Source organism: Enterobacter sp. JMULE2, from assembly GCF_013337145.1.
GTDB classification, from domain to species: domain Bacteria; phylum Pseudomonadota; class Gammaproteobacteria; order Enterobacterales; family Enterobacteriaceae; genus Enterobacter; species Enterobacter mori.
On record NZ_SGWD01000016.1, the window covers coordinates 112,775 to 170,445 of the forward strand.

41 protein-coding genes and 3 pseudogenes (2 of these 44 running past the window's edge) are annotated in these 57,671 nt (G+C 57.5%); 12 read left to right on the forward strand and 32 right to left on the reverse strand.

The annotated features are described in order from the left end of the window. The 4 genes from purM to ppx all read left to right on the forward strand — a co-directional run. Nucleotides 1–100: the final stretch of a phosphoribosylformylglycinamidine cyclo-ligase gene (purM, locus tag EXW94_RS20590; RefSeq protein ID WP_174340888.1), read on the forward strand. Its footprint begins 938 nt before the window's first position; only the last 100 of its 1,038 coding nucleotides appear in the window; the start codon falls outside the window, past its left edge; the stop codon is at nucleotides 98–100. Continuing rightward, nucleotides 97–738, forward strand: coding sequence for a phosphoribosylglycinamide formyltransferase (gene purN / locus EXW94_RS20595; RefSeq protein ID WP_120157733.1), 642 nt, complete (start codon nucleotides 97–99; stop codon nucleotides 736–738). The genes purM and purN overlap by 4 nt, the downstream gene beginning before the upstream one ends. A gap of 207 nt (nucleotides 739–945) precedes the next feature. Next, nucleotides 946–3,006, forward strand: coding sequence for a polyphosphate kinase 1 (gene ppk1, locus EXW94_RS20600; protein WP_010433862.1), 2,061 nt, complete (start codon nucleotides 946–948; stop codon nucleotides 3,004–3,006). A gap of 3 nt (nucleotides 3,007–3,009) precedes the next feature. After that, on the forward strand, nucleotides 3,010–4,548 hold the full coding sequence (ppx, locus tag EXW94_RS20605; protein WP_089597845.1) for an exopolyphosphatase: 1,539 nt from the start codon (nucleotides 3,010–3,012) through the stop codon (nucleotides 4,546–4,548). A gap of 4 nt (nucleotides 4,549–4,552) precedes the next feature. Here ppx and EXW94_RS20610 read toward each other — a convergent pair. After that, nucleotides 4,553–6,792: pseudogene (locus EXW94_RS20610) on the reverse strand (EAL domain-containing protein). A gap of 352 nt (nucleotides 6,793–7,144) precedes the next feature. On the opposite strand from EXW94_RS20610, the gene EXW94_RS20615 reads away from it, so the two are divergent. Further along, complete coding sequence (locus EXW94_RS20615; RefSeq protein ID WP_174340889.1) at nucleotides 7,145–7,333, forward strand: YfgG family protein; 189 nt, start codon at nucleotides 7,145–7,147, stop codon at nucleotides 7,331–7,333. On the opposite strand, the gene EXW94_RS20620 is transcribed toward EXW94_RS20615, so the two are convergent. Next, nucleotides 7,330–8,220 carry a LysR family transcriptional regulator gene (locus EXW94_RS20620; RefSeq protein WP_174340890.1) on the reverse strand — a complete coding sequence of 297 codons (891 nt, stop codon included), beginning with the start codon at nucleotides 8,218–8,220 and terminating at the stop codon, nucleotides 7,330–7,332. The two genes, EXW94_RS20615 and EXW94_RS20620, sit on opposite strands and share 4 nt — an antisense overlap. 97 nt (nucleotides 8,221–8,317) lie before the next feature. On the opposite strand from EXW94_RS20620, the gene EXW94_RS20625 reads away from it, so the two are divergent. Genes EXW94_RS20625 through EXW94_RS20635 form a run of 3 tightly spaced genes read left to right on the forward strand, consistent with a single transcriptional unit; the run spans nucleotide 8,318 to nucleotide 10,821 of the window. Beyond that, the gene (locus EXW94_RS20625) at nucleotides 8,318–9,547 is read left to right on the forward strand and encodes an MFS transporter (RefSeq protein WP_174340891.1); all 1,230 of its coding nucleotides are present in this window, start codon (nucleotides 8,318–8,320) and stop codon (nucleotides 9,545–9,547) included. A gap of 51 nt (nucleotides 9,548–9,598) precedes the next feature. Beyond that, nucleotides 9,599–10,066, forward strand: a complete 468-nt coding sequence (locus tag EXW94_RS20630) for a DUF6130 family protein (RefSeq protein ID WP_174340892.1) — start codon at nucleotides 9,599–9,601, stop codon at nucleotides 10,064–10,066. Between the two features lie 11 nt (nucleotides 10,067–10,077). Then, complete coding sequence (locus tag EXW94_RS20635) at nucleotides 10,078–10,821, forward strand: alpha/beta fold hydrolase (protein WP_174340893.1); 744 nt, start codon at nucleotides 10,078–10,080, stop codon at nucleotides 10,819–10,821. A gap of 89 nt (nucleotides 10,822–10,910) precedes the next feature. On the opposite strand, the gene iolB is transcribed toward EXW94_RS20635, so the two are convergent. The 10 genes from iolB to EXW94_RS20685 form a co-directional block, all read right to left on the reverse strand. Beyond that, a complete protein-coding gene (iolB, locus tag EXW94_RS20640; RefSeq protein WP_174340894.1) occupies nucleotides 10,911–11,735 on the reverse strand; it encodes a 5-deoxy-glucuronate isomerase in 825 nt (274 codons plus the stop codon). Between the two features lie 9 nt (nucleotides 11,736–11,744). Then, on the reverse strand, nucleotides 11,745–12,635 hold the full coding sequence (iolE, locus tag EXW94_RS20645) for a myo-inosose-2 dehydratase (RefSeq protein WP_174340895.1): 891 nt from the start codon (nucleotides 12,633–12,635) through the stop codon (nucleotides 11,745–11,747). 12 nt (nucleotides 12,636–12,647) lie between these two features. Continuing rightward, complete coding sequence (gene iolC, locus EXW94_RS20650; protein WP_174340896.1) at nucleotides 12,648–14,552, reverse strand: 5-dehydro-2-deoxygluconokinase; 1,905 nt, start codon at nucleotides 14,550–14,552, stop codon at nucleotides 12,648–12,650. A gap of 12 nt (nucleotides 14,553–14,564) precedes the next feature. Further along, on the reverse strand, nucleotides 14,565–15,698 hold the full coding sequence (locus EXW94_RS20655) for a Gfo/Idh/MocA family protein (RefSeq protein ID WP_174340897.1): 1,134 nt from the start codon (nucleotides 15,696–15,698) through the stop codon (nucleotides 14,565–14,567). Nucleotides 15,699–15,706: 8 nt separating this feature from the next. Beyond that, the gene (locus tag EXW94_RS20660) at nucleotides 15,707–16,735 is read right to left on the reverse strand and encodes an ABC transporter permease (protein WP_010433895.1); all 1,029 of its coding nucleotides are present in this window, start codon (nucleotides 16,733–16,735) and stop codon (nucleotides 15,707–15,709) included. Between the two features lie 11 nt (nucleotides 16,736–16,746). Further along, a complete protein-coding gene (locus EXW94_RS20665; protein WP_174340898.1) occupies nucleotides 16,747–18,294 on the reverse strand; it encodes a sugar ABC transporter ATP-binding protein in 1,548 nt (515 codons plus the stop codon). Between the two features lie 48 nt (nucleotides 18,295–18,342). Further along, a complete protein-coding gene (locus EXW94_RS20670) occupies nucleotides 18,343–19,272 on the reverse strand; it encodes a sugar ABC transporter substrate-binding protein (RefSeq protein ID WP_023333011.1) in 930 nt (309 codons plus the stop codon). Between the two features lie 31 nt (nucleotides 19,273–19,303). Continuing rightward, nucleotides 19,304–20,290: an inositol 2-dehydrogenase gene (iolG, locus tag EXW94_RS20675; RefSeq protein WP_042715811.1), complete on the reverse strand. Its 987-nt coding sequence runs from the start codon at nucleotides 20,288–20,290 to the stop codon at nucleotides 19,304–19,306. Nucleotides 20,291–20,590: 300 nt separating this feature from the next. Beyond that, nucleotides 20,591–22,516, reverse strand: a complete 1,926-nt coding sequence (iolD, locus tag EXW94_RS20680; RefSeq protein WP_174340899.1) for a 3D-(3,5/4)-trihydroxycyclohexane-1,2-dione acylhydrolase (decyclizing) — start codon at nucleotides 22,514–22,516, stop codon at nucleotides 20,591–20,593. 11 nt (nucleotides 22,517–22,527) lie between these two features. Next, complete coding sequence (locus EXW94_RS20685; RefSeq protein ID WP_174340900.1) at nucleotides 22,528–24,033, reverse strand: CoA-acylating methylmalonate-semialdehyde dehydrogenase; 1,506 nt, start codon at nucleotides 24,031–24,033, stop codon at nucleotides 22,528–22,530. A gap of 292 nt (nucleotides 24,034–24,325) precedes the next feature. On the opposite strand from EXW94_RS20685, the gene EXW94_RS20690 reads away from it, so the two are divergent. After that, nucleotides 24,326–25,156, forward strand: a complete 831-nt coding sequence (locus EXW94_RS20690) for a MurR/RpiR family transcriptional regulator (protein ID WP_045371069.1) — start codon at nucleotides 24,326–24,328, stop codon at nucleotides 25,154–25,156. Nucleotides 25,157–25,486: 330 nt separating this feature from the next. Here EXW94_RS20690 and EXW94_RS20695 read toward each other — a convergent pair whose 3' ends face one another. The 3 genes and pseudogenes from EXW94_RS20695 to guaB all read right to left on the reverse strand — a co-directional run bounded on the left by EXW94_RS20695 (nucleotide 25,487) and on the right by guaB (nucleotide 31,299). Continuing rightward, complete coding sequence (locus EXW94_RS20695; protein ID WP_174340901.1) at nucleotides 25,487–27,823, reverse strand: YecA family protein; 2,337 nt, start codon at nucleotides 27,821–27,823, stop codon at nucleotides 25,487–25,489. Between the two features lie 361 nt (nucleotides 27,824–28,184). Further along, nucleotides 28,185–29,763, reverse strand: a pseudogene (gene guaA, locus EXW94_RS20700) (glutamine-hydrolyzing GMP synthase). A gap of 69 nt (nucleotides 29,764–29,832) precedes the next feature. Further along, nucleotides 29,833–31,299 carry an IMP dehydrogenase gene (gene guaB / locus EXW94_RS20705; RefSeq protein WP_010433923.1) on the reverse strand — a complete coding sequence of 489 codons (1,467 nt, stop codon included), beginning with the start codon at nucleotides 31,297–31,299 and terminating at the stop codon, nucleotides 29,833–29,835. A gap of 159 nt (nucleotides 31,300–31,458) precedes the next feature. On the opposite strand from guaB, the gene xseA reads away from it, so the two are divergent. The 3 genes from xseA to EXW94_RS20720 are packed head-to-tail and all read left to right on the forward strand — an operon-like array spanning nucleotide 31,459 to nucleotide 34,261. Continuing rightward, on the forward strand, nucleotides 31,459–32,832 hold the full coding sequence (gene xseA / locus EXW94_RS20710) for an exodeoxyribonuclease VII large subunit (protein ID WP_174340902.1): 1,374 nt from the start codon (nucleotides 31,459–31,461) through the stop codon (nucleotides 32,830–32,832). Between the two features lie 58 nt (nucleotides 32,833–32,890). Further along, the gene (locus EXW94_RS20715; protein WP_174340903.1) at nucleotides 32,891–33,910 is read left to right on the forward strand and encodes a M4 family metallopeptidase; all 1,020 of its coding nucleotides are present in this window, start codon (nucleotides 32,891–32,893) and stop codon (nucleotides 33,908–33,910) included. Further along, nucleotides 33,911–34,261, forward strand: a complete 351-nt coding sequence (locus tag EXW94_RS20720; protein ID WP_174340904.1) for a protealysin inhibitor emfourin — start codon at nucleotides 33,911–33,913, stop codon at nucleotides 34,259–34,261. It abuts the gene before it with no gap. Here the strand turns inward: EXW94_RS20720 and EXW94_RS20725 are convergent. The 17 genes and pseudogenes from EXW94_RS20725 to EXW94_RS20805 form a co-directional block, all read right to left on the reverse strand. After that, complete coding sequence (locus EXW94_RS20725; RefSeq protein WP_174340905.1) at nucleotides 34,258–34,479, reverse strand: zinc ribbon domain-containing protein; 222 nt, start codon at nucleotides 34,477–34,479, stop codon at nucleotides 34,258–34,260. The two genes, EXW94_RS20720 and EXW94_RS20725, sit on opposite strands and share 4 nt — an antisense overlap. 50 nt (nucleotides 34,480–34,529) lie before the next feature. Then, the gene (locus EXW94_RS20730) at nucleotides 34,530–35,564 is read right to left on the reverse strand and encodes a Gfo/Idh/MocA family oxidoreductase (RefSeq protein WP_174340906.1); all 1,035 of its coding nucleotides are present in this window, start codon (nucleotides 35,562–35,564) and stop codon (nucleotides 34,530–34,532) included. Between the two features lie 58 nt (nucleotides 35,565–35,622). Further along, nucleotides 35,623–37,167: a peptide MFS transporter gene (locus tag EXW94_RS20735; RefSeq protein WP_100165750.1), complete on the reverse strand. Its 1,545-nt coding sequence runs from the start codon at nucleotides 37,165–37,167 to the stop codon at nucleotides 35,623–35,625. Between the two features lie 299 nt (nucleotides 37,168–37,466). Continuing rightward, a complete protein-coding gene (der, locus tag EXW94_RS20740) occupies nucleotides 37,467–38,939 on the reverse strand; it encodes a ribosome biogenesis GTPase Der (RefSeq protein WP_108416722.1) in 1,473 nt (490 codons plus the stop codon). 112 nt (nucleotides 38,940–39,051) lie between these two features. Then, nucleotides 39,052–40,230 (reverse strand): outer membrane protein assembly factor BamB, encoded by a 1,179-nt coding sequence (gene bamB / locus EXW94_RS20745; RefSeq protein WP_174340907.1) that lies wholly within the window; start codon nucleotides 40,228–40,230, stop codon nucleotides 39,052–39,054. A 10-nt stretch (nucleotides 40,231–40,240) separates the two neighbouring features. After that, nucleotides 40,241–40,861 (reverse strand): YfgM family protein, encoded by a 621-nt coding sequence (locus EXW94_RS20750; protein WP_042718337.1) that lies wholly within the window; start codon nucleotides 40,859–40,861, stop codon nucleotides 40,241–40,243. Between the two features lie 13 nt (nucleotides 40,862–40,874). Continuing rightward, nucleotides 40,875–42,149 (reverse strand): histidine--tRNA ligase, encoded by a 1,275-nt coding sequence (hisS, locus tag EXW94_RS20755; RefSeq protein WP_089597811.1) that lies wholly within the window; start codon nucleotides 42,147–42,149, stop codon nucleotides 40,875–40,877. A gap of 80 nt (nucleotides 42,150–42,229) precedes the next feature. Beyond that, nucleotides 42,230–43,348, reverse strand: coding sequence for a flavodoxin-dependent (E)-4-hydroxy-3-methylbut-2-enyl-diphosphate synthase (gene ispG, locus EXW94_RS20760; protein WP_008502138.1), 1,119 nt, complete (start codon nucleotides 43,346–43,348; stop codon nucleotides 42,230–42,232). A 26-nt stretch (nucleotides 43,349–43,374) separates the two neighbouring features. After that, the gene (gene rodZ, locus EXW94_RS20765) at nucleotides 43,375–44,364 is read right to left on the reverse strand and encodes a cytoskeleton protein RodZ (RefSeq protein WP_174340908.1); all 990 of its coding nucleotides are present in this window, start codon (nucleotides 44,362–44,364) and stop codon (nucleotides 43,375–43,377) included. Nucleotides 44,365–44,656: 292 nt separating this feature from the next. Then, entirely contained in the window at nucleotides 44,657–45,823 is a 1,167-nt protein-coding gene (locus EXW94_RS20770; RefSeq protein ID WP_089597809.1) for a bifunctional tRNA (adenosine(37)-C2)-methyltransferase TrmG/ribosomal RNA large subunit methyltransferase RlmN, read from the reverse strand. A 147-nt stretch (nucleotides 45,824–45,970) separates the two neighbouring features. Then, nucleotides 45,971–46,402 (reverse strand): nucleoside-diphosphate kinase, encoded by a 432-nt coding sequence (ndk, locus tag EXW94_RS20775; protein WP_010433958.1) that lies wholly within the window; start codon nucleotides 46,400–46,402, stop codon nucleotides 45,971–45,973. Nucleotides 46,403–46,523: 121 nt separating this feature from the next. Then, nucleotides 46,524–47,399: a 4Fe-4S binding protein gene (locus EXW94_RS20780; protein WP_174340909.1), complete on the reverse strand. Its 876-nt coding sequence runs from the start codon at nucleotides 47,397–47,399 to the stop codon at nucleotides 46,524–46,526. Beyond that, complete coding sequence (locus EXW94_RS20785) at nucleotides 47,399–48,178, reverse strand: DmsC/YnfH family molybdoenzyme membrane anchor subunit (RefSeq protein WP_108416725.1); 780 nt, start codon at nucleotides 48,176–48,178, stop codon at nucleotides 47,399–47,401. Before EXW94_RS20785 ends, EXW94_RS20780 begins: the two co-directional genes overlap by 1 nt. Further along, complete coding sequence (locus EXW94_RS20790) at nucleotides 48,171–48,800, reverse strand: DMSO/selenate family reductase complex B subunit (protein ID WP_174340910.1); 630 nt, start codon at nucleotides 48,798–48,800, stop codon at nucleotides 48,171–48,173. The genes EXW94_RS20785 and EXW94_RS20790 overlap by 8 nt, the downstream gene beginning before the upstream one ends. Then, nucleotides 48,797–51,151 (reverse strand): DMSO/selenate family reductase complex A subunit, encoded by a 2,355-nt coding sequence (locus EXW94_RS20795; protein WP_309232515.1) that lies wholly within the window; start codon nucleotides 51,149–51,151, stop codon nucleotides 48,797–48,799. Before EXW94_RS20795 ends, EXW94_RS20790 begins: the two co-directional genes overlap by 4 nt. A gap of 111 nt (nucleotides 51,152–51,262) precedes the next feature. Then, nucleotides 51,263–53,589: pseudogene (pbpC, locus tag EXW94_RS20800) on the reverse strand (peptidoglycan glycosyltransferase PbpC). A 1-nt stretch (nucleotide 53,590) separates the two neighbouring features. Beyond that, a protein-coding gene (locus EXW94_RS20805; protein ID WP_174340911.1) for an alpha-2-macroglobulin crosses the window boundary here: on the reverse strand, nucleotides 53,591–57,671 show its 3' portion. The gene runs 872 nt beyond the window's last position; the window shows 4,081 of its 4,953 coding nt (coding positions 873–4,953); its start codon lies beyond the right edge, outside the window; the stop codon is at nucleotides 53,591–53,593.

A 57,671-nucleotide genomic window follows, 5' to 3' on the forward strand; every position in this document is an offset into this window, starting at 1 on the left:
GGATAAAGCCGTTAAGCTGCTGACTGAAAAAGGTGAAAACGCGTGGAAAATCGGTACGATTAAAGCTTCCGATTCCGAACAGCGTGTGGTCATTGAATGAAAAACATCGTGGTGCTCATTTCCGGCAACGGAAGCAATTTGCAGGCAATCATAGACGCCTGCAAACAGAAGAAAATCAATGGCACCATTCGGGCAGTCTTCAGCAACAAGGCCGACGCGTTCGGCCTTGAGCGCGCGCGGGAAGCGAACATTCCTGCGCACGCGCTGGAAGCCAGCCAGTTCGCCGGGCGTGAAGCCTTTGACCGCGAGCTGGTGCAGGAGATCGATGCCTACGCGCCGGACGTGGTGGTGCTGGCGGGTTACATGCGTATCCTGAGCCCGGCATTTGTCGAACACTTCGCCGGACGTCTGCTGAATATTCACCCTTCTCTTCTGCCGAAATATCCCGGCCTGCACACCCATCGTCAGGTGCTGGAAAACGGTGACGAAGAGCACGGCACCTCTGTCCATTTCGTGACCGACGAACTGGACGGCGGCCCGGTGATCCTGCAGGCAAAAGTGCCGGTCTTTGACGGCGACAACGAAGACGACGTGACCGAACGCGTACAGACCCAGGAACACGCCATTTACCCGCTGGTGGTAAGCTGGTTTGTTGAGGGGCGTCTGGAGATGCGCAACGGCGCAGCCTGGCTGGACGGCGTGAAGTTACCCCCGCAGGGTTATGCGGCCGAAGAGTAGTTTGTTATGTCGGGTGGCGCTGCTACGCTTACCCGACCTGTACATTGCATTACCCGATATTCCCTTCTCCAACCCTCTAAATTCCCCAACAAAAAAAATAACTGTCATACTTTTCTGGCACTGTTGGACATATCGTGGAAATGCTCGCCATAATAAGGACGAGACGGATTTACCACGTCCTGTGATTGAACTGGAGTGTGAGCTGTAATGGGTCAGGAAAAGTTATATATCGAGAAAGAGCTAAGCTGGTTAGCATTCAACGAGCGTGTACTCCAGGAAGCGGCAGACAAAAGTAACCCGCTGATCGAGCGTATGCGTTTTTTGGGCATTTATTCCAACAACCTGGATGAGTTCTACAAGGTTCGCTTTGCCGAACTGAAGCGGCGGATCATCATCAGCGAAGAGCAGGGGCTAAATTCGCACTCGCGCCATCTGCTTGGAAAAATCCAGTCTCGCGTCATGAAAGCCGATCAGGAATTTGATGGCCTCTACAACGAGCTGCTGCTGGAAATGGCGCGCAACCAAATCTTTCTGATTAACGAACGCCAGCTCTCCGCCAACCAACAGACCTGGCTGCGCCACTACTTTAAACACTATCTGCGCCAGCACATCACCCCTATTCTGATTAACCGCGAAACCGATCTGGTCCAGTTCCTGAAGGACGATTATACCTATCTGGCGGTCGAAATTATTCGCGGTGAGAATATCAGCTACGCGCTGCTGGAGATCCCGTCCGATAAGGTCCCGCGCTTTGTGAACCTGCCGCCGGAAACCCCGCGCCGTCGCAAGCCGATGATCCTGCTGGATAACATCCTGCGCTACTGCCTGGACGATATCTTCAAAGGCTTCTTCGATTACGATGCGTTAAATGCCTATTCGATGAAGATGACCCGCGACGCCGAATATGACCTGGTGCACGAAATGGAAGCCAGCCTGATGGAGCTGATGTCCTCGAGCCTCAAGCAACGTCTGACGGCCGAGCCGGTCCGCTTCGTCTATCAGCGCGATATGCCGGACGCGATGGTCGAAATGCTGCGCGAGAAGCTGACCATCTCCCGCTACGACTCGATCATTCCCGGCGGGCGCTACCACAACTTTAAAGACTTTATTGGCTTCCCGAACGTCGGCAAAGCCAATCTGGTGAACAAACCACTGCCGCGCCTGCGCCACCTTTGGTTCGATAAATTCCGTAACGGATTCGACGCCATCCGCGAGCGCGATGTCCTGCTTTACTATCCGTACCACACCTTTGAACACGTGCTGGAACTGCTGCGTCAGGCGTCGTTCGACCCGAACGTGCTGGCGATCAAAATCAACATTTACCGCGTAGCAAAAGATTCCCGCATCATCGACGCGATGATCCACGCGGCGCACAACGGCAAGAAAGTGACGGTCGTGGTCGAGCTGCAGGCACGATTTGACGAAGAAGCGAACATCCACTGGGCGCGTCGTCTGACGGAAGCGGGCGTGCACGTTATCTTCTCCGCGCCGGGGCTGAAAATTCACGCCAAGCTGTTCCTGATCTCCCGTAAAGAAGGTGACGACGTGGTGCGTTACGCCCACATCGGTACCGGGAACTTTAACGAGAAAACCGCGCGTATTTACACCGACTACTCGCTCTTAACCGCCGACGCGCGCATCACCAACGAAGTGCGTCGGGTATTCAACTTTATCGAGAACCCGTACCGCCCGGTCAACTTCGACTATCTGCTGGTGTCACCGCAGAACTCGCGCCGCCTGCTGTACGATATGATCGACAAAGAGATCGCCAACGCGCAGAACGGCTTGTCGTCGGGCATCACGCTGAAGCTCAACAACCTCGTTGATAAAGGACTGGTGGACAGGCTGTATGCGGCATCCAGCTCCGGCGTTCCGGTTAATCTGTTGATTCGCGGTATGTGTTCGTTGATCCCGGAACTGGAAGGCATCAGCGACAATATTCGCGTGATCAGCATCGTTGACCGCTATCTGGAACATGACCGGATCTACATTTTCGATAATGCAGGCGACAAGCGGGTTTATCTTTCTTCTGCAGACTGGATGACGCGCAATATTGATTACAGAATTGAAGTCGCGGCTCCGCTGCTGGACCCGCGCCTGAAACAGCAGATCCTCGATATTATCGAGATTTTGTTTAGCGATACGGTGAAAGCACGTTATATCGACAAAGAACTCAGTAATCGCTACGTACCGCGCGGCAATCGCCGAAAAGTGCGGTCGCAGCTGGCGATTTACGATTACATCAAATCACTCGAGCAACCCGATTAACCTATGCCGATAAATGATAATACGCCACGACCGCAGGAGTTTGCCGCGGTCGATCTTGGTTCAAACAGTTTCCACATGGTCATCGCCCGTGAGGTAGATGGTGCGTTACAGATCATCGGTCGTCTGAAGCAGCGCGTGCATCTGGCCGATGGCCTGGACGCGCGCAGCATGCTCAGCGAAGAGGCGATGGAGCGCGGCTTAAACTGCCTGTCGCTGTTTGCGGAACGCCTGCAGGGTTTTTCACCCTCCAGCGTTTGCATCGTGGGAACGCATACGCTGCGTCAGGCGCTGAATGCGCCGGAGTTTCTCAAGCGCGCAGAGAAGGTTATCCCCTACCCGATTGAGATTATTTCCGGTAACGAAGAAGCGCGTCTGATTTTTATGGGCGTGGAGCATACGCAGCCGGAGAAAGGCCGCAAGCTGGTGATCGACATCGGCGGCGGCTCAACGGAGCTGGTGATTGGTGAAGACTTCGAGCCGCGTCTGGTGGAAAGCCGCCGCATGGGCTGCGTCAGCTTCGCGCAGATGTATTTCCCGGGCGGCACCATAACCCGCGAAAACTTCCAGCGCGCGCGCATGGCAGCCATCCAGAAGCTGGAAAACCTGGCGTGGCAGTATCGCATTCAGGGCTGGAACGTGGCGCTGGGTGCATCCGGCTCGATTAAAGCCGCCCATGAAGTGCTGCTGGCAATGGGTGAAAAAGACGGAATTATTACCCCTGAGCGTCTGGTTCTGCTCACCGAAGAAGTGCTGAAGCATAAAAGCTTCGATGCCCTGAGCCTGCCGGGCCTGTCCGATGAGCGGAAATCGGTCTTCGTACCGGGGCTGGCGATCCTGTGCGGCGTGTTTGATGCGCTGGCGATTAAGGAGCTGCGTCTTTCTGACGGCGCGCTGCGTGAAGGCGTGCTGTACGAGATGGAGGGCCGCTTCCGCCATCAGGACATTCGCAGCCGCACCGCGCAGAGCCTGGCGAACCAGTACAACATCGACCGCGAACAGGCGAAGCGCGTACTGGAAACCACGGAGCAGATTTACGATCAGTGGCAGGAGCAGAATCCGAAGCTGGCACATCCGCAGCTTGCCGCCCTGCTGAAATGGGCCGCGATGCTGCACGAAGTGGGGCTGAACATCAATCACAGCGGGATGCATCGCCATTCGGCCTATATTCTGCAAAACAGCGATCTGCCGGGTTTCAACCAGGAGCAGCAGACCATGATGGCCACCCTGGTGCGCTACCACCGTAAAGCCATCAAGCTCGACGATCTGCCACGCTTCACGCTGTTCAAGAAAAAGCAGTTCCTGCCGCTTATTCAGCTGCTGCGTCTGGGCGTGCTGCTCAATAACCAGCGTCAGGCGACGACGACGCCCCCAACGTTAAAACTGAAAACAGACGACCACCACTGGACGCTGAGCTTCCCGCACGACTGGTTTAGCCAGAACGCGCTGGTACTGCTGGATCTGGAAAAAGAGCAGCAATACTGGGAAGCGGTCACCGGCTGGCTGCTCAAAATTGAAGAAGAGAGCGCCGACGTCGCGGCGTAATGTCTCAGGCGTCTGCCTGAGACGCCTCTTCTTCAGGCAAGGATTCAAGTGCAACCGGCTTGCCGATCAGATAGCCCTGTACATAATCGATACCTAGCGCGTGCACCGCGCTACGTATCTCTTCAGTTTCCACATACTCCGCCACCACCAGCATGTTCTTCATTCGCGCCAGATGGCAAATCGACGCCACTATCTGATAATCCAGACTGTTGTTGACGATGTTGCGAATGAAGCTGCCGTCGATTTTGAGAATGTCGGCGTCCACGCTTTTCAGCCGCGCATAGCTCGCGTAGCCGGTTCCAAAATCATCAATTGCAATGCGCACCCCCATTTTTTGCAGCTGTCTGAGGGTCTGTTCCGCCTGCTGCGCGCTGCCGAAAGTGCTGCACTCTGTCACTTCAACGATCAGTTGCCACGCCTCCACGGCGTATTGTGTCAGCAGGCGGCTCACCTCGAGCGGAAACTGCGCCCTGCACACGGTTGGAGGGGCCAGATTAATGGCAAAGCGTTGACCGGGCAGCCTGTCACGATGCTCTGCCAGGAAGCGTAGCGTATGTTCCAGTACCCACAGGTCGACGCGTGATGACAGCCCAAACTCCTGCGCGACGGGCAGGAACCGATCGGGAGAAATTAATTCCCCGTTCTCGTCTGGCATCCTGAGCAGCACTTCATGATAGCAATCGCCGCGCAGGCCGCGAACGGGCTGAACCATCAGAGTGAACGCGTTTTTATCGAGCGCACTTTGCAGGCGGCTCATCATCGCGACTTTATCTTTCAGGCTGCGCTGTAAATGTACGGCACCACGCTGCTGGAGATTCTCAGGGTGGTTGGTCGAGAGCGACAGATCGGCAACAACGCCCAATTCCCCCAGAACCAGATAAAGATGGTTAACCGGAGAGCGGACATAGCAGTAGCTGACGCCCACCTGAGGCTGCAAGGGCATACCGTCCCAGAGAAAGCGGAACTGCTTGATATGTTCATCCAGAGTATCAATACGCTGCTGATGCGACTCGGCGTTGAGCCTCACCGCCAGGTCGCAACCGGTCAGATGATAGACCCGCTCATTGTGCTGAAGCGTGCCATTAATCCAGTGCGCCAGCTGCTGCTTGTACTGAATGCGCAGCAGCACACCGTAGTTGCGCCCCAGCACTTCCAGTTCCGGGATGCGCAGTAAGCACAGCGCCGACCAGGGGTTTTTAGCAAGCTCGCGCGACAACGCGCGCAGGTTGGGCATGTGCACCACCGGGTCGAGCAGCGCCAGCCTGCGGGATCGCGTATTCACGGCACGCTGGCGTGTCGCCAGCATCGACATATAAATCACCACAAACGAAAAGACCAGATAGCTGGATGAGGTGATGGCCAGCTGAATGTCATAGGCCTGGTGCAGCGGAATGTAGCGGTAGAAAAAGTGAATCGACACCAGCAGCACCGGCGTCCAGATTATCGACATCAGCTTATAGCCAAAGCGCATTGCTCCCCAGAGCATCACCGGCATCAGTAGCGATAAGGTGTAGTTGGTGCTGAAAATTGAGCTGTTTTCATTCATCGGCTGCAGCAGCAGCGAAAGCAGCCCAGCCAGTGCTATAGCCCAAATCACCAGCTCAACGGCCGTCACTTTTTTGTCTATCTGGGCGCGTATTTGGGACATAAGCCCGTGAATGTAGCGAGGATGGCGTATCAGGCGAATGAGCAGATAGCTCAGCGGAACGCCGGTCAGTCCGCTGACCAGCAGCGCCTGATAGTTAATGAGCGTTCGTATGTTAAGGGGGTTTAATCCCGCAAGACTCTGACGGCTCTCATAGATGCCAAGGTAAACCGCAAACTGAAACAGCAGCAAAAACAGTGTTGCCGGGCAGAAAGCCTGCCAGAAAATGCGCTGCGCCATCAGCCGTATATCCCCATAGGCCGTCATATTGCGTCGTGGGGCAAACACGCGGTAACCGCCCCAGCTGAGCACTAAAGGGATGATAAAATGGAAAATCCCTGCGACCGTTTCAAACATCCCAACAGACGCGTAGTAACGGAAAAACAGCGCTAACACGATCCCGGGAAGGGCTTCCAGACCAAAAAACATCATCAGTGAAAGCAGGAAAAAGAGAGGTAAATAGTAGAGCGTCACAATACCGTCGCCCAGTTGCGCGAAGGTATTTACCACACTAAGAACAGGCAACAGCGCGATGGGTAATATAAACGGCAGAGCCCACCAGCGATCTTTATTTTTTTCAGGATAGAGAGAATGTTCATAGATGCCCGTTTAAAACCCTTTCGTTCCAGAGGGTATAAGAAGACAGGCATCCAACCTGACATACTCGTCGTCCGGCAATGTACGGAACGGACGCAGTGGAGGAAGGATTTTAATTATCGGCGCAGGGAAACCGTTGACATAAATCAAACTAATTTATTCAAATAAACCTTTCTTATGATTTTTTAGGCTCTTTTTCCTGAACTTATCAATACGATAAATAGATATATTATTTTTAATAACATGAATTAATGTAAACATTGACGGTTATTTACACATCGCAGAATTGACCCTTTCTTCCCGCTGTGCCTTAATATCCGCATCGCCCGGAAGGGTATACCCAGGAAAAACACAGTGAGTCAGGCCACGCGTATGCACAAACGACACCGATTTAACACCCGGATGACCCGCATCATACTGCTCATCAGCTTCCTGTTTTTCTTTGGCCGCTTTGTTTACTCCTCCATCGGCGCCTGGTATCACCACCAGGACAAAATCCAGACGCAGCAAACCAGCCTGACCGTCGAAACGCCCGAACGCTAGCGTTCCGGATGCTGTTGCAGGATCCGAATAATGCCTGAAATCCCTTTGCTAAGGATCTTATCCTGACGCATCACCACAGCCAGATGCCGTTGCAGTACGGGCGAGAGAGAACTGACGCATAATCCTTCACGGTCTGCCTTCTGCTCCACCGCCATTTTCGGCACGATGCTGTAGCCAAGCCCCGAACGCACCATCCGTTTGATAGCCTCAATGCTGCCGAGCTGCATAGCCGGTGCAATCGTTAAGCCACTTGCCTCAAACCAGCCGTCAATCAATGCCCGGGTTCCGCTGCCCGACTCAAAGGCAATCAGCGGTAGCGTATGGAGTGCATCAGGCCTTAAGTCTGTAAACATCGCCTGCTGCGCCTGCGACGCGATAAATACGAATTCTTCTTCCATCACCGGCATCACGTCCAGCGCCCTCCCGCTGACGGGCAGCGTCACCAGTCCCATATCGAGTCGGTTTTCTTCGATAGCGCGAACAATATCGAGCGTATTGCCCGTCGTCACGCCTACACGTAAAAGGGGATAGTCACTGCGCAGTTGCTGCAGCAATGGCGGCAGAAGATGAATACAGGCGGTCGCGCCCGTGCCAAGCGTAATGGTGCCGCTGACGTCGTGATTGAACGCGCTAACGGAACGAAGGGTTTCATCGACTGCCTGTTCAATGCGCTCACCGTGTACCAGCAATGCCTGCCCGGCAGCCGTTGCTTTAATCCCCCGCCCGGTACGCTCCACCAGACGCGTTTGCAGAAACTGCTCCAGCTGGCGTATTTGCAGACTGACGGCGGGCTGGGAAATGCCCAGCACATCCGCCGCCGCTGAAAAGCTGCCTCGCAGGATCACCAGACGGAACGTGGCGAGATAGCCCAGATTAAGCGTCGTCATTCAAAGTTTCTCTTATACCGCGCATAAGGTTGCTGACCTGCCAGCACAATACCGCGCTCGCTATGCTCTGGACAACTGCATAACGGAATGAAAGACGATGGAAACACCTACCCTGCCTCGCCACCTTGCCCTCATGGCGGGATGTAATCAACTCATCAACTGGGGGATCTCGTTTTATATGCCCGGCACTTTAGCGCTGGCGATTTCAGCCGACCGGGGCTGGTCGTCCCCGCAGATTTACCTTGGCCTGACGCTGGCGATGCTGGTGATGGCGGCGGTTTCGCCGTTTGTTGCCCGCCTGCTGGCGCGCTTTGGCGGTCAGAAGGTGGTAATGAGCGGCACGCTGCTGATTGCCGCTAGCTGCGCGGGTATGGCGTATACCCAGACGCTGTCTGGCTGGTACTGCGCCTGGCTACTGTGCGGCGTTGGGATGCGCCTGTCGCTGTACGATGCGCTATTCGCCGCGCTGGTGAATCTCTACGGACAGCAGGCGCGAAGAACAATCTCACGCGTCACGCTGGCGGGCGGACTGGCCTCCGCTATCTTCTGGCCGCTGGGCGATGGTCTGCTTCAGGTGATGAGCTGGCAGGAAGCGCTACACGTCTATGCTCTCTTCGGCCTGCTGAGCGCGACGCTGATTCTCTCGCTTCCCCACCAGCGGTTGACGGTAACCGCGAAAACCACCGCGTCGCTTCAGAGCAATGAACGACGTAACGGCTGGCTTTATGCCGCCTTCATTGCCCTTATCACCTTTGTCTCTAACGGCACCTCTACCCATCTGCCGGAGTTTATCACCCACTTCGGGCTGCCGGTCGCCATCGGCATGCTGTGGGGGATTGGCCAGACGGCTGCTCGCTCGCTGGAAGTGCTGGCGGGTGCCCGCTTAACCCCCTTCAAACTCACGCTTTTCACCGCACTCGCCATGCCCCTCTGCTTTCTGGTTGGGCTAAGCAGTTCCCAGTTTGCCTGGTGCGCAGCCGGGTTTGTGCTGGGTTACGGTGCCATCAACGGGTTGGTAACCATCGTGAAAGCCACGCTGCCGCTGGAGCTGTTTAGCACCGAAAGCTATGCCCGCCGCACCGGCATGCTGCTTATCCCCGGCCAGCTGATGGCGGCAGCCTCACCGTTTGCCTATGCGTGGCTGAATAAAACGCTGGGGATCGCGGGTGCAATGTGGGTTTCAACGGGGCTGACGCTGGTGATTGCCGGGCTGGCGATAGCGATTGTGCGCTGTCCACGCAGGCAAAGTGTATCGCACTGTATCCAGAACCCTGCGCTGACAAACGGGTACAAAACGCCGCCTCCGGCAAATATCTCCGATACATAAAAATGGTTTTCTTTCCCTGTCGCCATTCAGAACCGATGAGGAGAGAACCTGATGATTCGTCGCTATGCACTTATCCCCCTGCTTGTCCTGGCATCTGTAGCCCATGCCCGGGCCACACCGCTGGACAATCTGAGCGCCGCGGACGTTAACGGCCCCGCCGCCGTTGCCCCGCTGGCACAGCCGCAACCGCCCGCAAAACTGATCGTCGATCCGCCGCTTGCCGGGCCGCTAAGCAAAGGCGCGGTGTTTATCCAGTACCGGGCCGAAAACCTGCGCATCGAGCCGGTATTCGGCCCCGACGCGCTCAAGGTCACCCCGCGCATCGGGCACATTCACGTGGTGGTGGACGGCGCGCCGTGGCACTGGGCTGACGCCAGCGGAGAGCCGGTGATCCTGGTGGGGCTGCTCGCCGGTAAGCACAAGGTGACGATTATTCTGGCCGACCCGACGCATAAGCCGCTCGACCACAAAACCCTTGAATTCACCGTCCCGCCCCACGCGGCGGTCCACCATTTTTAAGGAACCCCAGAATGAAAGCACTGACTGTACTGACGGCAGGCCTGCTGGCGCTGTCCGCCAGCGCCTTTGCGCAGAGTAAAACCAGCGTGGTGCTGGTGCACGGCGCCTTTGCCGACGGCAGCAGCTGGAATAAGGTGATTACCCTGTTGCAGAAACAGCACGCAGAGGTCATTGCCGTGCAGCTGCCGCTCACCTCGCTTAAGGATGACGTTGCGGCCACAAAGCGGGCCATCGCCCGTGCGCAGGGTGACGTGGTGCTGGTAGGCCACTCCTGGGGCGGCACCGTGATTAGCGAGGCGGGCAACGATGCACGGGTAAAATCGCTGGTGTATGTGGCGGCGTTCGCGCCGAACTCCGGCCAGTCGACGGCGGATCTGGCAGGAAGCTTCCCCGCGCCGCCGGGCAGCGCAGACATTGCCAAAACGTCGGACGGATATTTATACCTGCCGACGGAAGCCATCAGGAAGGATTTCGCGCCTGACGTGAAACCGGGTGAACAACAGACCATTGCGGCCACGCAGGGGCCAATAAAGGGCGAAGCTTTTGCAGAAAAAGTGACTCACGCCGCGTGGCACAACAAACCAAGCTGGTATGTGGTGAGTCAGAATGACCGGATGATTAACCCGGCGCTTGAACGCGCGATGGCGAAGACGATCCACGCGAAAACCACCGAGGTGGCGGCGAGCCATGTGTCGATGGTGAGCCAGCCGGACGCCATCGCCCGCACGATTGAGCAGGCGAGGCGGATGCGCTGAGGGCAATTCGCCCGGCGGCGCTGCGCTTGCGCGGGCCTACGGTTTCGTAGGTCGGGTAAGCGCAGCGCCACCCGACAAGAAAGGCCGCCTCAGCCGCCCCTCTCCGCGGGATAATCCCGATTAATCCACGCGTGGTCCTCTTCCCAGGTGAACATCCATTTGCGCACCGGACCGGCCATCACGTTGAGGTAGTAGCTGTCATACCCGGCCATCGTCGCCACCGGATGGTAGCCCTTCGGCACCATGACCACATCACGGTTATAGACCGCCATACACTCATCCAGCGTTCTGTCGTCGGTGTAGACGCGCTGCATGCAGAACCCCTGCTCCGGGTTGAGGCGATGGTAGTAGGTCTCCTCCAGATACGTCTCCTGTGGCGGGTTATCCGTGTCGTGCTTGTGACTAGGGTACGAGCTGGTGCAGCCCTCATTGGTCCACACCTCCACCACCAGCAGACTGTCGGCGGGCTTGTCTTCCGGCAAAATGTTGTGCACGTAGCGCTGGTTGTTGCCCTTGCCGCGCGCCTCGCCGTCGATATCCTGCGGGGCAATCAGCCGCGTCGGATACGTGCCTTTGCCCGGCGCGGCGCAGACCGCCAGCTCCAGCTTCGTCAGCGCCTTCACCTGCACCGTCTCTTGCGGGGTGACGTAAACCGCCCACGGCTTGATGCGCTCGAACGGGCTCATACGCTCGCCGATGTCGTTAAACTGCGCGGAAGGCGTGCTGATGGAGGCGCGCCCGGCGACCAGTACCAGGCAGCGCTCTTCGCTGACGGCGGGCAGCGTCAGCGTCTGCCCCTCCTGCAGCTCATACGCCTCAAATCCGACGTACCCCCACCCCGCGCGTTCCGGCGTGACGGACTGGGTGCGCCCCTCCGCATTCGGCTGATGCCAGCGTGATAACAGACGTGACATGTTCCCTCCTCAAATCAGTCCGGCGTCGCGGGCCAGACGGCTCAGGTTGTTATAGCCCAGACGGGCGTAGGTCAGCGGATGGGCTATCGCCGGATCCTGCTCCGCCTCGACCACCAGCCAGCCGTGATAATCCTGCGCCTTCAGCAGCCGCATAATCGGCGGGTAATCGACGCAGCCGTCACCCGGCACGGTAAACACGCCGCTCAGCACCGCATCGAGGAAGCTGGTTTTGCGGTTTTTCACGTCCGCCAGCACGTCGGCGCGCACGTCTTTGCAGTGAACGTGGTTGATGCGCGACGCCCAGCGCTGCGCCACCGCCAGCGGATCGGCCCCGGCAAAGGTCAGATGGCCGGTATCCAGCAGCAATCCAACCGCCTCCCCGGTGTGAGTCATCAGGTTGTCCACGTCCTCGGCGGACTCAATCACCGTGCCCATATGGTGATGGTAGGCAATCTGCACGCCCTGCTGCTGGGTGTAGCGGGCAAATTCGGTGAGCTTCTCGCCATACTCCTTCCAGCACGCCTGCGGGAAGCGCGGGCGCAGATGCACCGGGGTCTGCTGCTCGCCGTGAATGCAGCCGCTCACTTCCGCAAAGACCAGCACCTTCGCCCCCAGCTCGCGCAGCAGCGTCAGGTGGGACTGCACGGCGGCGATCTCCTCCTCCACGCTGCGCTCCAGCAGGCGGCCGGAGTACCAGCCGGAGACCAACTGCAGGTCGTGGCGCTGCAAAATCGGGCCAAGCAGGCGCGCTTCGCGCGGGAACTTATTGCCCAGCTCGAAACCGGCGAAACCGGCCTCTTTCCCTTCGCTCAGACAGGTCTCCAGCGACGTCTCCGCACCGAGAGAAGGCAGATCGTCGTTCGTCCACGTCAGCGGGTTAATGCCTAATTGCACACTCATTGTCGTCTCCATTTATGCGTGTCCGCGCTCGCGCCACCAGGCGATAAGCTGCAGATAGTTGTCCCGGATGCGCGCCACCAGCTGCGCATCGTCAATATCGTGCTTCAGCCACGCGCGGGAGGCATCGCCAAACAGCGTGCGCCCCACGGCGAAGCCTTTTACTACCGTCTGCCCCGCTGCGGCTTTAAAGTCGGCGCGCAGCTGTTCCGCCGGAGCGTCCAGGCCGAGGATCACCACCCCGCGGCAGTGCGGGTCCCGGCGCTCGATAATCTCGCTCAGCGCCGTCCAGCCGTCGGCCGAGAGCGGCGGCAGCTTCCACCAGTCCGGGTAAATGCCGAGGTTGTAGAAGCGGGAGATGGCGCGCAGGTAGAGCTCGTCGCTGCGCGGCATGCTGGCGGGCAGGATCACCTCCAGCAGCAGCTCGTGCCCGGACTGGCAGCAGGCGTGGTACACCTCGGCGATTTTCTGCTCCTGCTCCAGGCGCAGGCCGTGGGCGTCTTCCGGGTGGAAGAAGACCAGGCACTTCACCACGTGCTCCTGCGGCCAGCTGATAAGCTGGGTGCCGATGTTGCCGTGCTCCATCTCCAGCGGCCGGGAGCCCGGCAGCTCAATGGGGCGGCCAATCCACCACCCTTCGCCGGTGATGGCGTTCAGCGCGTCCTGACCAAAGGTACCGTCGCACAGCAGACCGGCTTTGCCCGCCAGCCCGGCACGGCTCGCCGCCTCGCGGCTGGCCTGCAGGATCAGCTGCTTCAGCGCCGGAATGCGCTTAAGCGACGCGCCGCACTGCATCGCCATATCCTCTAGCTGGCTGCGGTGGTCGAAGGCCATCACGCACAGCTCCGGCCATTCGCGGCGGCGGGTGGTCACCCGGTGGAGATGGTTAAGACGCGGGTCGAGATCCGGGCGCGGCACATCCGCAGCGCGGGAGAGATAGTCATCCAGCTCGATTTTGCTCGGCATCGCCGGGGCGCAGCCGTGGCGCGAGACCACCAGCGCGCCGCAGGCGTTAGCGTAGCGGCACGCCTGCTCCCAGCCCTCGTCGTTCAGGTAGCCGCGCAGCAGGCCGGACATAAACGCGTCCCCCGCCCCGAGGACGTTCAGCACCTCCACGCGCACGCCGGTCACCGTCAGGCCGTCGTCCAGCCGGGACGGAATGGCGTCGGTGTAGACCGAGCAGCCGAGCGCGCCGCGTTTACAGACCAGCGTCGCGTCGCTGACGGCGCGCACCTGCCCCAGCGCCTGCAGGGTATCCGTGCTGCCGCCCGCAATGTGAAACTCCTCTTCGGTGCCAACAATAACGTCGAAGAGGTGCAGTACCTCCTGCAGCTCGCGGGTGACCTTATCGGCGGCGATAAAGCGCGTTTCGCCGTCGCCTAAGGCGGTCAACCCCCACAGCACCGGACGATAATCGATGTCCAGCACCGTGCGCACGCCGTGACGGCGGGCATAGCCCAGCGCCGTCAGCACTGCCTCGCGGGTCTGCGGGTGAGAAAGATGCGTCCCGGTGATGGCAAGACAACGGGCGGAGGCAATGTAGCTTTCGTCCACATCGCTGGCGGTAATCGCCATATCCGCGCAGTTATCGCGATAAAAAATCAGAGGAAAGGTGTCCCGGTCTTTAATGCCGAGCAGCACCAGCGCCGTAAGGCGTTGTTTATCGGTAATCAGATGGCGGGTATCGCAGCCCACCTGGTTGAGCTCTTCGCGCAGGAAGCGGCCCATATGTTCATCGCCGACGCGCGCCAGCATCGACGAACGTAAACCCTGACGGGCGGTGCCGTACGCCACGTTGCCGGACGACCCGCCGAGATATTTGGCGAAGCTCGACGCGTCCTCCAGACGGGCACCAATCTGCTGACTGTAGAGGTCTACCGCCACGCGGCCCATGCATATCACATCAAACTGCTTTTCCACGTTGATACCTCTTCAGACAATGTCGTTCACGTTCAGCCAGCGGCCTTCCTGGTGCGAGAGTGCAATCGCGTCCAGCACGCGCGACACCTTCCAGCCCTCTTCGAAGTCCGGCCACATCGGCACGTCGGCGGCAATCCCGTCCACCAGGTCGCGCACCTCCACCGTTTTTTGATCGTTAAAACCAATCCCGTGGCCTGCGCCCATGCAGAACGCGGCGTAGTCCGGGTGTGACGGGCCGACGAGCAGCGTGCGGAACCCCTGACGGTTTACCGGATCGTCATGCAGATAGAGCTTCAGCTCCGCCATGCGTTCCTGGGTAAAACTGATGGCGCCCTTCGTCCCGGTGATGACGTACGACAGCCCCATCTTGCGGCCGCAGGCAACGCGGGAGGTTTCAATCACGCCCTGCGCTCCGCCCGCGAAGCGCACCATCGCGTGGGCCTGATCCTCGTTTTCGACGGCAATCATCTCCGACGAACCGGCTTTCGCCGGGCGTTCCGGGACCACGATCTTCAGGTCGCCGCAGACCTGCTCGATTTCCCCCACCAGGTACTGGGCCATATTGACGATGTGCGCCGCGAGGTCACCCAGCGCCCCCAGCCCGGCGGTCTCTTTAAAGCAGTGCCAGTGAATGGGCGACAGCGGGTCGGCCATATAGTCTTCGTTGTGGGTGCCGTAGAAGTGGATCACCTCGCCAATCTCGCCGCGGGCGATAATTTCCTTCGCCAGCTGCGCCGTCGGGTTTTTCATGTAGTTGAACCCCACCAGCGTTTTCACCCCGGCTCGCTTCGCGGCGTCGACCATCTCGCGCGCGTCGTGGGCGTTAAGCGCCAGCGGCTTCTCCGAGTAGACGTGCTTGCCGTGGCGGATCGCCTCCAGCGCCATCTCTTTATGCAGATGGTTGGGTGAACAAATATCCACCACATCAATGGCAGGGTCGGCCACCAGCGCCCGCCAGTCCCCGGTGGAGCGGTTGAAGCCAAACGCCTGCGCGCGCGCTGCCGCCAGCTCCGGCGTGACTTCCGCCACCATCTCGCGCACCAGCCTGCCGCGCAGGTTGAATACCGTCGGGGCCTGGGCATAGGCGATAGCGTGCGCCTTGCCGATATACCCGGTGCCAATTAATCCAATACGAACCTCTTTCATCGTGATCCTCACAGTGCGCCGCGACGGCTCTTGGCATAGGTATCGAATGCCACCGCCAGAACGATAATTAATCCGGTGATAATCTGCTGGTAGTAGGCCGAGACGTTCATCAGCACCAGGCCGTTAATCAGAATACCCATGATGATGGAGCCGATAATGGTGCCGCCGATGCGCCCGTAGCCGCCCATCAGCGAGGTGCCGCCAATCACCACCGAGGCGATGACGCGCAGCTCAAAGGAGATCCCGGCCACCGCCTCGGCGCTTCCCAGACGCGCGCTCAGGATGAAGCCCGCCAGCCCCGCCAGACAGCCAATCAGCACGTAGACGCTGACCAGCACGCGCTTGACGTTGACCCCCGCCAGGCGCGCCGCCTCCGGGTTGCCGCCGATGGCGTAGACGAAGCGGCCCCAGCGGGTTTTGTGCAGCGCCAGATAACCGCCAATGGCGACGATGGCGAAGATCCAGATCGGAATAGAGATGCCGAGCAGCTCCCCGCGTCCCCACCAGCGGTAGCCAGGGTCGAAACCGGCGATCGGCGCACCGTCGTTAATCACCAGCGTCAGGCCGCGCCAGATGGTCATCCCACCGAGGGTGACGATAAACGGCGGCAGGCGCAGACGGGTCACGCCCAGACCGTGCAGGAAGCCAATCGCCGTGCCCATGGCCAGACAAATCCCCAGCCCGATTAGCCAGCTCATGCCGCCCCAGGCGTTCGGGTCGACGGTGGTGAAGTTGTCGCCCTTGATTACGTATGCCGCGGTCATGGCGCACACCGCCAGAATGGAGCCCACGGAGAGGTCGATCCCGGCGGTCAGAATGACGAAGGTCATCCCCACGGCCATGATCCCGTAGATGGACACTTCGGTCAGGATGTTGAAAATATTGCGTTCAGAGAAAAAGTTGCTGTTCTGCGACTGGAAGAAGATCAGCAGCAGGATCATGAAAATCAGCACCCCGAAGCGCTCGAAGAAGGCGATGGGATCGATGCGTCCGGCGCGTTTGACCGGGGCCTGCGTTTTAGAAATCATCTGCGTCATGAGAAACTCCGTTATGCCGCGTTCAGGGCGTTGTGGTTGATGGCCATCATCGTCATCAGCCGTTCTTCGTTAGCGTCGTCACCGTGGATCACGCCGGTCACCCGGCCTTCGCTGAGGGTGATGATCCGGTCAGACACCGCCATCACTTCAGGCAGATCGGAGGAGATCACGATCACCGCTACGCCCTTTTTCGCCATGTCAAACAGCACCTGGTGCACTTCCGATTTGGTCCCCACGTCGATGCCGCGCGTCGGCTCATCGACGATCAGCACCCGTGGATTAAGCGCCATGCAGCGCGCGAGGATCACTTTTTGCTGGTTGCCGCCGGAGAGCTTGCGCACCTCCTGCGCGCTGTTGACCATTTTGATCTGCAGCGCCTGGCGGTAGGACTCAATCAGATCGTCCTCTTTGCGGGTGTTCACAAACCAGCGCCACTGCAGCAGCGAGGAGAGGCAGGAGAGCGACAGGTTGTCGCGAATCGACAGCCCCAGCACCGCCCCCTCTTTTTTACGATCTTCCGGCACCAGCGCCACACCGTGGTCGAGGGCATACAGCGGATCGCGAGGCTGGTACGGCACGCCGTCCAGCTCAAAGCTCCCCGAGGTAAAGGCATCTGCGCCAAACAGGCAGCGGGCGACTTCGGTACGTCCCGCGCCCACCAGCCCGGCAATGCCCAGGACCTCCCCGGCATGGACGTGGAAGCTGATGTCGTGCAGGGCGATGCCGTGCGGATCCAGCGGCGGCTTTTCGCGGCTCAGTCCCTTCACCGCCAGACGGATGGGTTTATCCTCATGGTGGGTTTCGCTGGCGGGACGGCGGTTAAAGGCCACGTCGCGTCCGACCATCAGGCGAATCAGCTGTTCGACGTTGGTCTCCGCCACCGCGCCGGTACCGGTGAAGCGGCCGTCCTGGAAAACGGTGAAGCGATCGCAGAGCTGGAAAACTTCGTGCAGCCGGTGGGTAACATAGATAATGCTCACGCCGCGGTTTTTAAGCTCCCGCACCACGCGGTGCAGGCTTTCCACCTCGCTATCGCTCAGCGCGGCGGAAGGTTCGTCCATGATGATTAACCGGGCGTTGAGGGTCAGCGCCCGGGCGATCTCCACCATCTGCTGCTGGGCCACGCTCAGACGGGCGACAGGCGTTGTCGGCGCAACGTTCAGCTGCAGGTAATCGAGAATGACCTGCGCCTCCTGGTTAACCGCCCTTTCGTCGACGATCAGGTTACGTTTACGCGGCTCGCGCCCGAGAAACATGTTTTCCGCGACGGTCATGTTGGGCAGCAGGTTAAATTCCTGATAGATGGTAATAATGCCCTTGTTCTGCCGCGCCACCGGGGAGTCGTCCACCGGCAGCGTTTCGCCGTTGAACCAGATATCCCCGCGCGTTTGCGGCTGCGCGCCCGCGAGCGCCTTCAGCAGCGTGGATTTCCCCGCCCCGTTTTCCCCCAGCAGGGCGTGAATTTCTCCGCTGCCGACGGTCAGCTGAGCGCTGCTCAGCGCCCAGACGCCGGAAAAGCTTTTTGCCAGGTCGGTCACTTTCAGTAAGGGTTGCGACATCGGTCTGCTCCTCCTCATGATGAGCCGCCAAAGGCGGCTCGGGACATATTAGTTACCGGCCTCACCGATACGCTCAGCCTGCTGCAGGTTCTCTTTGGTGATCAGCGTCGGCGGGTAGTCGGCCCCGGTGATGGCTTTCTTCTCGCGCACGTTGGCCACCAGCTGGCTCATCGCCGTCTGCACCGCAAAGCCCGGGCGCTGATCCGCCGTCACCGCCAGCCAGCCGTCGCGCACGCGGGCCAACGCTTCCGGCACCGCATCGAAGCCGGTCACGAGGATCTCGCCCGGCTTCACGCCCTGGCTCTGCAGCGCTTCAATCGCGCCCAGCGCCATATCGTCGTTGGCGGAGAGGATCACCTGCGGGCGCTTCGGCAGCGAAGGGAGAACGCTTTCAACAATGCGCATCCCTTCCGAACGCATCCAGTTGCCGGTCTGATCGGCGACGATCTTGTATTTATCCCCGCCCGCCTTCAGGCTGTCGCGGATCCCTTTGGTGCGTTCAATATTGGAAGAGGAGCCCGGCTGACCGGTAAGGAGAATGATGTCCGCGCCGTTGGGGAATTTGGTTTTAACGAAGTCGCCAACCGCCTGGCCGCCCTTGTAGTTGTTGGCACCGAAATGAGGCACTTTCTTCTGGCTATCGACGGAGCGGTCGAGGGTGACGATCGGCAGTTTCGCATCCTGAATTTCATCCACCGCGCTGGAGACCGCGTTCACGTCGTTCGGGGAGACGATAAAGCCCTGCGCCCCGCGAGTGATGGCGTTTTCCAGGTCAGCCACCTGTTTTGGCGAGCTGCCCTGCCCGTCCAGCACCTGAAGCTTCACGCCCATCTCTTTTGCGGCCTTCACCGCCGTGCGCTGCATGTGAACTTCAAACGGCATGGCCAGGTTTGGCGTACTGAAAACAATTTGCTCGTTTTCGGCGAGGGCGGCCCCGGACGTCATGGCGATGAGGGCGGCTACGATCAGTTTTTTCATTATTATGTCTCTCTGTGTAGGGTTGTTGTGTTTAGAGGACGATCTCGCGCTGGCTGCGCAGTGACTCCAGCGCTTTATCCGCAAGGTACAGCGCACGTTCACCATCATCGCCGCTGCAGTCAGGCACCGCTTCGCCGCGCAGGACCGCAACAAAGTGTTCCCATTCCGCGGCGTAAGCGGATTTGTAGCGCTGCAGGAAGAAATGTTCCGGCAGCGCGCTGGTGCAGCCCTGTTTGCCGTAGTGCTGCACCTGGTTTTCAAGGATGTTGCCCGCGCACAGCAGCCCTTCGGAGCCGTGCAACTCCAGGCGCTGGTCGTAGCCGTAAGATGAACGGCGGCTGTTAACGATGGTCGCCATCGCGCCGGAGGCATATTTCAGAACGATAAACGCGGTATCGATATCCCCCGCCTCGCCAATCGCCGGATCCACCAGATTACTGCCCTGGGCATACACCGACACCGGCTCTTCGCCCATGATGAAGCGCGCCATGTCAAAGTCATGAATGGTCATATCGCGGAACATGCCGCCGGAAACGCGTACGTACTCAGCAGGCGGCGGAGACGGGTCGCGGGAGATGATGAGCAGCGATTCCGGTTTGCCGATGCGACCGGCCTGGGCATCGGTTTTCACGCGGCGGAACTGCGGGTCAAAGCGGCGGTTAAAGCCGATGAAAAGCGGCACGTCGTACTCTTTAACCACTTTCAGGCAGTCGCGCACGCGGGCGAGGTCGAGGTGTACCGGCTTTTCACAGAAGATGGCCTTGCCGTGGCGGGCGGCCATTTCAATGAGGTCCGCGTGGGTATCGGTCGCGGAGGCGATCAGCACGGCGTGAACGTTAGGGTCGGTCATCGCCTCATCCAGGCTCTGCTGGCGGGCCTGATACTGCGCGGCGAGACGGGTGGCAAATTCCTGATTCGGGTCAACCACGGACCAGAGCGTGGTCGCGCCGTGGCTGGCGATGTTAGCTGCATGTACCTGGCCAATTCGGCCAGCGCCCAGTAAAGCAATGTTAAACATAACGGCTCCCGGTGTTGGTGAATGCTGTGAACTAACGACTCTATAAATAAAACATTTATTTCATTTTTATAAATAGTGAAAATTATATTTTTGAGTGCGGGTTAACACTTTTGAGATGAATGAGATAAATTTTGTTATCAATCTCACAACATGGGAGGAAGTACAGAAGCGCCCCTCACCCCGGCCCTCTCCCCAAAGGGGCGAGGGAGAAAAGGCCGCACCTAACCATCCCCTCTCCCCTTTGGGGAGAGGGTTAGGGTGAGGGGAAATGAAATGAAAATTTCGTTACGGCAGGAAAACTCAATACTGGCGAGCTTTTTTCACCTGCGCCTGGGTTTGCTCAGCGGCCTCACGCACGGCAGACGACTCTGCCACCTGCGCATCACCGGTTCGCCACCATGAGGCGTAATCGTGGGTCATGGTCTTCGGCAATACCTTGATGTCCAACAGCGTGGGGCCCGGATGCGCGCGTGACTCCTCCAGCGCCGCCAGCAGGCTTTTCTCATCGTTCACCCGCCACGCGCGGCAGCCGTAGCTTTGTGCGTTTTGCGCAAAGTCGACCTTCACCAACGGCCCGTCAAGCCGCCCGGTTTCCGGGTTGCGCCGACGGTTTTCCGTGCCAAAGCTGCCCATGCCGTGCCCCATCTGCAGGTTGTTAATGCAGCCGAAGCTGGCGTTATCAAACAGCAGAACGGTGACCTTAATCCCCTCCTGCACCGCGGTTTGCAGCTCGGAGTGCAGCATCATGTAGGAGCCATCCCCCACCATGGCGTACACCGGCTGTTCGGGTCGGGCGAGCTTCGCGCCGATGGCCGCCGCAATCTCGTAGCCCATGCAGGAGTAGCCGTACTCCAGGTGATAGCTGTCCGGCGTTTTGACCTGCCAGAGGCGCTGTAAATCGCCCGGCAGCGAACCGGCCGCGCCCACCACGATGGCGTTATCTTCAATATGCTGGTTGATCAGCCCCAGCACCCGCGTCTGGGTCAGGCGGGTGTTGAGCGTCTCGCCGTATTCCGCCAGCTGCGCATCCAGGTGCCCCGCCACTTCGGGCGCGTCGTCAGGACGCCACTGGCGATCCCACAGGCGACGGCACTCGTCGCGCCAGGCGGACTTCGCCTCAGCGATCGCCTCTCCCCAGCCGCTGCGATAATCCCCGAGCGCGTGGGTCAATGCCTGGAGCCCGGTTTGGGCATCGGCAATCAGCGCGGTGGCGTCCAGCTTCAGGGCGTCAAACTCGGCCACGTTCAGCAGCAGGAATTCGACGTCCGGGTGGGAAAAGAGCGCCTTGGAGCCGGTAGTAAAGTCGGTCAGGCGCGTGCCGACGCCAATCACTAAGTCAGCCTGTGGCGCGAGCTGGTTGGCGGCCATCCCGCCCGTCACCCCTACGCCGCCAAGGTTAAGTGGGTGGTCACTTACCAGCGCCCCCTTTCCGGCCTGGGTTTCGGCAAACGGCAGCTGCAGCGTCTCGACAAATTCGCGAAATGCCTCATGCGCGCCGGAATAGCGCACGCCGCCGCCGCACACCACCAGCGGACGACGCTTGCGAGCGATCAGCGCCCGCGCTTGCGCCAGACGCTGCGGATCGGGCGGACGGCGCTCGATGTGGTGCACGCGACGCGCGAAGAAGCTCAGCGGGTAATCCCAGGCTTCTCCCTGCACGTCCTGCGGCAGGCAAATGGTCACCGCGCCGGTATTCGCGGGGTCAGTAAGCGTTCGCATCGCGCTTAGCATCGCGCTCATCAGTTGCTCGGGGCGGTTAATCCGGTCCCAGTAGCGGGAGACCGGACGGAAGCAGTCGTTGGTGCTGATGCTGAGATCGTGATACTGCTCGATCTGCTGCAGCACCGGGTCCGGCTGGCGGCTGGCGTAAATATCGCCCGGCAGCAGCAGCAGCGGGATACGGTTCGCCGTGGCGGTGGCCGCGGCGGTTACCATATTGGCGGCACCCGGCCCGACGGAGGAGGTGACGGCAAAAATGCGCTGACGGCGGTGCTGTTTGGCGAATCCCGTCGCCATATGGGCGATACCCTGCTCGTTGCAGCCCTGCATCACCTGCAGATGGCCCGGATCCTGCTCCAGCGCCTGGCCGATACCTAGCACGTTGCCGTGCCCAAAGATGGTGGCGACGCCCTCCACGAAGGGCGTTTCGTTGCCATCCACGCTGACGTACTGTTGATTCAGGAACCGGACCAGCGCCTGGGCCATGGTCATACGTTCGGTTTGCATAAAACCTCCTGTCAGCCCAGCGTTGGCATGGAGAACGCAGCGCCTGTCTCCTGCTGCATTTCCGGCCAGCGTGCGGTGATGGTTTTCATTCGGGTGTAGAAGCGCACGCCGTCGCTGCCGTGGACGTTGAGCGCGCCAAAAATAGAGCGCTTCCAGCCGCCGAAGCTGTGGAACGCCATCGGCACCGGGATCGGCACGTTAACGCCCACCATGCCCGCCTGCACCTCTTCGCAGAAGCGGCGCGCGCAGCCGCCGTCGCGGGTGAAGATCGCCGAGCCATTACCATATTCATGGCGGTTAATCAGATCCACCGCGCTGGCGTAATCTGCTACGCGCACCACAGAAAGCACCGGGCCGAAAATTTCTTCTTTATAGATGGTCATCTCCGGGGTGACGTTATCGAACAGCGTCGGCCCGACGAAGTAGCCCTGCTCGTGGCCCTTCACGCTGAAGCCGCGACCGTCCACGCGAAGTTTCGCTCCCTGCGCTTCCCCGCTGTCGATATAGCCCAGCACCTTGCTGCGGTGCGCGGAGGAGATAAGCGGCCCCATTTCGTTTTCCGGCGACTGGTCCAGGCCCGGCCCGACGCGCAGCGCGGCAATCTGTTTTTCCAGCCGGGCGCAGAGGTCATCGGCAGTTTTATCCCCCACCGCCAGCACCACCGAGAGCGCCATGCAGCGCTCGCCCGCCGCGCCGTAGGCCGCGCCCATGATGGCGTTGGTCGCCATCTCCATATCAGCGTCCGGCATTAAAATGCAGTGGTTTTTCGCACCGCCCAGCGCCTGACAGCGCTTGCCGAGGGCGGACGCGGTCTGGTAAATGTATTCCGCAATCGGCGTGGAGCCGACAAAGCTCACCGCCTGCACGCGCGGGTCGGTCAGGAGCACGTCAACGGACTCCTTATCGCCCTGCACCACGTTGAACACGCCGTCGGGCAGGCCAGCCTCTTTCAGCAGCTGCGCGAGCGCCAGCGCGAGCGAAGGATCTTTTTCCGACGGCTTCAGCACGAAGGTGTTGCCGGTCGCCAGCGCAATCGGGAACATCCACATTGGCACCATCGCCGGGAAGTTAAACGGCGTGATCCCGACGCAAACGCCGAGCGGCTGCATCAGCGAGTGGCTGTCGACGCCGGTACCGACGTTCGCCGAGTGTTCGCCCTTTTGCAGGTGCGGGATGCCGCAGGCAAACTCCACCACTTCCAGGCCGCGCGTCAGTTCGCCCACCGCGTCGGAGAAGACCTTGCCGTGCTCTTCGCTGATGATGCGGGCCAGGCGATCCATATTCTCTTCCAGCAGCGCCTTGAAGCGGAACATCACGCGCGCGCGCTTAAGCGGAGCATGGCGCGCCCACGCCGGAAACGCCTGCTGCGCGGCGGCAATCGCCTGTTCGGTTTCCTGCGCCGTACTCATCACCACCTGGCGGATCTGCTCGCCGGTGGCCGGGTTGAAGATCGCCTGAACGCGCTGGCCTGAACCGGTGACACATTCGCCGTGAATAAAATTCGCTACCGTCTCCATCCTTAACCTCTCGCTGTTGATACGTGACTGTGACCTGAACACTGTGTACTGAACACTATATATGAAACAAATATTCCATTTTAAGTTGAAATAAAATAAATGATGATTATTGTGATCAAGGATGGATTTTTATGTTAACAGCCAACAACACTGACGCCGCGTGCGCTATTAAGGAATTTCGGGCGAGGAAATGACTGAAGTTTCTGTTTCATTTTTGCTGCCAGATGGATGGCCGACATTTAAAAGACGCGGTTTTGCGTTTAGAATCATAAGACTGTATTTGGGGGATAAGATGACGACAGCAACCAGCCTGAACGAACTGCAGCAGCAAATCCGCGATCGCTACGATAGCCTGAGCAAGAGACTGCAGCAGGTCTCCCGCTACGTGCTGGATAACACCAACAGCGTGGCCTTTGATACGGTTGCCGTTATTGCCGAGCGCGCCGACGTGCCGCCCTCGACGCTGATCCGCTTTGCCAACGCCTTTGACTTCACCGGCTTCAACGAAATGAAACAGCTGTTTCGCATGAACCTGGTGGAGGAGACCGCCAGCTACAGCGACCGCGCCAGGCTGTTCCGCGAGATGGAGAGCGAGGCCGTGCCGGAAACGCCGCTCGATATCCTGCAGGAGTTTGCCCGTTCAAACGCGCAGGCGCTACAGCAGCTGGCCGCCCGCGCCGAACCGGAGATGCTGGAGCGCGCGGTACAGCTGCTGGCCGACGCCGACACCATCTACATTGCCGGACTGCGCCGCTCCTTTAGCGTCGCCGCGTATCTCACCTACGCCCTGAGCCACCTCGAATGTCGCCCTATCCTACTCGACGGCATGGGCGGCATGCTGCGCGAGCAGATCAGCCGCATTAAGGCGCGCGACATCGTGGTGTCGATCAGCTTCTCGCCGTACGCGGAAGAGACGGTGATGGTCAGCGAAACCGCCGCCAGCGTCGGCGCGCGGCAGATTGTGATTACGGACAGCCAGATTAGCCCGCTGGCGACGTTCAGCGATCTCTGCTTTGTGGTGAAAGAGGCGCAGGTGGACGCGTTCCGGTCTCAGTCGGCGACGCTGTGCCTGGTGCAGTCGCTGGTGGTGGCGCTGGCGTATCGGTTGGGTGGCGGGAAGTAAGGAAATAAAAAACCCCCTGCACAGGCAGAGGGTTTGGGTGTTAATTCAGACGGGGATTATTCCCACTCAATTATCAATGAAAGTAAAATAAATTTAAATAACAGTTAGTTACAAAGCATATCTTTCTCGATACCATAACCTATACCATGCGGAGATTTTTTTTTTTTCTGCTCATCGACGTTTATTCAGCTCAGGATCATGCTGAGAAGACTCTCGCATAACATGAGTTCAATCATTAATTAAACATAAAAAAATCAGCCACTTACACAATATATGCACAACATCCATTTGAACTCCTTAGCAGATTCTAGCCACCCGTGCTGGCACATTTTACCGACCATGACATCTCTTGTATTTCATGCCACTACCGCATGGACAAGGGACATTACGGCCAATCTTTTTGCTCTTGCGACCAAGGGGGGCTTGTTTTTCCTGTTGGAGATTGACCGTACGTGAAGGATTGGTCATTCTCGCCGCGTCTTCATAAATGTGGACGTTTTCTGCCGTTTGCTCTGTCGGTATGTAAACTTTGAAAGACCGCGCCTGGACATAAGTACCATCGGCACTTACTTCAGCCACCACGCCAATGATGTTAGTAGCCTTGACGCTCAACGCACCTGCGCTGGCCTTATTGTTCACCTTAGTCCAGTCAATTGGATGGCCATGCCGTTGAAGCCACACGAAGAGCGGCACACCGTCCCTGCCCAGAACAAAGTAACGAACAGGATGCTGAATCAGTGTCTTGCGAAGATCGGTCAGCATCTTGGCCAGATTATTCCGACCTTGCTCTCCTAGGTCACGGATATGACTCTCTGCTGAAAGCCAGCCGCTAGCTCGGGTGCTATCGAGTGCTCCAAGCAGCTTCAGAACCTCCTCCGGGAACTTCTGACTTGGGAACGGTTTATTTTCCCACTCTTCACCTTCGAAGGTCCTGTCAACGATGTCACTCATGCCATCCCAGACAAGCATGTTCGCTTTCTCTTCCTTCAGCTGCTCGATAATATCCTGATCGAAACGATTCTTCTTAAGATAAGCACCCAAGTGATCGAACTCGTCGAAGAGATGAGCTCCACGTATCCCAGCCACAGCTTGCCGCACTTCCATGTAGTGCATGAACTCGCCAGGCGTGGGTAGGAGTCGCTTGAGCACAAACAAATCGTCGATGGACAGTGAAATAAAAGCATACTTTCCAAGTAGAGGCTCAACCTGCGGTAGCTCCTTACAATACGTGGAAAAAGGCGCGAACGACTCGACGGTTAAACCGATAGGAACCATCACCCGGTAGTCAGAGCGACGCACACGGCAACACTCTTCGTATTTGCCATCCACGAGGTGATAGAGGGACACTTCATCCGCCGAATTCATATAATTGAAGAAGCGCGCACATTGTTTATATGCCTTGAGTACTAAGTCCTGCACTGATTGAGCATGGCGGCCAAAATCAAGCGCCGGTGATGCAATGGTGGCAGCTGCACCAGCCTTAGCCTCAACTAGTAACAGCACATCATCGACCAGGATTAGAGTATCGTTTTCGGACCACTGCTTACTGTCAGGATCCTTGTAGTAAACCTCCTGGAGAACTGTGGCTCCCGGAAGCTGGGCATAGAGAATGTCGGCAAAGGCTGCTTCGCTCATCATTTTCTGCCGATCTTTAAAGGCCTTATTGTAATCCGGCTTTCGCTGAAGGAGGTTAAATAGGAGCGCACGATACCCCGCATCGCGAGCAAAACAGGGATCTACTGCGTAGTAGTCCGACCCAAGCTGAATTAGAGGTTTCTTACGTGCTGGCAGTGTCCGAAAGGGTGTCCCCTTAAAATCACCCGCGGCGAAGAACTCAGTGTCTTCTCCTCGCTGGTATGACAAGTCTGCTAACAATGTCGGTGGCAACTCCGTGTGACGGCTTACATTGGCAATACCACCGCGAAGCATATCCTCCATCGCCCCTCGTGCCGCTTTGGACTGCTCCTCATGTTCAGCAACCCATGACTCCATAGCATCTTCCATAGACTTACCTTGCTCTATCGAAAAGGCCTTTGCCGCCTCAAACTGCTTCTTCATCTCCATAATTGCGTTCGCGTGCCCGGTACGAGTGGCGTCGGCCATAGCCTGAAAGCCTTCTGCAATATCGGTTGCACCAACACCATACACCTCCTCCAAAACATCATTGTGAGGTGCCAAAACGTATCGATAAAACTCGCCTTCCAAAACTTGATAACGATTTCCACGGATCAAGACCCACGTGGATTTCGCACGGAACTCAATGTCGGCCGTGTTAGGTCCAAAGGTGCCATCTTTTGTACCAACGGAAGTGACCATAGCAAAGAATATGGCCTGTTCTCTTAGTTTTCGGCTAAGTTCAAACAGCTCAGCGCACCGTGCTTCGTCTAATTCCATCTCCGCAGGTGAGGCATCAGATGCCAGAACAGCGTGAACATACTCAAGTAAGAACTGGGTTTCATTAAACACGTCATCGGGACCATCCTCTTGAACTTGCTTTTCGCCCTCAATTTGGTTTCCCATTATTTTCATCATGTGCTGAGCGTAAATGTACCCGAGCAAATCATGCGGAGGCATTTTGACAATCAACTCGCGCATTCGGGCAGAAGTGAATTCCATATCCTTCAATAAAGAAGCAGCGCCTCTTTTTCGATCTTCTTCCATATTCATTCTTTTTCACCCTGTTTTGAACTACTGATCTTTCGAGCTCTATTATGCCCACTCGTCAATCATATCAGCTCAGTTCTACATCTTGGCTTTACACTGTTCACGATAATCAGCTTTTTTATATATCGTCCTTAATCTGGTTACGTAGAGGTTTCGAGCACTGACTGTAATGGATAATTTTTGTAGGGATTATCCGTGGCGATTCAGGGTAAGCGCTGACCGGTACGTATTTAGATGGAGCGACCTGCTTCCCGTTGCTAACTGCTGCCAGAAATTGCCAGACATGAAAACAAAAAAGCCCGCAATTACGCGGGCTTAGAGGTGTTTTACTGCTTATACGTGCTAGCTGTTGCCAGACGTTAAATCATTCCCACTCAATCGTAGCCGGTGGCTTACCGCTGATGTCATACACGACGCGGGAAATACCGTTCACTTCGTTGATGATGCGGTTAGACACGCGGCCCCAGGAAGTCATACGGCAGGTGCGCCCAGTGCGCGGTCATGAAGTCGATGGTTTCCACCGCACGCAGGGAAACAACCCAGTCGTACTTACGGCCATCGCCCATCACACCGACGGAACGAACCGGCAGGAACACGGTGAACGCCTGGCTCACTTTGTTGTACAGGTCAGCTTTGTGCAGCTCTTCGATGAAGATAGCGTCCGCACGACGCAGCAGGTCGCAGTACTCTTTCTTCACTTCGCCCAGCACGCGCACGCCCAGACCCGGCCCCGGGAACGGGTGACGGTAGAGCATGTCGTACGGCAGACCCAGTTCCAGACCGATCTTACGCACTTCGTCTTTGAACAGCTCGCGCAGCGGTTCAACCAGCCCCATCTTCATCTCTTTCGGCAGGCCGCCCACGTTGTGGTGAGATTTGATGACGTGTGCTTTACCGGTTGCTGAGGCAGCGGATTCGATAACGTCAGGGTAGATGGTGCCCTGCGCCAGCCATTTCACGTCTTCCAGCTTCAGCGCTTCTTCGTCGAACACTTCTACGAACACGCGGCCGATGATTTTACGCTTGGCTTCTGGATCGTTCTCGCCTTTCAGCGCGTCCAGGAAGCGTTTTTCGCCTTCCACGTGAACGATGTTCAGACCAAAGTGGTCGCCGAACATGTCCATAACCTGCTGGGCTTCGTTCAGACGCAGCAGACCGTTGTCCACGAAGACGCAGGTCAGGTTTTTGCCGATGGCGCGGTGCAGCAGCATCGCGGTTACGGAGGAGTCCACGCCGCCAGAAAGGCCGAGGATCACTTTGTCATTGCCAACCTGCTGGCGGATACGCTCAACGGCGTCGTCGATGATTTTAGCCGGGGTCCACAGGGCTTCACACTGGCAGATGTCACGCACGAAGCGCTCCAGCATGCGCATACCCTGACGGGTGTGAGTCACTTCCGGGTGGAACTGCACGCCGTAGAAGCGTTTTTCTTCGTTCGCCATGATGGCGAACGGGCAGCTTTCGGTGCTGGCAACGGTCACGAAGTCAGACGGGATGGCGGTAACTTTGTCACCGTGGCTCATCCATACGTCCAGCAGCGGTTTGCCGTCTGCGGTCAGGGAGTCTTCGATACCGCGCACCAGCGCGCTGTCGGTGACGACTTCTACCTGTGCATAGCCAAACTCGCGCTCGTTAGAGCCTTCTACGTGGCCGCCCAGCTGCATTGCCATGGTCTGCATACCGTAGCAAACGCCGAATACCGGCACGCCAGCTTCGAACACGTACTGCGGCGCGCGCGGGCTGTTCTCTTCGGTAGTGCTTTCCGGGCCGCCGGACAGGATGATGCCGCTTGGATTGAATTCGCGAATCTGTGCTTCCGTGACATCCCATGCCCACAGCTCACAGTAAACGCCCAGTTCACGTACGCGACGCGCCACCAGCTGAGTGTACTGAGAACCGAAGTCCAGGATGAGAATGCGATGTTTATGAATGTTTTCCGTCATTGACGCTAATTCCGAGGCAAGTGAAACAGATTAAATAAATCGCCCGACACGAGGTCGGGCGAAGAAAAATCAGGAGCCCAGACGATAGTTCGGGGACTCTTTGGTGATCGTCACGTCGTGAACGTGGCTCTCCTGGATACCCGCACCGCTGATGCGTACGAATTCCGCTTTGGTACGCAGCAGGTCAATGGTACCACAGCCGGTCAGACCCATACAGGAGCGCAGGCCGCCCATCTGCTGGTGAATGATCTCTTTCAGACGGCCTTTGTAAGCAACGCGACCTTCGATACCTTCTGGCACCAGTTTGTCAGCGGCGTTATCGGTCTGGAAGTAACGGTCAGAGGAACCTTTGGACATCGCGCCCAGAGAGCCCATGCCGCGGTAAGATTTGTAAGAACGGCCCTGGAAGAGTTCGATTTCACCCGGGGATTCTTCGGTACCGGCCAGCATGGAGCCAACCATTACGGCAGCGGCACCCGCGGCGATCGCTTTGGCGATGTCGCCAGAGAAGCGGATACCGCCGTCAGCGATAACCGGAATACCGGTGCCTTCCAGCGCTTCAACCGCGTCAGACACGGCGGTGATCTGCGGAACGCCCACACCGGTCACGATACGCGTAGTACAGATGGAGCCAGGGCCGATACCCACTTTCACCGCGCTGCAGCCAGCGTCAGCCAGCGCGCGAGCGCCTGCGCCAGTGGCCACGTTACCGCCGATGATCTGCAGGTCAGGGTATTTGGCACGGGTATCACGAATACGTTGCAGAACGCCTTCGGAGTGGCCGTGAGAGGAGTCAATCAGCAGAACGTCAACGCCCGCAGCAACCAGCGCGTCAACGCGCTCTTCGTTACCGGCACCTGCGCCAACCGCAGCGCCGACGCGCAGACGGCCATGCTCGTCTTTACAGGCGTTAGGCTTACGTTCTGCTTTCTGGAAATCTTTAACGGTGATCATGCCGCGCAGGTGGAAGCTGCTGTCAACAACCAGCGCTTTTTCAACGCGTTTTTCGTGCATTTTTGCCAGCACCACGTCGCGAGTTTCACCTTCGCGAACGGTAACCAGACGCTCTTTCGGCGTCATGTACACGCTGACAGGCTGGTTCAGGTCAGTCACGAAACGCACGTCACGGCCGGTGATGATACCCACCAGTTCGTTCTCTTCGGTCACAACCGGGTAACCGGCGAAGCCGTTACGTTCGGTCAGGGCCTTCACTTCGTGCAGCGTGGTGGTTGGCAGAACGGTCTGTGGGTCAGACACGATGCCGGATTCATGTTTCTTCACGCGGCGAACTTCTTCCGCCTGACGTTCGATTGACATGTTTTTGTGAATAAAGCCAATGCCACCTTCCTGTGCCAGGGCGATAGCCAGGCGCGCTTCAGTCACGGTGTCCATTGCCGCAGAGAGCATAGGAATGTTCAGGCGAATGGTTTTCGTCAACTGCGTGCTGAGATCGGCAGTATTCGGCAGAACGGTGGAATGAGCGGGAACGAGGAGGACGTCGTCAAACGTCAGTGCTTCTTTAGCGATACGTAGCATGGGCAATATCTCTGACCTGGGTGGTTAAATATTGCCGTGGCATTATACAGAGCGTAACCGATTGCATCTACACTTTTTTGAAAAAAATGCTTGCGATCGCCCCTCAGCAGGTTACTATCGACTGAATAACTTGCTGATTTAGAATTTGATCCCGCTCACATGTTATCCTCTCAATCCCCCTCAATTTATACTGTCAGCCGCCTTAATCAGACGGTGCGTTTGCTGCTTGAGCAGGAAATGGGGCAGGTCTGGATCAGCGGTGAGATCTCTAACTTCACGCAGCCCTCCTCCGGACACTGGTATTTTACGCTGAAAGACGATACCGCTCAGGTGCGCTGCGCGATGTTCCGCAACAGCAACCGCCGCGTGACGTTCCGCCCTCAGCACGGCCAGCAGGTTCTGGTTCGCGCCAATATCACCCTGTACGAGCCGCGCGGCGATTATCAAATCATCGTCGAAAGCATGCAGCCTGCGGGTGAAGGTTTGCTGCAGCAAAAATACGAACAGCTTAAAGCCAAACTCTCTGCCGAGGGACTGTTCGATCAGCAGTTCAAGAAACCGCTGCCCTCTCCTGCCCACTGCGTTGGGGTGATCACCTCGAAAACCGGTGCAGCACTGCACGATATTTTGCACGTGCTGAAGCGTCGTGACCCTTCCCTGCCCGTCATCATCTATCCGACCGCCGTTCAGGGTGACGATGCTCCGGGCCAGATTGTGCGCGCCATTGAGCTGGCGAACGCGCGCCGGGAGTGCGACGTGTTAATTGTCGGGCGAGGCGGCGGCTCGCTGGAAGATCTGTGGAGCTTTAACGACGAGCGCGTGGCGCGGGCAATCTTTGCAAGCCTTATCCCCGTAGTGAGCGCCGTCGGCCACGAAACGGACGTCACGATAGCCGATTTTGTCGCGGATTTGCGCGCGCCTACGCCGTCCGCGGCGGCGGAAGTGGTGAGCCGCAACCAGCTGGAACTGCTGCGTCAGATTCAGAACGGCCAGCAGCGCCTTGAGATGGCGATGGACTACTTCCTTGCCAACCGTACCCGCCGCTTTACCCAGCTTCATCATCGACTTCAGCAGCAGCATCCTCAGCTGCGTCTGGCGCGCCAGCAGACCGTGCTGGATCGTCTGCGTCAGCGCATGAGCGTTGCGGTGGACGCGCAGCTTAAGCGCACGGTATCGCGCCAGCAGCGCGTGACGCAGCGCCTGAACCAGCAAAACCCGCAGCCGAAAATTTATCGCGCGCAAACGCGGATTCAGCAGCTCGAGTATCGTCTGGCAGAGACTGTCCGCGCCCGAATGAGCACCACCCGCGAACGTTTTGGCAATGCCGTAACCCATCTTGAAGCGGTCAGCCCCCTCTCCACGCTGGCGCGCGGCTATAGCGTGACGACGGCGACCGACGGCAAAGTGCTGAAGCAGACCAAACAGGTAAATACCGGCGATGTGCTGACGACACGTCTTTCAGACGGCTGGGTAGAAAGCGAAGTGAAATCAATTAAACCGGTGAAAAAGACGCGTCAGCGTAAAACCGGATAATTCTTCGCCGGTTACTTACTATACTGCTGCTATTCCCTTTTTTAATAAGGAGAGCAGCATGCCCCATCTTCATAGCGTTATTCCCCCTTATATTCTTCGTCGTATTATCGAAAGCGGTTCCGAGCCGCAGCAGCGCTGTGCCCGTCAGACCTTAACCCACGTCCAGACGCTGATGGCCCACATGCCCGGCAAACCCGCCGCGCCGCACGTGAATAAAGCCGGACAGCTGGAGCGCGATATTTACGACGCGAAGCAAACCCAGGAACTGCCGGGTACGCAGGTGCGTTACGAAGGCCAGCCGTCGAACGGCGATGTGGCGGTGGATGAAGCCTACGATTATTTGGGTATTACTCATGATTTCTTCTGGAAAGAATATCAGCGTGATTCGCTCGATAATAAAGGGCTTATTTTGACCGGCACCGTGCATTACGGCCGGGAATATCAGAACGCCTTCTGGAACGGTCAGCAGATGGTATTCGGCGATGGCGATGGGGAAATATTTAACCGCTTTACCATCGCCATCGACGTGGTGGCGCACGAGCTGAGCCACGGTGTGACTGAGACCGAAGCCGGGCTTATCTATTTTGAACAGTCGGGCGCGCTGAACGAGTCTCTGTCAGACGTGTTTGGCGCGCTGGTCAAACAGTACCATCTGAAGCAAACCGCCGATAACGCTGACTGGCTGATTGGCGAAGGGCTGCTGGCGAAAGGGATCAACGGCAAAGGGCTGCGCTCAATGTCTGAACCCGGCACCGCCTATGACGATCCTCTGCTCGGCAAAGACCCGCAGCCTGCGCACATGAAAGATTTCATTAAAACACGCGAGGATAACGGCGGCGTGCACCTGAACTCCGGCATCCCCAACCGGGCATTTTATCTGGCTGCGACGGCGATCGGCGGCTACGCCTGGGAAAAAGCGGGTTATGCCTGGTACGACACGGTTTGCGATCGCAATCTGGCGCAGGATGCAGATTTTGAGGCCTTCGCAAAACTGACGATCGCGCACGGAGAGAAACGCTCCGGCGGCGACACTGGTGCGGCCATTAAGCAAGCCTGGGAACAGGTGGGAGTGTTGTAAATGCAGGTTCCGGAACTGACGGATGACGCCGTGGTTGAGCTGGCCCGGGAAGGCGGCGTCGCTTTTATTCCCAAGCTGAGCGGGCAGCGCACCATCGCGCTCTCCTCGCTCAATGAGGCCCAGCGCCAGCGCCTGGTGAGCATCCTGGAGCAGGCTTTTCCACGCGGCCAGCCGCCAGGGCAAGCCTCTTCACCCGGCAGCGGCGACCAGCGCTATTTCCGCATCCAGATTATCTGGACCGGGCAAAATCAGGCACATTACGCCGATATCATCGTGCTGGTGCCCGAGCAGGAAGCGCCCAAGTCGCTGGTCGAACTGTGGCAGAAAGGCGAAGGCTGCGTGTGCGATTAACCTTCAGCCCGAACAAACTCCACACGTTTTTTAGAGATAAGACCGTGGCCGTTCTGGCAGAAATAGTCCACCGCGCCGCAGGCTTTTAATACCTGGAGTGGCTGATGGCACTCCGGGCAGCGGGCTTCAAGCGCAATATCCTTATTACAGCTTTCGCAGTGCGCCACGCCGTTCTGTGGCTCCAGCGGTGTCTGGCATTCCGGGCAGGTAATCGTCATGATGGCTCCTTTAAAGCGTTCAGGTCTGCAATAATTTTACCACGTTACGTTCAGTGCGGGCCACGCAGCTGCTGCTGTAACGCCAGCAGCAGCGTCACTTCCTCGATCCTGCGGCGCGTCGTGCGGCTCACCTCGTGCTGATCCCGTTCAAAAAGGCTGTTGGCGCCCAGAATATGCTCTGCAAGACAGTGCTCATAGATCGTGCCGGGAATGTTCCAGCATTGTCGCGTGTCGCCGTTTATCAGCTCAAGCACATCTTCTGCGCCGTGCCGGTCGTAACTGATGGTCCGCCCGTCGCGCAACCAGATCCGTAAGCCTTTTTGCCCGCCCGCGGGTCCAGCGTATTTGTTAAGCCAGATATCCACCGGCACGCCGCTGATTTTCCCCTGAAGGTGCGCTTCGCCTTCCGTCGTGGTCAGGTCGCCTTTCGCGATATCGCGCCCCAGGCGGTCTTTAGCCGTGACCACCTGCAACGTCATCTCATCATTCCCGCCCAGATAGCGCACCGTTTCGCGCAGCATCGCCAGCACGTGCGTACCGATATCCAGAATCACGCCATCAGGGTGGCGAAGCGTACGCGCGTCCGGCTCACCCGTGGCAAAGTTAAGCGCGATGGGCTCCCCTGCGGCGTTATATCCGCTCGGCTCCTGCAAAAAACCGTCGATTTTGATGATGTCAGAGACATTGCCAACCAGCGACCGCTTCACCGTTTCGATGCGCGCCATCCAGTGATCGAGCGCCAGCACGCGGGAGGCGGCGTCGGGGCTCGCCAGCAGCGCGTTGAGTTTTTCTGTTTGGGGAAGCGTGGCGACAATCGGTTTTTCAACCACGATGCGGGAAACCGATGAGGCGAGAGCCTGTTCAAGCACCTCAAGATGGTGCAGCGACGAGGTGGTAATAAACAGGGTATCAAGCGGCTGGGAGAGAAGTTCAGACAGCGTGGCGCAGCGCGTTAGATCCGCCGGCTGTTTTACGGTCTGGATATCAAAGCCTAAACAGTGAGGGGGAGTATCAAAAAGTTTTCGTATTGCGGGCAGGTAAGCTGTTTCAACGACTGCGCCAAGACCAACAAACCCTAACAGCATGCTCTTACCTCGTTGAGTGAATTGCCGGGGCATAACGCCGCCCCGGCAAGATCGAGGTTTAAGAGGCGTTAGCTGCCGGTTTAGTCTGCGCATTTTCCAGCATGCGGCGGACCGGAACAATGAGGACGATCAGTACCGCGGCACAAATCAGCAGCGCGACGGAACAGCGCGCAAAGAGATCCGGCAGCATATCCAACTGGTCGGCCTTCACGTGTCCGCCAATCAGGCCTGCAGCCAGGTTACCCAGCGCGCTGGCGCAGAACCACAGCCCCATCATCTGACCACGCATTCTTTCCGGCGCAAGCAGCGTCATGGTCGCCAGACCAATCGGGCTCAGGCACAGCTCGCCAAGGGTGAGCATCAGAATGCTGCCCACCAGCCAGAACGGCGACACGCCCGCCCCACCGTTGCTCAGCACGTTCTGTGCCGCCAGCATCATCAGGCCAAAGCCTGCCGCCGCGCACAGAATACCAATAACAAACTTGGTGATGCTGCTCGGGCGAATGTTTTTGCTCGCGAGCTTTGGCCATGCCCAGCTGAACACCGGGGCCAGCAGGATAATAAACAGGGCGTTGATCGACTGGAACCACACCGCCGGGATTTCAAAATCACCGATCATGCGGTTAGTGTAGTCGTTGGCAAACAGGTTGAACGACGTTGGCTTTTGCTCAAACGCAGACCAGAAGAACGCGGCGGAGACCAGCAGGATAAAGCAGACCAGCAGCCTGGCGCGTTCTTTGCGATTCAGACCCGCGAAAAGGAACAGGTAGATAAAGTACAGCGCAACGGACGCTGCAATCACGTAGACCAGCACGCTGGCAACAGCCACCGGGTTAATCACAATCACGCCCTGAGCAATCAGCGTCACGATAACTGCCACGCCGACGGCCAGCGCCAGCAGCCATGCGCCCACGCCGTTGCGCTTCACCACCGGGCTGTTCCAGGTGGAGTCGAGACCGACTTCGCTGTCATAGCGTTTCATTGCCGGAACGGCAAACACGCGGAAGATAATCAGCGCCACCAGCATCCCGATACCGCCGATACCAAAGCCCCAGTGCCAGCCGTGAGTTTTAATCAGCCAGCCGGAAATCAGCGGTGCGATAAACGAGCCCATATTGATGCCCATATAAAACAGCGAGAAACCGCCGTCACGACGCGCATCGCCTTTTTTATACAGGGTGCCGACCATCACCGAAATACAGGTCTTGAACAGGCCAGAACCGAGCACAATGAACATCAGGCCGATAAAGAACAGGTTGTCGCCCATGATTGCAGAGAGCGCAATCGACAGGTGACCGAGCGCAATCAGGATCGAACCGTACCAGACGGCTCTCTGCTGACCGAGCCAGTTATCGGCCAGCCAGCCGCCCGGCAGCGCAGCCAGGTACATGGTACCGGCAAAGATACCGACAATCGCCGAGGCGTTTTCACGCGCCAGCCCCATGCCGCCGTCATAAACGGTCGCAGCCATAAACAGGATCAGTAGCGGGCGAATGCCGTAAAACGAGAAACGTTCCCACATCTCGGTGAAGAACAGTGAACCGAGTGGATACGGATGGCCGAAGAACGTTCGGCTCTCTTTTGGATTAACAGAGGATTGCATAATTCTCCCGAAAGGTATGTGTCGTGCTTGTAAACACCAGCATGTACGCCGGTCAGTTACGTATCCGACCGATTTTTTACATGTGGCGAAAAATTAGTTAACCATTTGATAACCAGACGCTAGTTTTGTCCAGTACTGAACCCTGGACTTTAAGACGAAAATTCGATGATTGTCTACTTTTCTGGATTTAAAGATGGTTGGGAGTGAATAGTGATTGACTTCACACAGGGTTAGCAATCGCTGTGAAAGCGCGAAAAAAAACCCGCGACAGAGGCGGGTTTTCGTGAGATCGGCAATATTTATTTGCTTTTCTTAATGTGCTTAATCAAACGCTTACGCTTACGCATCTGGTTTGGCGTCAGGGTATTACGCTTGTTGGCGAACGGGTTTTCCCCTTCCTTGAACTGGATACGGATCGGCGTACCCATCACGTCCAGCGATTTGCGGAAGTAGTTCATCAGATAGCGTTTGTAGGAATCCGGCAGGTCTTTCACCTGGTTGCCGTGGATCACCACGATTGGCGGGTTATAACCACCGGCGTGAGCATATTTCAGCTTCACGCGACGACCGCGCACCAGCGGCGGCTGATGGTCTTCTGCTGCCATATTCATGATGCGCGTCAGCATCGCGGTGCTCTGACGACGGGTGGAGCTGTCGTAGGCTTCACGCACGGATTCGAACAGATTACCCACGCCGCTGCCGTGCAGCGCAGAAATAAAGTGCACGCGCGCAAAGTCGATAAAGCCCAGACGGAAGTCGAGGGTCTCTTTCACCTGCTCGCGCACTTCGTTGCTCAGGCCATCCCACTTGTTGACCACGATCACCAGTGAGCGCCCACTATTGAGGATAAAGCCGAGCAGAGAGAGATCCTGATCGGAGATACCTTCACGCGCGTCGATGACCAGCAGCACCACGTTGGCGTCTTCAATCGCCTGCAGCGTTTTGATAACGGAGAATTTTTCCACCACGTCGGTGATTTTCCCACGCTTACGCACGCCCGCGGTATCGATGAGGACAAACTCACGTTCATCGCGCTGCATCGGGATGTAGATACTGTCACGTGTGGTGCCCGGCATGTCGTAAACGACGACGCGCTCTTCACCCAGAATACGGTTAGTAAGCGTAGACTTACCTACGTTTGGACGACCGACGATGGCCAGCTTGATCGGCAGGTCCTGCGGGTTGAAGGTGTCTTCAGGCTCTTCTTCGCCCTCTTCACTCTCTTCGAACTGCGCCCAATACTCAGCGTCTTCGTCCACTTCTTCCGGCGGGTTCACTTCGTCAACCCACGGCAGCAGCACGGTTTCCAGCAGGCTGGTGACGCCACGGCCATGCGATGCCGCAATCGGGTAGATTTCACCCAGGCCCAGAGACCAGAAATCCGCGACGGCCTGATCGGCATCGATACCGTCAGTTTTGTTCGCCACCAGGAAAGTCGGCTTTTCGCGTGAACGCAGGTGTTTGGCAATAGCGGAGTCTGCAGGCATCAGGCCAGCGCGCGCATCCACCATAAACAGCACCACGTCTGCTTCTTCAATCGCCAGCAGAGACTGTTCCGCCATGCGGGTTTCAACGCCGTCTTCTGTGCCGTCGATACCGCCGGTATCGATACAGATGAACTCGCGTCCTTCCACCTCTGCACGACCGTACTTACGGTCACGCGTCAGCCCCGGGAAATCCGCAACCAGCGCATCACGGGTGCGTGTTAAACGGTTAAAAAGAGTGGATTTTCCAACGTTAGGGCGCCCGACAAGCGCGACCACAGGTACCATGTTTGAAGCCTCATAAAATTCAAATAAACGTCGCTTTTGCGGCGTTTTTAAAAATGTCAAAACGGCTCCTGAGTGAACAGGAGCCGTTTAGTATACTACAACCGCCGGGTAATTAACGCGTGATCGCGTACAGCGTGCCGTCTTTTGCCTGAATCAGCAGTTTACCGTCAGCGACTACCGGATCGGTCAGGAAACCAGAACCGTCAACTTTTTGCTGTGCAACAAAGCGACCGTTTTCTGGATCGATCCAGTGCATATACCCTTCGCTGTCACCGACCACCAAGGTGCCGTTGTACAGGGCTGGCGCGGTCAGCAGGCGGTGCAGCAGATCGCTCTGCGTCCACAGCGTTACGCCGCCTTCAGTGCTCAGCGCCAGCAGGCGATCGTTCTGGTCAACCATATAGATGCGGTTACCGTCAACGATGAAGTCATTCACGGAGCCCAGTTCACGTTTCCACATGATCTGGCCGCTGCGCAGATCCAGCGCGGTCAGGTTGCCGTTATACGCCAGCGTATAAACAACACCGTCAACAATGACCGGGGTGGTGTCCACGTCGCTCAGACGGTCGATTTCTGTTGAACCGGTCGCCTGGGAGATACGCTGCTGCCAAATCATCTGGCCCTGCTGCATCAGTACCGCGCTCACACGACCGTTATCACCGCCAACAATCGCAGCACCGAAAGCCGTTGCCGGGGCGGATTCGCCACGCAGAGACAGCGCTGGCATATCCAGGTTAACGGTCCATTTCACCAGGCCGTCCGCTTCGTTCAGCGCCTGCAGCTGGCCGTTGCTGGTATGGATCAGCACCAGACCATCACTCACCACAGGACGAGACAGAGACTCACCGGCAACGGTCGTTTGCCATGCAACAGAACCGTCGCTGGTGTTCAGCGCATAAACCTGCGCTTTTTCGCTTCCCACGTAAACGTGACCGCCAGCGACGGTCAGGCCGCCGGAAAGCAGCGCAGGTTTACGGGAGAACCAACCGTCTTTTTCCGCCAGGTTAACAGACCAGACTTCTTTCCCGTCATCGGCGTTCACCGCTTTCACGGTACCTTTGCGGTCAGCGGCATAGACAACGCTGTCCGCATACGCAGGATGCAGGTTGGAGTAGAAATCGCCAATCCCACTGCCCACGGAGACGTCCCACGCGGTGGATGGGGTAAACTGGTTTTCAACCGTTGGCAGCGGGGACATTTTTACAACATCTTCTTCGCCACTGAACAGTGAACAACCACTCAATAACGTAACAGAAAGCAGTCCTGGCAGAAGTAATTTACGCAATTGCATCGGGTCCCTCTCAGACGGACAAATTATTTATTTTCATCTGCATCATTTCGCTCAGCGCAGGTGAAGCTTTGCTATCTACGCCAGCTTGCCACGCTTTACGCGCGCCCGCTTTGTCACCTTTGCTCAGTAGTGCTTCACCGCGCAAATCAGCAACGATGGCAGCAAAACCGTCGCCTTTGATGGTATCGAGCGTTTTCAGCGCGTCATCGACTTTTTTCTGCTGAACCTGGATACGTGCCAGACGCAGGTTGATCACTGCTTTCAGGTTTTCATCGCTTGCAGCAGCAAGACCCTGTGACAGTTGTGCAGCGGCTTTATCCAGTTCGTTTTTATCAACGTACTGCTGAGCCACTTCCAGCGCGGCCAGCGCGCCGTAGGTGTTTTTGTTGTCAGCCGCAAATTTCTCCGCTGCCGTCAGCGTTTGCGGCTGGTCGGCACGAATGGCGCTAACGGTGTTTTCGTAGCTTAAAGACGAACCGCGAGCGGCATCAGCCTGATGGTTGTTCCAGTAGCGCCAGCCTACCAGCGCACCTACACCCAAAATAACCCCAACAACCAATGCTTTGCCGTTTTCAGCAAAGAAGCGTTTAATCGCGTCGACCTGGTCGTGTTCGTTCTCGTACATTTCCACGCAGTCTTTCTCCTTAGCCCAATAGAGTGCGCAAGTGCGCCGCAACGCCGTCCTGCGTTACCGTTGTTTGCTCACCAGAGCGCAGGTCTTTCACTACCACTTCGCCGTTAGCCACTTCGGACTCACCCAGCACCAGTGCAATACTTGCGCCCCACTTATCGGCACGAGCAAACTGTTTTTTGAAGTTGCCGCCGCCATGGTTGGTCATCAGCTTAACGCCCGGCAGCGCATCGCGCACGCGTTCGGCAAGCTGCATCGCCGCAGACTGCGTATCCGCACCTGAGGCCACCAGGTATATATCGACAACGGAATCTGCTTTAAATTCCGGATTAACTGCCTGAACCAGCAAAACAAGTCGCTCAAGACCCATTGCGAAGCCAACAGCAGGCGCCGCACGGCCGCCCAGTTGCTCAACCAGGCCATCATAACGGCCGCCGGCACATACGGTGCCCTGCGAACCAAGGCTGGTCGTTACCCACTCAAACACGGTGCGGTTGTAGTAGTCCAGACCGCGCACCAGGCGCTGGTTCACGGTATAGGCGATGCCTGCTGCTTCAAGCAGCTTGCACAGGCCCGCGAAGTGTTCGCGAGATTCTTCATCCAGGTAGTCACCCAGCGCAGGCGCATCGTTCAGCAGTGCCTGAACATCCGCGTTTTTGGAATCCAGAACGCGCAGCGGGTTGCTGTACATGCGACGTTTGCAGTCTTCGTCCAGCTTCTCTTTATGCTGTTCCAGGAACGCCACCAGCGCATCGCGGTAGTTAGCGCGAGCTTCCAGAGAACCGATAGAGTTCAGCTCAAGGGAAACGTGATCGGCGATACCGAGGGCGCGCCACCAGCGGGCGGTCAGCATAATCAGTTCAGCGTCAATGTCCGGGCCCTGCAGACCAAAGACTTCCACACCCAGCTGATTAAACTGGCGATAACGACCTTTCTGCGGACGTTCGTGGCGGAACATCGGGCCGATATACCACAGGCGCTGCTCCTGATTGTACAGAAGACCATGTTCGATGCCGGCGCGTACGCAGCCCGCCGTACCTTCCGGACGCAGGGTCAGACTGTCACCGTTGCGGTCCTCAAAGGTATACATCTCTTTTTCAACCACGTCGGTGACTTCGCCGATCGCGCGTTTGAATAACGGGGTCTGCTCTACAATCGGCAAACGGATTTCGCTGTAACCGTAGCTGCCGAGCACCTGCTTCAGTGTGCCTTCAATGCGCTGCCAGATGGCGGTTTCGCCAGGCAGATAATCGTTCATGCCGCGGATGGCTTGAATGTTTTTTGCCACGTTTATTCTCTTTCTATATACAAAAAAAACCCAAAGAATGGGTTCAATCATACATGGGAAGCGGCACGCTTCCCATCACGTTATTTTTCAACCTGCTGAACGTTGATGCGCTGCGTCTCGTCCATCATTGCGGCTTTGGCACGAATGCGCGCTTCGAGCTGGTCGATCATGTCACTATTATCCAGACGATCTTTACGAACGCCATCTTCATAGAGACCACTTTTCTTGTTACCGCCGGTCACGCCCAGTGTTGACACCAGCGCTTCACCCGGACCGTTCACCACGCAGCCGATGATGGAGACGTCCATCGGGGTAATGATGTCTTCCAGGCGCTGCTCCAGCGCATTCACCGTACCAATCACGTCGAACTCCTGACGTGAGCAGGTTGGGCAGGCAATGAAGTTGATCCCACGGGCGCGGATGCGCAGTGACTTCAGGATATCGAAACCGACTTTGATCTCTTCCACCGGATCGGCCGCCAGCGAGACGCGCAGCGTATCGCCGATCCCTTCAGAGAGCAGCAGGCCCAGACCGATCGCAGACTTCACAGAACCGCTGCGCAGGCCGCCCGCTTCGGTGATCCCGAGGTGCAGAGGCTGGTCAATCTGCTTTGCCAGCAGGCGATAAGACTCTACCGCAAGGAACACGTCGGACGCTTTCACGCTAACTTTGAACTGATCGAAGTTAAGACGATCCAGATGATCGACGTGACGCATAGCGGATTCGAGCAGCGCCTGCGGCGTTGGCTCACCGTATTTTTCCTGCAGGTCTTTTTCCAGAGAACCGGCATTCACACCGATACGGATAGGAATATTTTTATCGCGGGCGCAGTCCACTACCATGCGGATACGCTCTTCGTTACCGATGTTACCCGGGTTAATACGCAGGCAGTCGACGCCATATTCAGCGACTTTCAGTGCAATGCGGTAGTCGAAGTGAATATCAGCCACCAGCGGAACGCTGACCTGCTGCTTGATGAGTTTGAACGCTTCGGCGGCATCCATCGTCGGGACGGAGACGCGAACAATGTCCGCGCCTACGCGTTCTAATGCTTTGATCTGATTGACCGTTGCTTCCACATCCGTGGTGCGCGTATTGGTCATCGACTGGACGGCGATGGGTGCCCCGTCCCCGATTGGCACATTCCCAACGTAAATCCGTTTCGATTTTCTACGTTGAATCGGAGCCTGGTTATGCATGAAAAATCTCCCGCGTTGCCCGTCTGTTACTGTGCTGCTGATTGTTCGGCATTAACGGTAAGACGCGCAACCTGGTTAGTTCTGATAAAGCGGCTCAGGTCGACAGGTTTTCCTTGATACTGGATCTGTACCGCTGCCGGAGCGCCGATTTTAAGTTTGTAAGGTGCCTGACCCGTTAGGTTTAACGTGCCATCTTTACGCTGCAGGCCGCTGAACAGCTTTTTACCTGTTGCGTCAGTCACTTCCAGCCAGCAATCCGCGGTAAAATTCATCACCAGCGCGTTAGGATCGACTGCTGGTGTCGCAGTGGCTGCCGGGTCGGTAGGCAGAGCAGTATTATCCGCTGGCGCCGTCGCCGCAGGGGCGGTATCCACATTGGCCTGTGAAGGAGAAACAACCGCGTTCTGATCCTGCGCCTGCGTGGCTGGTGCAGCGTCAGGGGTGGTGGCCGGAGCCTGAGCGGCATCGGTCGCTGCTGTTTGCGGTTCACTTGACGGTGCCGCGCTGTCCGTGTTCAACGGCACGCTCTGCGCGTTGTCATTACCGGATTGATTAAGCTCGGCAGAAGACTGATCGGCCATCGTAGTGATCTCTTCCTGCTGCGCCTTGTGGTTTTGCCACCACCATGCACCCGTCAGGCCAATCACAACAAAGAGCACCAGCCAGGTAAAGCTCATCAGCCAGCCGTCACGTTTTTTACGGCGTTTCCCCAGGGAGAAGGTCTGCATCGGCGCAACTTTTGCTGCACGGACCGGTGCCTGCTTCTCCATCATTGGCAGTAATTCTTCTTCGGGGATATGCACCAGTTTTGCGTAAGAGCGGATATAGCCGCGCAAAAATGTTGAAGCCAGATCGGCAGGTGCCTTATCTTCTTCAATATCGCGAACCGTGGAAACCTTCAGGCACAAGCGTTCTGCAACGGCTTGCTGGCTGAGTCCGAGTTGTTCACGGGCGTTGCGAAGACGAACGCCAGTGGAGAGTGCTTCATTTTGGTCGTGAGTGGCTTCAGTATTCATTCGCTACAACTACTGGTACGTGAAAAATAAGGGTTCAGGTGCCGGTGAGTCACAATGCCACCCGCACCGCGAAACTTCTGGTCAGTTAACCTTGAACAGACAGTATAAGACTGTCAGCCGGTAGATGACAGTGCAGCTCTGCCCGCCTGGCTAAACTGTTGTTACGTCGTTACATACTGCCCGAAAGTCATATGAAACGCACCGTAATTATTAATCAAACATCACGAATCTGACTGATTATTCAGTAAGATTATGCTTCACGGCGCAGATCATGCGCCGTGAAGCATAATAATCAAACAGCTTTGACCGCGATTGTCTCACCCTGCATGCGTTTACGCAGCGTACGTTTGGTACGGTCAATCACATCACCCGCCAGCTGTCCGCATGCGGCATCGATGTCATCACCACGCGTTTTACGCACGATGGTGGTGAATCCGTACTCCATCAGCACTTTCGAGAAACGATCGATACGGCTGTTCGAGCTGCGGCCATAAGGCGCGCCCGGGAACGGGTTCCATGGGATCAGGTTAATCTTGCACGGCGTATCTTTCAGCAATTCCGCCAGCTCATGCGCATGCTCGGTACCGTCGTTGACGTGATCAAGCATCACATACTCGATGGTAACGCGGCCCTGGTTGGCATTGGATTTCTCCAGGTAGCGGCGCACGCCAGCCAGGAAGGTTTCGATATTGTACTTTTTGTTGATCGGCACAATTTCGTCACGGATCGCATCGTTTGGCGCGTGCAGGGAGATCGCCAGCGCAACGTCAATCATGTCGCCCAGCTTGTCCAGCGCAGGCACTACGCCTGAAGTAGACAGCGTGACGCGGCGTTTGGACAGACCAAAACCGAAGTCGTCGAGCATGATTTCCATCGCCGGAACCACGTTGGTCAGGTTCAGCAGTGGCTCACCCATCCCCATCATCACTACGTTGGTGATTGGGCGGGTACCGGTCACTTTCGCTGCACCCACGATTTTTGCCGCACGCCACACCTGGCCGATAATTTCAGACACGCGCAGGTTACGGTTAAAGCCTTGCTGCGCGGTAGAACAGAATTTGCACTCCAGCGCACATCCTACCTGAGAAGAGACGCACAGCGTGGCGCGGTCATCTTCAGGAATATAGACAGTCTCAACGCGCTGATCGCCGACAGCAATGGCCCATTTGATGGTACCATCAGACGAGCGCTGCTCTTCCACCACTTCCGGTGCGCGGATTTCAGCCACTTCTTTGAGCTTGTTGCGCAGGACCTTGTTGATATCTGTCATGTCATCAAAGTTGTCGCTGCAATAGTGGTACATCCATTTCATCACCTGGTCGGCACGAAACGGTTTCTCACCCATATCTTTGAAGAACTCGCGCATCTGCTGACGGTTCAGATCCAGCAGGTTGATTTTTCCATTTTTATTTGGAACCGCAGGAATGGCGACTTCGGAGGTATTCACTAATTCAGACATAATTTTATCCGGCCTCGTTGTTACACGTTATGGCCCGTGGAGGGTTGAAAAGAAACGCCCCGGAAAGCGGTCTGCTCGTCCGGGGCGTTGCATTGTACAAAGTCTGACGCAGGGATGCCACGTTTGCACGCGGCATTTACGAAAATATTAACGAGTGCGAGCGCACACTTCGCCTTCTGCGAAGAAGAATGCGATTTCACGCGCGGCAGATTCAACGGAATCAGAACCGTGGGTGCCGTTCTCGGTGAAGCTGTCTGCGTAATCAGCGCGCAGCGTACCCGCCAGCGCGTTGTCCGGGTTGGTTGCACCCAGCAGATCGCGGTGACGCTGAACTGCGTTTTCGCCTTCCAGTACGGATACCACGATTGGGCCGGAGGTCATGAACTCGACCAGGCCGTCAAAGAATGGGCGACCTTCGTGCTCAGCGTAGAAACCGCGAGCCTGTTCAACGGTCAGGTGCAGCATTTTGGTGCCAACGATCTTAAACCCTGCTGATTCAAAGCGAGCGAAGATGCTGCCAATAACGTTTTTTGCCACCGCGTTTGGCTTGATGATGGAAAAAGTACGTTCAATAGCCATGATAACCTCTGTCAATGTTCTGTTGTTTTGCATACCTGAGTATGGTGTGGCGCGGATTATAATGAGCAATAGCGCCATTGCCTATGGTTCTGCATAACATTTTTTTAAAATGAGACGAAGATTAGCAACAGGTCGAATTTCGCATACCGTAATGATGGTGTAAACAGAGCGGGCAATGCTTTTCATCAGACGTAAATGACCAGAAATGACGGTGACACGTCTGGCAAACTGCCTCAAATGCTGGAGTGGCGATGCTTTTCGCTATCCCCTCCATATGCGTCACGTTTATCGCGTCATGTTGGCATACCGCTTCGCACCCTTCACAGCCGGTACAGCGCCCGGTTTCCACGGCCAGTTCAGCGTTCTCAAACCGAATCGCGTTTTCCGTACAGCTTCGCCAGCACGCGCCGCACAGTACGCAGGATTCGGCATCGAGAGTTATCTCTGCCTCGCTAAACGCAGAAAACGCCCTGCGCAGTTCACGCTGACCGGACACGACGCTACAGGCCCGGACATCCTCACGGGGAACGTGCATCAGCGCACGCCGGGCGGTATTAATCTTGTTAACGGGTATATGTTTAAACGCCCACGCAGCTTCACCGCGTCGACGAAGCGCCAGATTCAGCCGGGCAATCGCCAGCAACCAGTCAGGATTCTGCTCCGCGTCGATACTGATAAAACGAACGCGGTGCTGCGCGTGCCACAGCAGAAGCTCATTCACCCCTGGCGCACGGTCAGTAAACGTCCCAACAAGCGTATCGCCACACAGAAAGCGTTTTCGCGGCGTGATGCCGGTGATGGCCTCAGCGGGGCAGACGAACAGGCAGTCACCGCATTCAATACAGCGGCCGTCATCAACCGAGACGCCTGAGTCGGTAAAAGAAAAAGCCTGCACAGGACAGACGTCCGCGCAGGCGAGGCAGGAAGAGTGGCGAAAACGGCGACGCACGCACGCATGCGTCACGTCCATCGCCGGGGCAAAGGTCAATCCGCCCATCAGCCAATACTGAAGAAAACGAAGCGCAGCATCAGCTCACCGACAATCAGCAATGCGCTTCCCAGCAGCATGGGAGATCGCGTCGCTTTCAGACCGCCCGCAGCAAAGCACAGCATACCCGCAACGGATACGCACCAGCTCAGCAGATGCACGGTTCGAAGTTGCTCCAGCATCTGTAGCGGTGCGTGAGGGAACGTCACCACGGTGTTGTCCAAAGCCGTAATATCTGCCAGCCAGACGGGCTGCATCACCAGACGCACAAGCACCAGCAGCGTGATAATGACAACCGCCGCACGCACGGTAGTCTGGGAACGCGTCCCAACGGCCATGCAGGCTGAACCGATAATCCCCACCGAACCGATAAACAGCACCAGAGTGTTAACGTGCTGCCATGTCACCACGGATGCATGCATGTAGATCTGCGCCATGCAGAACACATCGACTAAACCAACCAGACCTGCCACAACCAACAGTGGCTTCCAGCCTGGCTTTTTGACAAACATCAGCAGCGTTGCGAAGCCAAGTGCCGCAAGATAAAGACTGGCAAAGATAATCTCACGGCTCAGCCAGGAGCTGGATACGTGGCGCAGCGCGTTAAGAGCATTAAGCGGATAGCCCATGTGCAGCGCGGAGGCAAGCAGCCCCAGGCTCGCCAGCACAAACGCTCCGGCTGCTGGCAGCAGCGCGCTGCGTTGCGTGCTTCCGAACGCCAGCCACAGCGTAACGCCAACCGATCCTTGCAGGAACAGCGTAAAAATCAGCAGCGGTAACTCATGCATGACGTTTCCCCTCTTTCTCTGCGCCCTGATGCGCTTTGATCACCAGGTTTGGTTTGGTGATGGAGGAATCAGGCAGGCCTTTCACATCACAGACCGCACCATACTTCGCCCGCAGTTCATCAATCGGCCCGAATTTAATCGCTTCGAGTGGACAGGTTGCCACACAGACGGGCTGATCTCCCTTCGCCTGGAGATCCACGCAGAAATCACATTTGGACATCTGCCCGGTCTGCTCGTTGAGCTGTGGCGCGCCGTAAGGGCAAGACCATGCGCAGTAGCCGCAGCCGACGCACTTATCAGTATCAACGCGCACAATGCCGTCCCCCGGACGCTTATGCATCGCGGTGGTTGGACAGTTTTTGGTGCAGATAGGGTCTGCGCAGTGGTTACAGGAAATAGAGAGCGTGTAGGCAAAAACGTTGTTGCTGACGCCGCCCTGCCCGGTCGGGATAAAACTCCCGCCGTTGACTTCATAAACGCGACGGAAACGACGTCCGACCTCAAGGTTGTTTTTATCTTTGCACGCCACCTGGCATGCCTTGCAGCCCGAGCAGCGGGAAGAGTCGATATAAAAACCCAGCTGTTTGTCGCTCACCGGCGCGTAATGTTTAAATTGACTCATGCTTTAGCTACCTCCACCAGCATGGTTTGATGGGAATTCCCTTTCGCAAGCGCGGTAATACGGGCAGAACTGAGCACGTTCGCGCAGCCGCCTTTATCGATACCCTGCTCGTCCGGCTGCCACCAGGCGCCTGCCTGCATGGCCACCACGCCTGGAATGATGCGCGGCGTTACCTCCGCCGGGATCTCGCAAATGCCGCGTGCGTTATGAATACGCACGGTATCCCCCTGCGCAATGCCGCGCTTTTGCGCATCCTGCGGGTTGATCCACAGCTTTTGCTGCTGCGCCTCAATTAACCACGGGTTGGCGTACTGGGTGGAGTTAGCGCGGTTTTTCCCTTTCCAGGTGATCAGCTGGAGCGGGAAGGTTTTGACCAGCTCGTCTTCCGGCCCTTCATGGGCAGGCACGTAGTGCGACAGCGCCGGAATTTCCGGGTGATGCATGTCGTACAGACGCTTTGAGAAGATCTCAATTTTTCCGGACGGCGTCGGGAACGGATGATTCTGCGGATCGCGAATGTTGTCTTCAAAGGCAACGTACGGCGCGCTTTTGAAAAGATGCTGACGCGTCTTCTGTAGCGTCGCAAAGTCCGGCAGGTTTTCATCCGGCATGGACAGCCTCGTCTGCTCCCAGATGTGCTCAATCCACGCTTTTTCGTCACGGCCCTCGCTGAACGCTGGCTCGACGCCAAGCTTAGCAGCGACCTCCCGCAGCCAGTCGTAGTCTGAACGGCGTTCAAATTCAGGTTCAATCAGCTTTTCTGACAGGATCAGATAGCTTGCCGTGCCCCAGGTTTCGCCGATATTCCAGCGTTCCATGAAGCTGGTTTCCGGCAAAAGCAGGTCGGCATATCTGGCGCTCGGCGTCATAAACAGATCGCTTGCGACGATAAACTCGATTTTCGACTCGTCTTCCAAGACACGGGTTGCCTGATGAAGATCCGGGTTCTGGTTAGCCAGATAATTGCCCGCCAGCGAAAACAGGATGCGGATATTGCTGTCCAGCTTCTCAGCATCTTTCAGGCCATCTTCCGCGGTCACCATAGAAGCATCATCCGCGGCCTGGACCCAGTTCATGACCGAAATTTTGGCTTTGACCGGGTTGTCCGGCATCTCTGGCCCGGCCGCAAATTTGCGGTTTGCGCAACCGCCATAGCCTGCCGCCCAGCCGCCTTTCACCCCGACGTTACCCGTTAGCGTGGCCAGTATCGTCGAGCCGCGCGCGGTGCGCTCGCCGCAGTTGTGACGCTGCGGTCCCCAGCCCTGGATCAGCGCGGCGGGTTTGGTGGTTGCGTAATCGCGCGCCAGCTGACGAATAGTTTGTGCAGGCACGTGGGTGATTTTCTCTGCCCACTCGGGCGTTTTCGCCACGCCATCCTTTGCACCGCTCAGGTAAGCCATCAGGGATTCATTGGCCGGAACGCCCTCTGGCATAGCGTCTTCGTCAAAGCCCAGGGTGTAGCGCTGAATAAAGTCGCGATCGTGCAGGTTCTCCGTGACGATCACATACATCATCGCGTCCATCAGGGCGTTGTCGGTGGCAGGAAGCAATGGGATCCACTGATCGGCAAGGGAGGAAACCGTATCGGAATAGCGTGGGTCGACAACAATGAAGCGCGTGCCGTTTTGCTTCATCTTCTGGTAGAAGTGGTTGCTGTGGCCGAAGATGGTTTCCGTCGGGTTATGCCCCCAGAGAATAACCAGTTTGGTGTCCAGCAGCGTGTCCAGAGAGCTGCCGCTGGCGGCGGTACCATAGGTATACGGCGTTGCCGCCGCCGTGTTACCCATACTGACCGAGTGATAGCTTTCGAGATAGCCGCCGGTTAAGTTGAGCAGACGACGAACCATTTTATCGCCGGAAAAGGTCCCGCCGGACACCGCGGTGCCCACATGAACATAGCGTGACGCAGCACCGTATTTTTGCGTAATAGTTTTTAATTGATTCGCAATAAGGGTGGTGGCTTCATCCCAGGTAATACGCTCGAATTTTCCTTCGCCACGTTTACCTACACGTTTCATTGGATATTTCAGTCGATCGGGGTGATAAACAAATTTCCGATAAGCCCGACCACGAACGCAGGCGCGCATCACTGGCATCTGAGGATCCAGCGCGTTATCAGGACGCGTTGAAATTCGGGTCACAACGCCATCACTGACGTGAGCACGAATATCACACTTGCCGCCGCAGTCAAACGTACTACAGGTTTGCACCACTTTTTCTTCAGGCGTAGCGTCTGATACCACCGTGCCCTGTGCCTGTACTTTGTCAGTTTTGAAGACAAACGGCAGGGCGGCGAGCGCCGAGCCTGCCTGAATAAACTGACGCCGGGATATGGCGGGAATAAGCCCCACTCCCTGATGTTTATTTTTTTCATTGCTCGTTCCTTCAAATAAAAACGCATTCTCGTTTTTTTTCAGGAACGAATATTGATAATTATCAAGCTAACTCTTGAGGGGTAATACTTAGCGATCTAATTCAAAATTCACCGTCGCCATTTGTCCTGTTTCATCTAATACAATTAATTGATATTTACCTGGCAAATATAATTGCACTGAATAATTTTTCTGATGCCCGTCCAGCGGTTCGCCATTCAAAAACCACCATCGTTGTCCCTCCCCGCCGCTGGTTGAAACGTTGAGGGTCATATTTTTCTCACCTGGAAGACGTTTAATTACCGCCCCTTCTCTGACGCCTGACAACATCAGCGGCGCCGCATTATGGTTATCCAGCGGAGGGCAAACCGCTGAACGGGCGGGGAGACGAGCAGCCCGTTTTTCGGCAACTGGCAGCCACGGCTCCAGCGGCAGCGGCCAGACATCCAGGACTTTTTCAGTTGCATCCGGGCAATCTGCTGCTACACGTTTACCCGTTTTATCCAGCCAGACCGGGAAGCGAATGCCGCGTATGCCTTCCTGTTCGGGCAGGAGCAGCGTGGGCGGTTCACTCCCTTCCAGCAGCCAGGTCGAAAGACGACGTCGGCAGTTTTCACTGCCTTCTGGCAGCGACTGACCGCCCGGCCAGCAGATGACCCCGCGCCCCACGCTTGTCGGGCGAGGGTCACGCGGCAGACGGGCTTCGTCTACCGTTGAGCGTGACTGAAGCAGGTTATTCACCTGGTTTAATAGCGGAACCGCGCTGGCAAAACCAAACTGCCCCGCCACCGGCGTACCGTCCGGCCGTCCGGTCCAGATGCCAATCACGTAACGGGCATTCAAGCCGATAGCCCAGGCATCACGGTAGCCATAGCTGGTGCCGGTTTTCCACGCCAGCGGCGCGATTTGCGGTAACGCATTATCCGGCAGCGGCTGCGCCTCGTTCGCCAGAATACGGCGAATGATCCACGCCGAACCTTGTGACAATAGCGGACGTTCAGTCAGCGGATCGCCCGGCTGTAACCGCAGCCTTCCCGCTTTACCGTGTCGGGCAAAGGCGCTGTAGGCCGCGGCGATATCGGACAGCCGCGCGCCTGCACCGCCGAGGATCAGGGAGAGATTCGGCTGCGCCCCCGCGGGCAGGATCAGCGGCAACCCCGCGTTACTGAGCATCCCGGCAAAACGTTTTGGCCCGTAGGCTTCCAGCACCTGTACCGCGGGCAGGTTGAGAGAGCGCACCAGCGCTTCACTCATGCTAACCGGTCCGTGAAACCCACTGTCAAAATTCCCTGGCCGATAATCACCGGTTTTTCTGGGAACGTCCTGGAGCAGAGAGGCGGGATGGATCAGGCCATCGTCCAGCGCCATACCGTAGATAAAGGGCTTTAACACCGATCCCGGGGATCGGATCGCATTGACCATATCCACATGGCTGAAACGACTGTCATCGTTAATATCCACCGATCCGACCCAGCCGCGCACTTTCATATCCGTATGATCCACGACGATCATCGCCAGTGAGCTGCGCGCAGGAAGTCGGGACTTCCAGTTCATCGCCAGCTCTTCCAGCTGCCGCTGTAGCCCGGCATCCAGCGTGGTGACAATTTTAGTGTCGCGGCTTTTGCCGAGCATCATGCGTGCAAAGAGCGGTGCCAGCTGCGGCATCTGTCGGGGCGCCAGCCATACCGACTCTTCCCGCGATTCCTTGACCTGCTTCGCAGACCAGACGCCCTGCGTTACCATACGGTCGAGCACTTTATTTCGCGCCGCTTCAGCCCGTTCAGGCCAGCGGTCCGGACGTAATCGACTCGGTGCCTGCGGCAGCACCGCCAGCAGCGCCGCTTCGGAATAGCTGAGCTGCGATGGTGGTTTTCCCAGATAGGTCCAGCTTGCAGCCCCTACGCCCTGCAGCGTACCGCCAAAGGGGGCGCGGTTGAGATAGAGTGTGAGAATATCGCGCTTGGAAAGATGCCACTCCAGCTGCATCGCCCGCCAGAGCTGACGAACTTTGCCGCCAAAGGTGCGCGGATGCGGGTCCAGCAGGCGTGCTACCTGCATGGTGAGCGTACTGCCGCCAGAGACGACTTTGCCAGAACTGAGATCCTGCAAGGCGGCACGCAGGACAGAGAGCGGGTTTACGCCAGGATGATCCCAGAACCAGCGATCTTCGTACTGGATCAGCGCCTCAAGATAACGGGGAGAGACCTCTTCAATCGTAACCGGGTAGCGCCAGATCCCGTCGCTGTCCGCAAAGCGCCACAGCGGCGTGCCCTTCTCATCCACCACCACCCGGCGGGGTTAACCTCTTTCAGAGGCAACGGCCACAGGTGGTCGGCGGCGATAATCAGCCCCCATAAAACGAGAAGCGCTCCCGCCAGCCAAAGCCAGCGGGAGCGTGTCAGACGAGCTATCTGCATATTACGGAACAACAATCAGCGGGCCGCTGGCCACACCCGTTGCCCGCCACTGCGGAACGTACATAGACTCCACCATCGGCACCGGCACCTGGTAGGTACCCGGCGTCACGGCACGCGCCAGATAGACCAGCGTGACCGGCTGACCTTCATTTACCGGCACAGCAGCCACAAAGCGGTCATCGCGGAATTCCATATGCTGAATATCCGCCTGCTGCATCTGGCTGAGCAGGTTCTGGACCTCACTGCCGCTGTCCTGCAGGCTGGCACTGCTGTTCGCCAGGTTTTGGTTTTCCAGCTCCAGACCTGCCGGGAGCAGATCGACCACCAGCGCATCCGGCACGTTCTGGCTGGCTTTAACTTCCAGCCACACCAGCACCAGTTCGCCACTCTTCAGGGAAGAGAGCGATTTACTGCTGCCGTCGGTTGCCAGGATATGGCGTTCAACCTGCAGCACGTTAGACATTGGCTGAGGCGCATATTCCGGGTAACCGGTGCTGTCGAGGCGCACCCACAGCGGCGCTGTACCGGTGTTAGTCACCTGCAGCGCGCCAAGCTGGTCACCGTTGACGTTTTGCACCTGCGATTTATCGCCGCTCAGCGCTTGTTCTGAAAGACTGGTCGTTGCCTGCCACGCACCAGACAAGGTTTGCAGCGAACGTCCTGCCAGGAACAACGCATTGCTTTCCTGGGTTGACAGCCAGCGCTGGCTGAACGCTTCTTCAGATAAAGTATTGAGCAGAGCGTTTTGTGCTTCCGGCAGCAATTTGTACTCTTCCAGCAGGGAGAGCATCAGTGCGTTATCACGCAGCTGGCTGCCGTAATCGGCCATCCAGTTTTTGCTGTCGTTGCGCGGTGTTTTAAGCGCCAGATTCAGCGCTTGCTGGCTGCGTGGGGCGTCGCCCATCAGTTTGAGCGCCATGCCCAGCTGCATCAACGGCAGCCCGGAAGCCGCCTGACCGTGGCGATCCCAGATTTCACGCAGCGCGCCCAGCGGCGCTTTTTGCTGACGCGCCAGCACCAGCGCGGCATAGGCCTGCACGGCGAACTTGCTGGCCTGAGTATCATCGCTATAGCGAATGGACATCATGCCCGGATCCTGCAGATAGCGCAGCAGGCGGCTATTGGCGTTATTCACCGCATCGTCAGGTACGCTGTAACCCTGCTCGCCCGCACGCACCAGGAAGTCGGTCACGTAGGCCGTCAGCCAGTACTCTTCCGGACCATTTTTATCCCACAGGGCGAAACCACCGTCGTCACGCTGCATTTGCAACAGACGGGAGATACCAATATCGATCGCTGCACGGCGTTTATCGTCCGTATCACCCTTAATGCCAAGTGCCGACAGCTGCGCCGCGTTGGTATAGAGCGACGGGAAGAGGCCACTGGTGGTTTGTTCCAGGCATCCGTACGGGTAGGCCTGAAGTTCGCGAATGTAGCGCGCCAGGTTCAATGGCGGTTTGCCGCTCAGCAGCAGTTGTCCCTGCAGCGTTGCAGGCGAGAAACCGTTGCTATGTTGCGCCGGTGCAATCCAGGACTCACCTGGGTTCAACATCGCGCCAGTGTTTACCGTCTGCGCCGGGAACGCCGGACGCACGCCGATCTTCCAGCTCTTCTGCTGCGGTGCGAAAGTTTCCCCCGGAAGCTGCAGACCGGTCACCTGAGCCGTCACTTCACCGTCACCATAGCCCTCCAGCGTGCGCACCGGAATAAACATCGTACTGCGCGCCCCCGGAGGCAGTTGAACCGGCCGCGGCTGCGAGCCTTCCAGCGACACTTTACCCGTTGTGGTTAAGGCCACGTTCAGCGTTTGCGGTTGGTCGGTCAGGTTAGTCAGATCCAGCGTCAGCCGCGAGGTATCGCCGCTTGCCAGGAAGCGTGGCGTGTTCAGCTCGGTAATGACCGGCGCGGCGACAACCACCTTACTTTCACTGCTGCCGAAATCGTCTTCAGTCCAGGCTTGCGCCATCAGGCGCAGCTCACCGTTGAAGTCCCCAATCGGCAGCGTAACAGTGCCCTCCCCGTTGGCATCCAGCGTGACCGGCTGTGCCTGCTGGGCAATAATGGTGACGTGGTTCACTGGCGGTTTGCCGCCGCGCTTGAGTTCATCTCCATCGCCACCGAAGCGCAGCGCGGCCAGGCGGCCCTGCCCTTCAATGACCTGGCCGTAGATATCGTAGATATCCGCGCCGTAGCGCTTCTGGCCGAAGAAAGCCTGCCACGGATCGGGCGTAACGTAATCGGTGATGTTCAACACGCCGCTATCCACCGCCGAGACCAGGACGTTCACCTTCTGCGGCACAGCCCCCTCTTTCACGCTGGCTTTCACTTTCACAGAGAGCGTCTGGTTCGGACGCATTTTCTGCGGAGTATCCAGCGCAATATTCAGACGGCGATTTTCGTCACCCATCGGCAGATGCAGCAGACCAACCGCGCGTTTCGGCGTGGCGGATTTGGATTTATCGCCAGGACGAACCACCAGCGTGCTGAGGTAGAGATCGTGACGTTTCCAGGCTTTATCTACCGGAATGGAGAGATCCAGCCCGTTTGCCGGTACGTCGATCTCTTTCCACCACAGCGGCCCTTCGCTGGACTCGATCATCGCATAGCCTTTGCCCGCAGCCGGTGCTGCAACGTGCAGATTGATGGTGTCGCCAGGCTGATAGGCTGGCTTATCCAGTTTCAGCGTCACGCGGTCAGGGCGCGCAGCCCCGGTGCCGTCGCTGTTATCCTGCCAGCTATACCCTGCCCAGAAACGTACGCTGCTGACCATCTCATCAGGCGCTTTAACTTCCAGACGGTATGAGCCCCACTCCACCGGGAAGGTGACTTTACCCGTCTCATCGGCCTTGAGCGTCAGCTCCTGCTCGCCTTCGACCAGGTCTTTCTGATCAAACTGGGACTGCCAGCCATCGCTCTCCGACCAGTTCCAGTAATAGTCCCGGCGTTCGCGGATCAGGCGAACCTGTAACCCGGAAACCGCTTTTTTCGCGCCGCTGGCATCGGCATAAACGATGTCGAAGCTGGCGTTGCCGTTTTCGTCAACAATCGGCTGGTTGACGGTGGTGTCGGTGCGGTAGTCGTAAACGGCCTTGCTGGCAAACTGCGGACGAATCCCCGGAAGTTCAGCCGCCGGCCAGATAGCCTGTTCAGCACGACGCGTTACCGGACGGCCGCCGGACTCCAGCAGGCTGGCCTGCAGGATCAGCTGCAGCGGAGAGTGTACCTCTTTCCACTGGCTTTCGGTGCTGACCTGTCCACGCCCCTGCTCATCAAGCGTAAGCTGTACTTCATCCAGGCTGCGGCTCAGGTTTTCCTCGGCGATATCGCCAAACTGGAAGCCCGGCAGCGTAGCCACCGCCTCACGCAGCGGACGCAGGTACAACTGGCCCTGCAGCGAATTGCCATTAGCTGGCGCGCCGTACAGGTAGTACCCCACCACGTTAAAGTCGACATTATCCTGCTGTGATACCGGGGCTTTTTGCCCGGTCAGGTTGAGCGCCATACGCTCCGGCATAAAGTCTTCAACGTTGAAGTCCCACAGCCGCTGCAGGTTGTCACCGGTGTTAGCGCGAATATGCCACATACCGGTCTGTGCCCCGCTGTCCAGCGGATAGTTAAAACGATAGAGTCCGTTTTCTGGCTTGACGACAATCGTACGCGCGACCTGTCCATCCGGACGCAGCACGTCAAGCTTCACAGGCTGATCGGGAAGCGGTTTTCCGTCGCTGTCGCGCAGCAGACCGTTGAGGATCACCGTTTCGCCCGGGCGATAAAGATCGCGTGGGCCAAACATAAAGAATTGCTTGCTGTAGCCAGGGCTCCCTGCGATGTTGAACTCCGCCAGGTCGAGCGCAGGCAGCTTGAGGTCAAGCAGCGTGGTCTGGCCATCTTTGCTGGCCAGGATCAGCGCGGCTTCTTTGTCGGTTTCAAGTTTCGCATGACCGTCGGCATCGCTGTTCGCCTCGGCAAGCGTCTGGCCTTTGTCATTCAGCAGCGTAACAGACACGCCGGACTGCGCCGCACCGTTTTCCAGGCTCTGAGTGAAGATGTCCAGGCGGTTGTGATAGCGGTGAGCGGACAAG

Excerpts from the sequence above, each read along its gene's own strand:
- purN (WP_120157733.1), top strand. The coding sequence starts at position 97 with ATGAAAAACATCGTGGTGCTCATTTCCGGCAACGGAAGCAATTTGCAG.
- ppk1 (WP_010433862.1), top strand. The coding sequence starts at position 946 with ATGGGTCAGGAAAAGTTATATATCGAGAAAGAGCTAAGCTGGTTAGCA.
- ppx (WP_089597845.1), top strand. The coding sequence starts at position 3,010 with ATGCCGATAAATGATAATACGCCACGACCGCAGGAGTTTGCCGCGGTC.
- EXW94_RS20620 (WP_174340890.1), bottom strand. The coding sequence starts at position 8,220 with ATGACGACGCTTAATCTGGGCTATCTCGCCACGTTCCGTCTGGTGATC.
- EXW94_RS20625 (WP_174340891.1), top strand. The coding sequence starts at position 8,318 with ATGGAAACACCTACCCTGCCTCGCCACCTTGCCCTCATGGCGGGATGT.
- EXW94_RS20630 (WP_174340892.1), top strand. The coding sequence starts at position 9,599 with ATGATTCGTCGCTATGCACTTATCCCCCTGCTTGTCCTGGCATCTGTA.
- EXW94_RS20635 (WP_174340893.1), top strand. The coding sequence starts at position 10,078 with ATGAAAGCACTGACTGTACTGACGGCAGGCCTGCTGGCGCTGTCCGCC.
- iolB (WP_174340894.1), bottom strand. The coding sequence starts at position 11,735 with ATGTCACGTCTGTTATCACGCTGGCATCAGCCGAATGCGGAGGGGCGC.
- iolE (WP_174340895.1), bottom strand. The coding sequence starts at position 12,635 with ATGAGTGTGCAATTAGGCATTAACCCGCTGACGTGGACGAACGACGAT.
- EXW94_RS20655 (WP_174340897.1), bottom strand. The coding sequence starts at position 15,698 with ATGAAAGAGGTTCGTATTGGATTAATTGGCACCGGGTATATCGGCAAG.
- EXW94_RS20660 (WP_010433895.1), bottom strand. The coding sequence starts at position 16,735 with ATGACGCAGATGATTTCTAAAACGCAGGCCCCGGTCAAACGCGCCGGA.
- EXW94_RS20665 (WP_174340898.1), bottom strand. The coding sequence starts at position 18,294 with ATGTCGCAACCCTTACTGAAAGTGACCGACCTGGCAAAAAGCTTTTCC.
- EXW94_RS20670 (WP_023333011.1), bottom strand. The coding sequence starts at position 19,272 with ATGAAAAAACTGATCGTAGCCGCCCTCATCGCCATGACGTCCGGGGCC.
- iolG (WP_042715811.1), bottom strand. The coding sequence starts at position 20,290 with ATGTTTAACATTGCTTTACTGGGCGCTGGCCGAATTGGCCAGGTACAT.
- iolD (WP_174340899.1), bottom strand. The coding sequence starts at position 22,516 with ATGCAAACCGAACGTATGACCATGGCCCAGGCGCTGGTCCGGTTCCTG.
- EXW94_RS20685 (WP_174340900.1), bottom strand. The coding sequence starts at position 24,033 with ATGGAGACGGTAGCGAATTTTATTCACGGCGAATGTGTCACCGGTTCA.
- EXW94_RS20690 (WP_045371069.1), top strand. The coding sequence starts at position 24,326 with ATGACGACAGCAACCAGCCTGAACGAACTGCAGCAGCAAATCCGCGAT.
- EXW94_RS20695 (WP_174340901.1), bottom strand. The coding sequence starts at position 27,823 with ATGAATATGGAAGAAGATCGAAAAAGAGGCGCTGCTTCTTTATTGAAG.
- guaB (WP_010433923.1), bottom strand. The coding sequence starts at position 31,299 with ATGCTACGTATCGCTAAAGAAGCACTGACGTTTGACGACGTCCTCCTC.
- xseA (WP_174340902.1), top strand. The coding sequence starts at position 31,459 with ATGTTATCCTCTCAATCCCCCTCAATTTATACTGTCAGCCGCCTTAAT.
- EXW94_RS20715 (WP_174340903.1), top strand. The coding sequence starts at position 32,891 with ATGCCCCATCTTCATAGCGTTATTCCCCCTTATATTCTTCGTCGTATT.
- EXW94_RS20720 (WP_174340904.1), top strand. The coding sequence starts at position 33,911 with ATGCAGGTTCCGGAACTGACGGATGACGCCGTGGTTGAGCTGGCCCGG.
- EXW94_RS20725 (WP_174340905.1), bottom strand. The coding sequence starts at position 34,479 with ATGACGATTACCTGCCCGGAATGCCAGACACCGCTGGAGCCACAGAAC.
- EXW94_RS20730 (WP_174340906.1), bottom strand. The coding sequence starts at position 35,564 with ATGCTGTTAGGGTTTGTTGGTCTTGGCGCAGTCGTTGAAACAGCTTAC.
- EXW94_RS20735 (WP_100165750.1), bottom strand. The coding sequence starts at position 37,167 with ATGCAATCCTCTGTTAATCCAAAAGAGAGCCGAACGTTCTTCGGCCAT.
- der (WP_108416722.1), bottom strand. The coding sequence starts at position 38,939 with ATGGTACCTGTGGTCGCGCTTGTCGGGCGCCCTAACGTTGGAAAATCC.
- bamB (WP_174340907.1), bottom strand. The coding sequence starts at position 40,230 with ATGCAATTGCGTAAATTACTTCTGCCAGGACTGCTTTCTGTTACGTTA.
- ispG (WP_008502138.1), bottom strand. The coding sequence starts at position 43,348 with ATGCATAACCAGGCTCCGATTCAACGTAGAAAATCGAAACGGATTTAC.
- rodZ (WP_174340908.1), bottom strand. The coding sequence starts at position 44,364 with ATGAATACTGAAGCCACTCACGACCAAAATGAAGCACTCTCCACTGGC.
- EXW94_RS20770 (WP_089597809.1), bottom strand. The coding sequence starts at position 45,823 with ATGTCTGAATTAGTGAATACCTCCGAAGTCGCCATTCCTGCGGTTCCA.
- ndk (WP_010433958.1), bottom strand. The coding sequence starts at position 46,402 with ATGGCTATTGAACGTACTTTTTCCATCATCAAGCCAAACGCGGTGGCA.
- EXW94_RS20780 (WP_174340909.1), bottom strand. The coding sequence starts at position 47,399 with ATGGGCGGATTGACCTTTGCCCCGGCGATGGACGTGACGCATGCGTGC.
- EXW94_RS20785 (WP_108416725.1), bottom strand. The coding sequence starts at position 48,178 with ATGCATGAGTTACCGCTGCTGATTTTTACGCTGTTCCTGCAAGGATCG.
- EXW94_RS20790 (WP_174340910.1), bottom strand. The coding sequence starts at position 48,800 with ATGAGTCAATTTAAACATTACGCGCCGGTGAGCGACAAACAGCTGGGT.